46 protein-coding genes and 1 pseudogene are annotated in these 49445 nt (G+C 47.5%); 31 read left to right on the forward strand and 16 right to left on the reverse strand.

The annotated features are described in order from the left end of the window. From AAX04_RS05585 to AAX04_RS05615, 7 genes are all read left to right on the forward strand, one after another. On the forward strand, positions 1-818 hold an 818-nt coding region (locus tag AAX04_RS05585), incomplete at its 5' end, for a replication factor C small subunit (RefSeq protein WP_066795300.1). Next, the gene (locus AAX04_RS05590) at positions 815-2074 is read left to right on the forward strand and encodes a replication factor C large subunit (RefSeq protein ID WP_066795303.1); all 1260 of its coding nucleotides are present in this window, start codon (positions 815-817) and stop codon (positions 2072-2074) included. The genes AAX04_RS05585 and AAX04_RS05590, both read left to right, overlap by 4 nt. Further along, complete coding sequence (locus tag AAX04_RS05595) at positions 2074-2763, forward strand: class I SAM-dependent methyltransferase (RefSeq protein WP_066795307.1); 690 nt, start codon at positions 2074-2076, stop codon at positions 2761-2763. Before AAX04_RS05590 ends, AAX04_RS05595 begins: the two co-directional genes overlap by 1 nt. A gap of 121 nt (positions 2764-2884) precedes the next feature. Next, complete coding sequence (locus AAX04_RS05600; protein WP_066795311.1) at positions 2885-3397, forward strand: THUMP domain-containing protein; 513 nt, start codon at positions 2885-2887, stop codon at positions 3395-3397. A gap of 122 nt (positions 3398-3519) precedes the next feature. After that, on the forward strand, positions 3520-4710 hold the full coding sequence (locus tag AAX04_RS05605) for an ORC1-type DNA replication protein (RefSeq protein ID WP_066795314.1): 1191 nt from the start codon (positions 3520-3522) through the stop codon (positions 4708-4710). A 5-nt stretch (positions 4711-4715) separates the two neighbouring features. After that, positions 4716-4997, forward strand: coding sequence for a winged helix-turn-helix domain-containing protein (locus AAX04_RS05610; protein WP_066795402.1), 282 nt, complete (start codon positions 4716-4718; stop codon positions 4995-4997). Positions 4998-5265: 268 nt separating this feature from the next. Beyond that, positions 5266-6033 carry a tRNA (adenine-N1)-methyltransferase gene (locus tag AAX04_RS05615; protein WP_066795316.1) on the forward strand — a complete coding sequence of 256 codons (768 nt, stop codon included), beginning with the start codon at positions 5266-5268 and terminating at the stop codon, positions 6031-6033. On the opposite strand, the gene AAX04_RS05620 is transcribed toward AAX04_RS05615, so the two are convergent. The 3 genes from AAX04_RS05620 to AAX04_RS05630 form a co-directional block, all read right to left on the reverse strand. Next, positions 6020-6820, reverse strand: a complete 801-nt coding sequence (locus AAX04_RS05620; RefSeq protein ID WP_066795319.1) for a geranylgeranylglyceryl/heptaprenylglyceryl phosphate synthase — start codon at positions 6818-6820, stop codon at positions 6020-6022. The two genes, AAX04_RS05615 and AAX04_RS05620, sit on opposite strands and share 14 nt — an antisense overlap. Before the next feature lie 32 nt (positions 6821-6852). Continuing rightward, on the reverse strand, positions 6853-7224 hold the full coding sequence (locus tag AAX04_RS05625; RefSeq protein ID WP_066795321.1) for a hypothetical protein: 372 nt from the start codon (positions 7222-7224) through the stop codon (positions 6853-6855). A 90-nt stretch (positions 7225-7314) separates the two neighbouring features. After that, positions 7315-9822: a M1 family aminopeptidase gene (locus tag AAX04_RS05630; RefSeq protein ID WP_066795323.1), complete on the reverse strand. Its 2508-nt coding sequence runs from the start codon at positions 9820-9822 to the stop codon at positions 7315-7317. Positions 9823-10003: 181 nt separating this feature from the next. Between AAX04_RS05630 and AAX04_RS05635 the strand changes: the two genes are divergently transcribed. The 3 genes from AAX04_RS05635 to AAX04_RS05645 all read left to right on the forward strand — a co-directional run bounded on the left by AAX04_RS05635 (position 10004) and on the right by AAX04_RS05645 (position 12193). Continuing rightward, the gene (locus AAX04_RS05635; RefSeq protein WP_066795325.1) at positions 10004-10288 is read left to right on the forward strand and encodes a UPF0147 family protein; all 285 of its coding nucleotides are present in this window, start codon (positions 10004-10006) and stop codon (positions 10286-10288) included. Between the two features lie 53 nt (positions 10289-10341). Further along, positions 10342-11580: a nicotinate phosphoribosyltransferase gene (locus AAX04_RS05640; protein ID WP_066795327.1), complete on the forward strand. Its 1239-nt coding sequence runs from the start codon at positions 10342-10344 to the stop codon at positions 11578-11580. A 70-nt stretch (positions 11581-11650) separates the two neighbouring features. Further along, positions 11651-12193, forward strand: a complete 543-nt coding sequence (locus tag AAX04_RS05645) for a hypothetical protein (RefSeq protein ID WP_156519720.1) — start codon at positions 11651-11653, stop codon at positions 12191-12193. Between the two features lie 11 nt (positions 12194-12204). Here the strand turns inward: AAX04_RS05645 and AAX04_RS05650 are convergent, their stop codons facing one another. Both AAX04_RS05650 and AAX04_RS05655 read right to left on the reverse strand, forming a co-directional pair. Continuing rightward, complete coding sequence (locus tag AAX04_RS05650; RefSeq protein ID WP_066795407.1) at positions 12205-13080, reverse strand: dihydrodipicolinate synthase family protein; 876 nt, start codon at positions 13078-13080, stop codon at positions 12205-12207. A 98-nt stretch (positions 13081-13178) separates the two neighbouring features. Continuing rightward, entirely contained in the window at positions 13179-14981 is a 1803-nt protein-coding gene (locus tag AAX04_RS05655; protein WP_066795332.1) for a cellulase family glycosylhydrolase, read from the reverse strand. A 58-nt stretch (positions 14982-15039) separates the two neighbouring features. On the opposite strand from AAX04_RS05655, the gene AAX04_RS05660 reads away from it, so the two are divergent. The 8 genes from AAX04_RS05660 to AAX04_RS05695 all read left to right on the forward strand — a co-directional run bounded on the left by AAX04_RS05660 (position 15040) and on the right by AAX04_RS05695 (position 23073). After that, positions 15040-15648 (forward strand): rhomboid family intramembrane serine protease, encoded by a 609-nt coding sequence (locus AAX04_RS05660; RefSeq protein WP_238377814.1) that lies wholly within the window; start codon positions 15040-15042, stop codon positions 15646-15648. Between the two features lie 64 nt (positions 15649-15712). Continuing rightward, the gene (locus AAX04_RS05665) at positions 15713-17935 is read left to right on the forward strand and encodes an elongation factor EF-2 (protein WP_066795334.1); all 2223 of its coding nucleotides are present in this window, start codon (positions 15713-15715) and stop codon (positions 17933-17935) included. 57 nt (positions 17936-17992) lie between these two features. After that, positions 17993-18286: a hypothetical protein gene (locus tag AAX04_RS05670; RefSeq protein ID WP_066795336.1), complete on the forward strand. Its 294-nt coding sequence runs from the start codon at positions 17993-17995 to the stop codon at positions 18284-18286. Positions 18287-18548: 262 nt separating this feature from the next. After that, positions 18549-19961 carry a TSUP family transporter gene (locus AAX04_RS05675; RefSeq protein WP_066795338.1) on the forward strand — a complete coding sequence of 471 codons (1413 nt, stop codon included), beginning with the start codon at positions 18549-18551 and terminating at the stop codon, positions 19959-19961. 145 nt (positions 19962-20106) lie between these two features. Continuing rightward, positions 20107-21033, forward strand: a complete 927-nt coding sequence (locus AAX04_RS05680; protein WP_066795413.1) for a sulfite exporter TauE/SafE family protein — start codon at positions 20107-20109, stop codon at positions 21031-21033. After that, complete coding sequence (locus AAX04_RS05685; RefSeq protein WP_156519721.1) at positions 21033-21437, forward strand: DUF1634 domain-containing protein; 405 nt, start codon at positions 21033-21035, stop codon at positions 21435-21437. Before AAX04_RS05680 ends, AAX04_RS05685 begins: the two co-directional genes overlap by 1 nt. Positions 21438-21686: 249 nt before the next feature. Further along, positions 21687-22688 (forward strand): sulfite exporter TauE/SafE family protein, encoded by a 1002-nt coding sequence (locus AAX04_RS05690; RefSeq protein WP_066795344.1) that lies wholly within the window; start codon positions 21687-21689, stop codon positions 22686-22688. Further along, positions 22681-23073 carry a DUF1634 domain-containing protein gene (locus AAX04_RS05695; RefSeq protein ID WP_066795347.1) on the forward strand — a complete coding sequence of 131 codons (393 nt, stop codon included), beginning with the start codon at positions 22681-22683 and terminating at the stop codon, positions 23071-23073. Before AAX04_RS05690 ends, AAX04_RS05695 begins: the two co-directional genes overlap by 8 nt. Before the next feature lie 32 nt (positions 23074-23105). Here the strand turns inward: AAX04_RS05695 and ilvA are convergent, their stop codons facing one another. The 5 genes from ilvA to AAX04_RS05720 form a co-directional block, all read right to left on the reverse strand. Further along, positions 23106-24362, reverse strand: coding sequence for a threonine ammonia-lyase (gene ilvA, locus AAX04_RS05700; protein ID WP_084761216.1), 1257 nt, complete (start codon positions 24360-24362; stop codon positions 23106-23108). A gap of 23 nt (positions 24363-24385) precedes the next feature. Beyond that, positions 24386-24739: a 50S ribosomal protein L29 gene (gene rpmC / locus AAX04_RS12580; RefSeq protein ID WP_066795353.1), complete on the reverse strand. Its 354-nt coding sequence runs from the start codon at positions 24737-24739 to the stop codon at positions 24386-24388. Between the two features lie 98 nt (positions 24740-24837). Then, the gene (locus AAX04_RS05710; protein ID WP_084761217.1) at positions 24838-25797 is read right to left on the reverse strand and encodes a Gfo/Idh/MocA family protein; all 960 of its coding nucleotides are present in this window, start codon (positions 25795-25797) and stop codon (positions 24838-24840) included. Between the two features lie 6 nt (positions 25798-25803). Beyond that, a complete protein-coding gene (locus AAX04_RS05715; protein ID WP_066795359.1) occupies positions 25804-26622 on the reverse strand; it encodes a sugar phosphate isomerase/epimerase in 819 nt (272 codons plus the stop codon). Positions 26623-27178: 556 nt separating this feature from the next. Then, positions 27179-29476 (reverse strand): sodium-translocating pyrophosphatase, encoded by a 2298-nt coding sequence (locus tag AAX04_RS05720; RefSeq protein ID WP_066795362.1) that lies wholly within the window; start codon positions 29474-29476, stop codon positions 27179-27181. 275 nt (positions 29477-29751) lie between these two features. On the opposite strand from AAX04_RS05720, the gene AAX04_RS05725 reads away from it, so the two are divergent. Both AAX04_RS05725 and AAX04_RS05730 read left to right on the forward strand, forming a co-directional pair. Next, entirely contained in the window at positions 29752-30870 is a 1119-nt protein-coding gene (locus AAX04_RS05725) for a M42 family metallopeptidase (protein ID WP_066795365.1), read from the forward strand. 59 nt (positions 30871-30929) lie between these two features. Continuing rightward, positions 30930-31913 (forward strand): dipeptidase, encoded by a 984-nt coding sequence (locus tag AAX04_RS05730; RefSeq protein WP_066795368.1) that lies wholly within the window; start codon positions 30930-30932, stop codon positions 31911-31913. A 1-nt stretch (position 31914) separates the two neighbouring features. Here AAX04_RS05730 and AAX04_RS05735 read toward each other — a convergent pair whose 3' ends face one another. Continuing rightward, the gene (locus AAX04_RS05735; RefSeq protein ID WP_066795370.1) at positions 31915-32382 is read right to left on the reverse strand and encodes a transcription elongation factor Spt5; all 468 of its coding nucleotides are present in this window, start codon (positions 32380-32382) and stop codon (positions 31915-31917) included. Between the two features lie 159 nt (positions 32383-32541). Further along, positions 32542-33282 carry a hypothetical protein gene (locus AAX04_RS05740; protein ID WP_066795373.1) on the reverse strand — a complete coding sequence of 247 codons (741 nt, stop codon included), beginning with the start codon at positions 33280-33282 and terminating at the stop codon, positions 32542-32544. Between the two features lie 83 nt (positions 33283-33365). Here AAX04_RS05740 and AAX04_RS05745 point away from each other — a divergent pair, with 83 nt between their 5' ends. Further along, the gene (locus AAX04_RS05745; RefSeq protein ID WP_084761218.1) at positions 33366-34574 is read left to right on the forward strand and encodes a tRNA pseudouridine(54/55) synthase Pus10; all 1209 of its coding nucleotides are present in this window, start codon (positions 33366-33368) and stop codon (positions 34572-34574) included. Here the strand turns inward: AAX04_RS05745 and AAX04_RS05750 are convergent. Next, positions 34571-35320 carry an RsmD family RNA methyltransferase gene (locus AAX04_RS05750; protein ID WP_066795377.1) on the reverse strand — a complete coding sequence of 250 codons (750 nt, stop codon included), beginning with the start codon at positions 35318-35320 and terminating at the stop codon, positions 34571-34573. The two genes, AAX04_RS05745 and AAX04_RS05750, sit on opposite strands and share 4 nt — an antisense overlap. A 68-nt stretch (positions 35321-35388) precedes the next feature. On the opposite strand from AAX04_RS05750, the gene AAX04_RS05755 reads away from it, so the two are divergent. After that, positions 35389-36300, forward strand: coding sequence for a hypothetical protein (locus AAX04_RS05755; RefSeq protein WP_066795380.1), 912 nt, complete (start codon positions 35389-35391; stop codon positions 36298-36300). Here AAX04_RS05755 and AAX04_RS05760 read toward each other — a convergent pair. Next, on the reverse strand, positions 36259-36597 hold the full coding sequence (locus AAX04_RS05760; protein WP_066795382.1) for a hypothetical protein: 339 nt from the start codon (positions 36595-36597) through the stop codon (positions 36259-36261). The two genes, AAX04_RS05755 and AAX04_RS05760, sit on opposite strands and share 42 nt — an antisense overlap. Positions 36598-36706: 109 nt before the next feature. On the opposite strand from AAX04_RS05760, the gene AAX04_RS05765 reads away from it, so the two are divergent. Next, the gene (locus AAX04_RS05765; RefSeq protein ID WP_066795384.1) at positions 36707-37588 is read left to right on the forward strand and encodes a UbiA family prenyltransferase; all 882 of its coding nucleotides are present in this window, start codon (positions 36707-36709) and stop codon (positions 37586-37588) included. On the opposite strand, the gene AAX04_RS05770 is transcribed toward AAX04_RS05765, so the two are convergent. After that, entirely contained in the window at positions 37550-37951 is a 402-nt protein-coding gene (locus AAX04_RS05770) for a DUF1641 domain-containing protein (protein ID WP_066795386.1), read from the reverse strand. The genes AAX04_RS05765 and AAX04_RS05770 overlap by 39 nt on opposite strands. Positions 37952-38100: 149 nt before the next feature. On the opposite strand from AAX04_RS05770, the gene AAX04_RS05775 reads away from it, so the two are divergent. The 6 genes from AAX04_RS05775 (at position 38101) to AAX04_RS05800 (ending at position 46212) form a co-directional block, all read left to right on the forward strand. Continuing rightward, positions 38101-39105: an AIR synthase family protein gene (locus tag AAX04_RS05775; protein WP_066795419.1), complete on the forward strand. Its 1005-nt coding sequence runs from the start codon at positions 38101-38103 to the stop codon at positions 39103-39105. 45 nt (positions 39106-39150) lie between these two features. After that, a complete protein-coding gene (locus AAX04_RS05780; protein ID WP_162270113.1) occupies positions 39151-41085 on the forward strand; it encodes a S16 family serine protease in 1935 nt (644 codons plus the stop codon). A gap of 128 nt (positions 41086-41213) precedes the next feature. Beyond that, positions 41214-42620: an APC family permease gene (locus AAX04_RS05785; RefSeq protein ID WP_162270114.1), complete on the forward strand. Its 1407-nt coding sequence runs from the start codon at positions 41214-41216 to the stop codon at positions 42618-42620. A gap of 63 nt (positions 42621-42683) precedes the next feature. Beyond that, positions 42684-43163: a hypothetical protein gene (locus AAX04_RS05790; RefSeq protein WP_066795393.1), complete on the forward strand. Its 480-nt coding sequence runs from the start codon at positions 42684-42686 to the stop codon at positions 43161-43163. Beyond that, entirely contained in the window at positions 43123-44118 is a 996-nt protein-coding gene (gene mvk / locus AAX04_RS05795; RefSeq protein WP_162270115.1) for a mevalonate kinase, read from the forward strand. The genes AAX04_RS05790 and mvk overlap by 41 nt, the downstream gene beginning before the upstream one ends. An 81-nt stretch (positions 44119-44199) precedes the next feature. Then, positions 44200-46212 (forward strand): carboxypeptidase-like regulatory domain-containing protein, encoded by a 2013-nt coding sequence (locus tag AAX04_RS05800; RefSeq protein ID WP_066795396.1) that lies wholly within the window; start codon positions 44200-44202, stop codon positions 46210-46212. 134 nt (positions 46213-46346) lie between these two features. Here AAX04_RS05800 and AAX04_RS05805 read toward each other — a convergent pair whose 3' ends face one another. Further along, positions 46347-46874 (reverse strand): 50S ribosomal protein L16, encoded by a 528-nt coding sequence (locus AAX04_RS05805; RefSeq protein WP_066795399.1) that lies wholly within the window; start codon positions 46872-46874, stop codon positions 46347-46349. Between the two features lie 517 nt (positions 46875-47391). On the opposite strand from AAX04_RS05805, the gene AAX04_RS05810 reads away from it, so the two are divergent. Both AAX04_RS05810 and AAX04_RS05815 read left to right on the forward strand, forming a co-directional pair. Next, a complete protein-coding gene (locus tag AAX04_RS05810; protein ID WP_238377813.1) occupies positions 47392-48441 on the forward strand; it encodes an NAD(P)-dependent oxidoreductase in 1050 nt (349 codons plus the stop codon). A 352-nt stretch (positions 48442-48793) separates the two neighbouring features. After that, positions 48794-49445: pseudogene (locus tag AAX04_RS05815) on the forward strand (AAA family ATPase); the annotation flags it as partial.

Here is a 49445-nt window from a genome sequence, read left to right on the forward strand (position 1 = left end):
CCAGTGATGAGAGGGGTATTGATGTTATTAGGGAGAAGGTTAAGGAGTTCGCTAGGACAGTGGCCACAGGCCCAGTACCATTCAAACTAGTCATCCTAGATGAGGCTGATAACATGACTAGTGATGCCCAGCAAGCCTTAAGGAGGATTATGGAGATGTACGCAGCATCAACAAGATTCATACTACTCGCAAACTACATAAGCGGTATAATAGAGCCAGTACAGTCAAGGTGCGCAATCTTCAGATTCAACCCACTACCAAGGGAGGCAGTAATAGAGAGGCTAAGGCAAATAGCAAAGGAAGTGGGAATACAGGCAAGTGAGGATGGGCTAGAGGCAATATGGGAAACAACACAAGGAGACCTAAGAAAAGCAATAAACACAATGCAGGCGGCGGCGACAATAAGCAAGGTGATTGATAAGGAGACGGTCTATAAGGTTGTTGGTAGGGTTGAGTTTAAGGTGATTGACGAGTTCCTTGAAAACGCCCTTGGGGGTAGGTTTGAGGATTCCCGTAGGGCCATGAGGAACATAATGTACACCTACGGCATATCCGGGGTTGAGCTGCTTAAGTATATTCAAGAGGAGCTTTTGATTAATGATAGATTCAAGCTGCCCATTGACGCTAAGGTTGAGGTAAGCGAGCTAATAGCGGACATTGATAATAGGTTGGTCTTCGGTAGTGATGAGGAGATTCAGTTAACGGCTCTGATAGCCAAACTAGCCGCCATAGGGTCCAAGTACGGGTTTAAGGCAACCCAGGAGGGTGGCGCCAAGCCCAGCGAGAAGCCCACGGCAAGGAAGGGGGCGCGTAAATGAGTCAACGTAGGTTGCCCTGGTTTGAGAAGTACAGGCCCAGGAGCCTTAAGGATGTTGTTAACCAGGAGGAGGCTAAGAAGACCATGGAGGATTGGGTTAGGAGGTGGCTTGACGGTAAGGAGAGGAGGGCCCTCCTGCTCTCTGGGCCGCCTGGCACGGGTAAGACGACGATGGTTCATGCCCTGGCCCATGACTACGGGCTTGAGTTGTATGAAATGAACGCAAGTGATGTTAGGACAGCCGCTAGGATTAGGGAGGTTGTGGGTAAGGCGCTTAACCAAGGCTCCCTCTTCGGGTTTAGGGGTAAGCTTGTTCTCTTCGACGAGGTTGACGGCATAAACGTTAAGGCTGATCAAGGTGGGATAAGCGAGATAGTTGACATTGTTAAGGAGGCTAAGGTGCCCATCGCGATGACGGCAAATGACCCATGGGATCCTAAGCTTAGGCCTCTTAGGGAAGCCTGCATAGTGGTTCAGGTTAGGCCACTTAAGAATAGGGACATACTGGAGGTACTTAGGCGCATATGCAGCGCCGAGAGGGTTAAGTGCGATGACGATGCCCTAAAGCTCATAGCCGAATCATCAATGGGCGACATGAGGTCAGCCATAAATGATCTGCAGTTGGTTGCCGAGACCGGCCCAGTCACTAGGGATAGGGTCTCCCTGCTTAGCAGTAGAGCCCACCAGTACGACATGTTTAGGGTAGTTGACATGGTGCTTAAGGCTAATACCGTGTCTTCAGCCACAGCCGTGACTAGGCTACCCAGCTTCGACTGGGAGAGTCTAATGCTATGGCTAACTGAGAACGCCGCAGTGGCCTACTCATCATCGGTGGGTGCACTTAGCGACGCTTACGATAACCTATCCAGGGCGGATGTATTGAGGGGTATCATGGTGAGTAAGCAGGAGTGGGAGTTAATGCCGTACCTGCTTGAGTTAATGACCGCCGGGGTTGCGTTGGTTAGGAATAAGCCCAAGTTACCCTTCTTCATAAGGGGCATGAGGTTCCCTGAGAAGATTAGGCTAATGGCAAGGACAAGGGAGGTTAGGGAGACTAGGGATAGGGTTATGCATATGCTTAGGACTCAACTGCATGAGTCATCATCAACCATAATCAGGGACTACATACCCCTAGTAAGGATATTGGCTCAAAGGGACAGTAAAATAATCAACACCCTGGCTAGGGCTTTGGGCGTTTCTGAGGGGTCGGTTAAGCTAATAATTAACCCAGAGTCCGCTGAAGGCCAGGGGGAGTAATGAATGTGGATTCATTGTACAGCGACTACAATGCAATAACCCCGGTTTATGAAAGGGCTAGTAGTGCCATCACGCTGGGTTTGATAGGTAGGTGGAGGAGGTCGACCATTAGGCTTGGCCTTAAGGCACTGGGCAACGCCAACGCTGTTGATGTGTTGGATGCGGGCTCAGGCCCGGGTAACATGACCATTGAGTTGATTAAGAGTGGGGTTAACGCAAGGCGTGTTGTGCTCCTGGACCAGTCAATGGTTATGCTTAAGTCGTCTCCTAGGCTAGGTGTAATTGATGAGGTTTGCGGCCTATTCGAACTGATGCCGTTCAGGGATTCAGTGTTCAACATGGTTATCATGGGCTTCTCACTCCACGCATCAAGCAACCTGAGGAAGGCCTACTGCGAGATATCAAGGGTGCTTAAGGCTGGTGGGGTGTTGGCCAGTGTCAGCATAGGTAAGCCTAATAACTCTATCTACAGGGCCTTGGGTTGGCTCTACACAGCCGTTGCAATACCGTTAATAACGCTGGTCACGGCTGGGCCAAGGTACATCAGGTACTTCTACGACATACACAACATATACGTGAGGCTACCGTCAAACAACACCTTCAGGGGAATGGCTAAGGGCTGCCTTAACCTCATTGAGTACAGGGATGAGGCGCTGGGCCTAGCCAACGTAACCGTAATGAAGAAGTAGCACCCAGTTCACTTCATGCATTAGCGAGCTTCACGACTCTAATGAGGGTTTAATGCCAGCGTTCACCTTAAAGCTGAGGCAGTTCTATTTAATTACTCTCACCGGTCTCACCCTGGGCTGCATGGTTAACGTGGTCCTTGTGACCACGAGACCGAGGAATGGTAGGGTTGCCAGGGATCTTGAGGATTACCTACTGGTTAAGTTGGGTAAGGCTAGGGTTGTTAAGTCGCGGTTCAGTGGGTTACTGATAATTGAGGCGGAGGTGGACCCCAGGGTTGTGTCCAGGGTTATCTTAAACAGCCCATTCATAGGCACGGCTGTTTTCAGGGTGGTTCCGGTGATTGAGTATGTTAACGAGTTGAACTTCACCAACATACTTAGCATTACCCTACCCAAGATTAGGGAGAGGTGTAGTGGACTTAAGGTGCTGGTTAGGTGTAGGGCTAGGGGAAGGGGTATTGGTGACTCCCAATGCGAGCTTGAGCTGGCCAGAAGGCTTAAGGAGCAGGGAGTCAATGTAGGTGTTAATTCACCCAATTGCCTACTCCTCGTTGAGTGTTGGGAGGGTGGCTGTGGAATTCTTATGGACAGGCTTGACTTGATTAGTGGCTATGCCTTTATAAATATAAAGTAATATTCGTTTTTATTCGTTAGGTATTTAAGGGGATATAAAAACCTTAAAACTTTTAAAGCACTAGGGAAGTTTACTCCTTAGTAAGCATTAAAGTTTTAAAGTAGAATAGAGAGTAGTGTAATATGGGTGATTTAATAATTAGGAATGCAGCGGCATTAACACCCGATTACATACCACCAAGGCTGATTGATAGGGAAGAGCAGATGAACATGCTTAACATGATGTTCGGTGACTACTTAAAGTCGCCTGGTTCATTCTACGCCAGGGCGCTGCTTATCGGGGGTACTGGCACTGGGAAGACGATCACGAGCATTAAGTTTGGTGAGTATGCTTCAAGGAATTCCACCGTTAGGTTCATCCATGTCCCATGCTGGACCCACAGGACCATGCATTCTGCCGTTAGGTTCATTGGGGAGTCGTTGAAGATAAGTATACCTAGGCGTGGCTTCTCGTCGGAGGAGATCCTTGAGATAATCTACGACCACCTTAAGGATAATGGAATCTACATAGTGGTAGTTTTAGACGACGTCTTCCACATAGTTAACAACAGTGGCGCCGATGCACTAGGTACACTGATTAGGTTTTACGATGAGCACATTGGTGAGCATGACTACCACTTCTCGCTAATCCTCATAGACAGAGATGATTCACTTCTCGTTAAGCTTGATGCAGGTGCTAAGAGTACGTTGGGCAACAACATAATTAGGTTCCCACCCTACACCAAGGACCAGATATACGAGATACTTAGGGATAGGGCCCAGGCGGCTTTAATGCCAGGGACCTATAATGACGAAGTCCTCGAGATGATTGCTGATGTAACGGGGGCAAGCGGCGGCAATGAGGGTAGGGGTAATGCCAAGCAGGCCATAGAGATACTGTGGAAGTCGGCCCTAACGGCCCAGCAGAGGGGGTCAAGGAGAATACTCCCCGAGCACGTTAGGTATGCTGTGAAGAACACACTGGTGATTCATGTGGGTGAGTTAAGGGGAATGGATCTACACGAGAAGCTCTTCCTACTAGCCATAGTAAACGCCCTCCGTAGAAAAAGGGACTCAGCCTACGTAACCTTCGGTGAGGCTGAGGACGAGTATATAATGATCTGTGAGAAGTATGGGTTAAGGAGCAGGCGTAGCCATGGTCAGCTTTGGCATTACCTAAAGGACATGGAGAACACCTGGAGGATAATTGAGACAAGGCCCTCGGGCAAGGGCATGAGGGGTAGGACAACCCTAATATCAATACCCTACGAATCCCTAGACGTACTCGCCCAGGAATTAACAAGGCTAGTTGAATTTGAGTTAGCGGTCAGGTGAACACCATGAACCTCGTCGACGGTATAATGAAGTCGAAGATCCGCATAAAAATAATACTAACACTTTATGAACTTGGGGAACTAAGCATATCACAATTAGCCAAGACAATAGGCTCAAACTACACGTTAACACTTAAGCACGTTAGGGCATTGGAGGAGATGGGCATAGTTAAGGAGGTTACTGTAGGTAGGATGAGACTAATTAAACTCAACAAGAACACCCCAGCCTACGAACACCTCAAGACCCTGGTCAACACACTCAAGAACCTAATGAACATTCAGCAATAGCTTGATCAACGCGTTTTAAAGGACTCGGATACAACTTCATGTTGACACTTGCATAGCGAGTAACACCCATGAGATTACGGCAAAATAAGGTTATGGGGGGTACCCTTAAATGAGGTTCCATTACAATAGTTAGCCTATTATGGGGTTAAACCTGGTGGATTTATGAAACCGCATGAAAACATCGAGCATTGCCATCGGGTCTTTAGGTTTATGTTAAGGATATTGGGGATGTTTAAGTTTATTAAAGTTCACCTACGCCCATTTAACAATGGACGTGGTTAAGGAGGGTGACTATGTATTACTTTGGCATAGTAATGGGATTAGGGTGGTGACTAAGGTTAGGAGGGATGGGGTTATCAGTACGGTTAGGGGTATCCTAAAGATGAGTGAGATTATCGGCAAGCCCTACGGCTCAAGAATACTCACAAACCTAGGCCACGCCTTCTACATAACCAAGCCCGACATGGTTGATGTACTACTTAAAATGCCCAGGGTTACCCAACCCATATATCCTAAGGACTCCTCAGCCCTATTAATAATGCTCAACGTTAAGCCCGGTAGCAGAGTCCTTGAGGCTGGTTTAGGTAGCGGCTATGCAGCGTCGATAATAGCCACCTACATAGGGCCCTGGGGGCACTTAGTATCCATTGAGAGGAACCCCAGGTACATTGCGGTTGCCAGGGAGACCCTCAGGATCATGGGTATTTTAGACGTGGTCGACTTGATAAACGGTGACGTATCGAGGATTAAGCTGCCTAGCTCATATTTTGACTCGGCTCTGCTTGACATGGGTGACCCGTGGAGTGCGATACCTGTTGTAGCTGATTCACTGAGGCATGGTTGTAATATTGCGGTTTACGTACCGACGATTAACCAGGTGGAGAGGGTTATCAGGAGTATGGTGGATAGTGGGCTAATAGATGTTAAGATGTTTGAGGTTAATTGGAGGGAATGGAAGACAATACCAGGTGAGGTTAGGCCCAATACGTGGACCTTATCTCATACAGGCTTCATAATAGTGGCTAAGAGGCCTTAGGTCCACTACTCGTATTGGTCATACCGTTAAGTCTCCTCCGGCCACCCTTATGAACAGCATCAACAATGTCTTTAAGCACGACGGCAGGTGATTCCTCTATCACGGTCCCAGTCACTATTACATCAGCGCCTGCCAGGGCTATTGAGTAGGCGGCCTCTGGGCTCCTTATACCTCCCCCGACGATCAGCACCCTATTACCCACCGCCCTCTTAGCCTTAGCCACTACGCTGGGTGGCACCGGTTCCCTAGCCCCTGACCCAGCCTCAATGTATATTAACGGGAACCCCAGGTAGTGGGCCGCCAGGACGTATGCGACTATAACGTCCTCCATGTGGTACGGTATCGGCTTAGCGTAACTGGCGAAGCCAGCCGCACCCCCCTCCCCCACTATTATGTACGCCATTGGTATAGTCTCAAGGTTCCTGTATCGCTTAGCTATTAACACGGCTGCTTGAACCTGGGCGCCGATTATGTAGTATGGGTCTGTTGAGTTAAGTACCGAGAGGAAGAGCACAGCGTCAGCCTTCCTGCTTAACCCAGCCACACTGCCTGGGAAGAGTATTATGGGGAGTTTAACCTCACGTTTCACAGCCTCTATGTAATCATCGAGTGTGTTCTCGTTGACACCGTAGCTACCCCCAATCATTATTGCATCCGACCCAGCTTTTTCAGCCCCCTTGGCGAGTTCGACGAACTTTTCTAGGGTTACCTTATCGGGGTCTAGTAGTGAGAAGTGTAATGCCCCCATCTCCAGTAGCTTACCCGTTAGTAACTCAAACACGGCCATTAATCATTCCTGTCCGTGGGAGTTTTAAGCTATTACTCCTCCTCAACGTCGGCGTCTGGTTCAGGGGCATCCAGGTATTCTATACCCTCATCACTGTCTATGATGCCTTGATTCTGCTGATTATTAACGGCACTGGCCCTAACCTCAGCCTGCCTGGCTGGCTTTAACTCACCGGCGAAGTACTTATCAACAAACTTATTGTAGTAGTCTACTGGTAGCAGGCCATTTATCCTATCAAACTCAGCCTCAAGCCCACACACCCCACACACGACCTTAACCTTATTCTCCTTCTTAGACACAGATACGTTAACCGCCACTGACCCGCAGTAGGGGCATTGAAACACGGTGGGTAACCTCCTCTTAGACCTTACAAGCAATTTACGGGTCTTCCTCCTCTTACCCATGGTTCGAAGGTTTGAGGGCTGCTTAAAATACTTTCCCTTAAACAAAAGTAGTAATTGAACGTGGGTTCACTTTTAAATACTTTAAGTTGATCACCTTCTCTCTAATCTACCTATCTCCTCCATTAAACGCCTATGCTCCTCCCTAACCTGCTCCAACTCCTCCCTCAACCTCTGGTACTCAACACCCCTCTCAAGCTGATCCCTGATCCTCTTAGCAACCTCCCTGGCGAGTCTCCTCACCCTGCCATCAGGGTCCCTTGAGGCCAAGTCATCGAGCATCGGCAGTAGGGCCGGGTGCTTAACCTCATCAGCCACTGCAACCACTGCATACCTAACCCTGAATTGCTCATCCCTAGCCAGCTCAATCAGCCTATTTAGGGCCTCCCTCCTATCAATAAACCCACTGAGCGCCATCACCGCTGCCGCCCTAACCAGGGTTGGTTTGTCGGGTTCGGTGTAGTTCAACACAACCTTAAAGGCGTCGTCGGTGCCTAATTCACCCAACCCCCTCACCGCCCCTTGGGTTAGTATGAAGTTGAAGCCGCCGTATTCAAGGGCCTTCATTAACTCACCCTCAAGGTCCCTAATCCTTAACTTACCTAGGCTAACCAGGGCAGCGTACCTGACGTAATCAGACTCCTTATCATCCTTAGCAATGCTGAGTAGCACCTTAGCTACCTCTGAATCACCCCTGAAGTTACCTAGCGCATCCACAATGCTTCTCCTAACCCTTGGGTGAGTCACCAGTTTAAGTAGCCTAATCAACTCGTCCTTAGCCAATGATCCCCCAATTTTACCTAATGCATTAGCTGCCTCAACTGCAACACCCCAGAATGGATCCTTCTCAACAACCCTAGCCAAGGCCTCCACGGCCCTTGGGCTTGCGTTTTTGGCGAGTGCATTAATGGCCTCTATCCTGCACATTACATCCTCATCGCTGAGCTCGTTTATTGCCTCCTCAACGGGTTTATCGAACTGAACAACCTTAAACACCTTAAACTTGGGGTCAATGCAGATGTACCTTGGCTTACTGGGTGAATTGATGAAGAACACGTGCTCCTTCTCATCAATGTTTAATGACTTAACTTCACCACCCCCCTCATAAACCACCTTAACCTCCAGCGGCAGCCTGTATATGGGGTATGAGTCTTCGCCCTGAGTCTGGCTAATACTAAGCTTTACCGCTGATTCCTCCGGTAGCCAGCTCCACGAGACCTTAAGGACTGGGTGTCCTGCTGAGTACACGAATTGCCTAAAGAACCATGTTAAGTCCTCTCCTGAAGTCTCCTCCATTGCTCTCCTTAGGTCCTCTGTATCTGCGTTGCTGAACCTATGCCTAGTCAAGTATGTTTCAATTCCTTTCCTGAAGTTCTCCTCCCCTATTATGCTTCTTAACGTGTGTAGTACGAGTGAGCCCTTCTCGTAGGTGTGCCTATCAAACATTTCCTCCGGTATTGAGTATAGGTTCGTCACTATTGGCCTTGAGTAACGCCTATACTCATCCAGATAGGCTCTAAGGTTCTGGTAAAGCCTATAGGCGAATTCGTCAAAACCCCTACTGTGTAGGGTGTATAATGCATCGAAGTAAGTTGCGAAGGCTTCGTTAAGCCAAATGTTACCCCAATCCCTAGTGGTAACCAAATCACCAAACCACTGATGAGCCAACTCATGAGCAACCAAACCATCAGAAGAAAAATCCTCCCTACCCCTACACGGCCACTCATCGTACGGGCACTCCTCCCTCCTGGTATGCATGGTGGTGTCGGTTAGTATAGTCACTGTTGTATTCTCCATACCACCGTATATGAATTCATGGACAGCAACCTGCTTATAGACTGGGTAAGGGTACCTGACACCGGTGTACTCACTGAAGAACCTTATTGCATCGCAGGTGGCCGCAAAGGTGACCTGGGGGTCGCCATACCGGCCCTTAGGCCAGTAGTACTCCAGCTTAACACCATCACACTCGGTCTCAAGCTTCTCAAATTCACCAGCGGCGAAGGCTATTAGGTATGGGGAGTGTGGGTAATCGAAGACCCAGCGCCACGTTGACTTATCGCCAAGATCCTTAACATCAACCAGTACGCCATTGGACACAGCAATCATGCCCTTGGGTACGGTCACCTCAAGCTCAGTTGGGAATTTTATATTAGGGTTGTCGGGTAACGGTAACCAGTACCTATTATCCTCACTCTCACCCTGCGTCCAAACCATTAGTGCCGTGTTACCGCTACCCCTACTAGGTTTGACGAAGTAGGCCCCCTTCCTGGGCCTGGTCTCATAGGTAACCTCAATAACTGTGTTCTGCGATGGCTGAAGTGGGGGGTCGAAGTAAAGCCTAAGCACTGACCCATCGTAATCCCTCCGGTGGCTGGTGGACACTATGCTCATCTCCTCGGCGTTCAACTCAAGGTGGCTTAACTGCCTTTTAGGTATGACCTCGTAAATGACCCTACCCCTAAGCCTACTATCGTTAAACAGCACCTCCACCTGGGCAATCATCCTCCTAACTAGGTACGGGTATGAGACTGGGAACCTGGGCCTATACTCCGGGAACGCGAAGTCCCTGCCAATAAGGTACTTGCCGTTTACGAACATTACTAAGGCCATTGATTAGGCATATTTAAATATTGACAAGACGGTGAACAATGCCGCATCAACGGTTCACACCGTGTATCAGTCATGTTCCCTGCATATATGCGTTAAGTATTGAGTACTGGTTGGCTGTACTGTTTATGTTGTAAAAAACTTATTAAGCCATGGGGGTAACCTATAAGCTATGTCATCGCTGACCAGTAATGAGGCTAATGAGAAGATAGCCCAGGCGCTGTACTACCTGGAGAGGATAATACACGACATGGGCATCCCAAGGAACATAAGGAGGGCCGCCAGTGAGGCTGCCAGGATACTTAGGAATAACCAGATGAGCCCTGGGTTAAGGGCATCAACAGTGGTCAGCCTACTGGACGACGCATTATCAGACCCGAATATGCCAACGTATAGTAGGGTCCTCATACTCCAGATCATAGCTGTCCTCGAGCAGGTTAAGGATGTGGTTGGCTAGCGCTTAAACTGCACGCTAGTGCTTATTAACCACCAAGGCCAGGTGAGTTCACCATGAGTAGAGCCTTCTCCGTGGCCAGTGAGGATGAGGTCATTAGGGGTGAGGTGACGGACGTATACTTCCTCAGGACTGTGGAGGTGCTTAAGGCAGCTGGGTTAGATAAGGTTAAGGTTAGGGCCGAGTTCCACGTAATGAACCTACCCGAGGGCTACGAGTGGGCAGTGTACACGGGCCTTAGTGAAGTCCTTGAAATGGTTAAGAGGGCTGGGCTTAGGGTTAACATCTACTCCATGCCCGAGGGTGCGGTTTTCCAAGCCAAGGAACCCCTAATGGTCATTGAGGGTAGTTACGCCGACTTCGCTGTTTACGAGACGCCTATACTGGGTATACTTAGGCACTACTCATCCATATCATCAAAGGCCGCCAGGATCAAGTACAGGATTATGGATAAGCAGTGCCTATTCTTCGGAGCCAGGGCCCTCCACCCAATCATACAGCCAATGGCCGATAAGGCAGCCTACATGGGCGGCTGCGACGGGGTGGCCAACGTAGTTGGGGCTAGGTTACTGGGCATCCAAGCCTCAGGTACAATGCCCCACGCATTAATGATAGTCTTCAGGGCTGTCAAGGGGGACCACACCACGGCCTGGGTATGGTTTGATAAGGCCCTACCAGGTGACGTACCTAGGATAGTGCTCGCCGACACATTCTATGATGAAAGAGAGGAGGCCCTAATGGCGGCTAGGTTACTGGGTAGTAGGCTTAGCGGTGTTAGGCTTGACACGCCAAGCAGCAGGAGGGGTGACATGAGGGCCATTGTTGAGGAAGTTAGATGGGCACTTAACCTAGCCGGTTACAGTAACGTTAAGATAGTGGTGAGTGGTGGACTCAACGAGGACTCTGTGGAGGAGTTGAAAGACGTAGTAGACTCCTTCGGGGTTGGCACATCGATAGCATTCCCGCCGAGCATAGACATAAGCATGGATATAGTGGAGTACTACGACGAGGAGAGGGGTTCCTGGATTCCGCTAACCAAGAGGGGTAAGATACCTGGCTTTAAGCAGGTCTATAGGTGCAGGGGATTCAGAGACTACGTTGTACCATTCAGTGCAATGGTCAAGTGCCCAGATGGGTCTGAGCCTGAACCGTTGATAAGGAAGGTTTACGACGAGTCCAAGGGTCCCCTTGTAAGTGTCAAACCAGGGGACGTTAGGAGTTACGTGATCAGCCAGCTAAGCGAGTTGAGGGGTGTTAATGGCAGGGTCGAGGTTCACCTAGCTCCAGTGGGTTAAGTTTTTAAACCTAAAATGCGACTATAGTAATTCACGTAAACTAAGTTAAGTCGAATTCTAGGTGATTGACTTGAGTGAGGGTGAGAGGAGGACTGGTGAATTGGAGTACGTGAGGAAGGTTAAGTACCATGTTGAGGATATTAACGGCGTTGAGGTTACAAGCTTCGAGGTACCCTACATAAGGTACTTCGCGGAAGATGAGTTGGTTTACCTAGAGGCCCTCTTGGACTTTAAGAACACTGATGATTTGGTTAAGAGGATTGACGAGAATAAGTTAGGTAGGAAAACCATAGAGAAGGTTTTCGCCTACAGGTTGAAGCAGGCCGGCAGTGGATTTGAGCCCTGGCCCATTGAACCCGTCCTCTTGCCAAGCCTAGTGCACAATGACGCGCAGCCCAATCCAGTTTACGAGTTTAACGCTGGTAGTGGTGCTGTTGAACTGGCCTCATTAACCTACGGCCTCAACAGGTTCCTGTTCTCATACACCGTGAGTATAAATGGCATAGAGGACTTCTTATTCATGGGTGTGTTAAACAAGGGCTTCTACAAGGAGGTTTACATACTGAGGAACATTGAACCCATGGCAATAATTAAGTATAACGTGTACGTTTAGAGCTTTTGGGCTTAGTTAAACCTAACCTTCAACCCCAGTTTACTCAACTCAGCGGCTAACTCAGTCTCCTCCTCCCTGGTCAGGTTCCTGACCAGCGGCTCTTTTACACCGCCGAAGTCGTATTTAAGCAGTTTAACTAGGCTATAGTACACGGCTGGCTTTGGGTATTTGCTGGCTAAATCCCTCACCTTAGCTACCAGTGACTGGGCCTTTAAGGCCCCCTTAACATCACCATCCTTAACCAGTCTATAGGATTCGATGACTGGGCCAGTAACTGAGTTTGATAAAGCCGAAATGCACCCCTTCGCACCCACTAGGGTTGCTAACGTTACTATGTGGTCTGACCCATTGAACACCTCAAGGCCCATCTCGACAAACCTCATGACTTGACCTATATCCCCACTGCTATCCTTCACCCCACCCACACTCACTCCATCTTTAATTAGCCTCGCAACCAGGTCGGGTGTTACGTTAAACCCCACGTTGCCTGGTATGTTATAGATGAATATTGGTAGACTTGTTAATTGATTTAGCTTACTGAAGTAGAGCTTAATGGTATCGTAATCCGGCTTGTAGTAGATAGGCACTATTGAGGCTATGGCCTCGGCATTGAACTTCTCAGCCAGTTTAACAGTCTCAACAACCGTTGACCAGTCCGTGGAGCCAACTTGAACAACAATGGGTAGGCCATTGGAGTTCTCGGAAATGGTCTCGAGGGCGATCCTCCTCTCCTCAACGTTAAGTAGCACACCCATACTGGTGGTGCCTAGGGGGAAGAAGCCGTTGACACCCTCCTTAACTAGGGACGATACGTGCCTACCTAAGCCCTCAACATCTACCTTACCATCCCTGAAGGGTATTGCTAAGGCTACTAACACCCCCTCCATGCTAACCGATGCTGCTGATACTTTATATTGCTTTTCACTTGAATGGTCAATAAATGAGTCCTCAAGTTTTATTATATAGTAATACCACATTCAATGGGTTACGTTCTTAAAACCAGGTAGTCCTTGCCTTTAATCACATACTCCCCGTTTATCCTCTCACCTGACTCAACGTTAATGCCGTTTACGTTAATCTTGATGTCACTCCAACTGTGGTTGATGTAAACCGTGTAGTTGTACCTAGCCGACTTAAGCCTAGCAACCTGAACCCACTTGCTCGGTGTCTGGACGTTGAAGCCCTCCCTCCTCAGTATTAGGCTGTAGATTAGGTGGGCGTCGTGGTTTTCAAAGGGCTTGGGGTTCATGCTCAGCCAGTACTCTATTGGGTAAGTTATGAAGTAGACCCTACCAGCCCCAACGTTAGAGTAGGCTATCACGGGGTTACCCATTGAATCCTTAAGCAGAACCTCACCACCACTAACCCTGGCTATAGCCCTATCGTAATTGTAACCCATCGCAGGCACATTGATACTAACCCCATCAACCACTGTGCTTAAGCCATCGGCAGTTATGGGGTAGTTGTAGTATAGGTCTAGTTTAATGGCCCAGTCAATGTTCATCCAGAACCCGTAGCAGTATGAAACCACGGCGACGCCTCCATTCTCAACAAACCTCCTAACCTCCTCCTGGGTTTGGGCCAGGTACCTTAATGCGCAGGGTAAGAACAGGACCTTAACGTCACCCCCTATCCTAGTCTTACCCCCCTCAATGAGTACGTTATCGGTTAACGGCTCCTCAATTATAACCCTCGGGTTTAGGCCATTCTGCACTAGCATGGAGTATGATGCTAATAACGCAGCCGATATCCTCCTTGCATCATCCCTAGAGGTGAATGGGTAACTCCAGTAGACGTAGGATGGGATTAGTAAGGCCACGGGATCCTCAACCGGCTCAACATCACCAAGCGTTGACACTAGCCTAGAGAACCTTGTCAACTCATTACCCTGGGGCTTAACCTCCCAGTTAACCGTGGTTACACCGAACCTAAGTTCGTGTGGGTGGTGGGAGTAGGGTCTCTGGTTGGTTAGGGGGAAGTCGCTGTAGCACCAGCCCCACGCCCCAACTGCGCCACTGACCAGTGAACCCGCTAGGAGCACCCTGTAGTAGCCCGCTATGTGCTCATCGGAGCCTAGTGTTGAGGATGCGCCAAACTCCTCAAGTATAGTGGGCTTCCCAAGCCCCCTACAGGCCTTAATAATCAACTGGGGCATTACAGTGTGCCTGAAGGCATCCGTGTCTGGTGTGTAGAAGTGGGGGCCCATGTAATCCACGTAATCCCTATACCTATACGGGTTAAACCCATTGAAGGCACCCATAATGCCCCAGCACCCATCACCTGTACTAACCCAGTGGGCTCCGTCAAGGGACTTGATTAAACTGGACATTTCCCTAATCCAGTCAGTCACCCTCTCCTCGCTTGAGGTTGCGTAGATGGGTAACTCATTACTGAGTATCCAACCCCTAATCGCCGGGTGCCCCCTAAACCTCGAAACCACAGTCTCCATGAGGGTCTTAACTTCATTTCTAAGCTCAAAGAAGTCCCTTCCACCCTTCCACTGGGGGTCCCAGTTCTCACCGGACATGTGACCAACCACGAAGGTTAGGAAGACCCCCACGTCATGCTTATGCGCCAGGTCTAGGAACCTTCCCAGTCTCCTAAGCATCTCCTCATCAATCTTACCTGGCTCCCTCTGGAAGTCTGGCCAGTACACGAAGGCCCTAATCACATCAACACCCAGTTCCCTTATTTGGGCAAGTTCCTTATCAACCACCTCCTCATTAAAGAACCTCCACATTAATGGCCCACCACCCTTACTCCAGTAGTTTAGGCCTATCAGGAACATGTGTTACCACTGGGAATAAAGTTTTAAAGTAATACCCCATTAACCCATTGGTCGTTTGATGCTTGGTCAACCCATGCATGTTAATGCTAGGACTACCGCAATGATAATAATCATAAACAGTGCACTATCAATACCATTCCTCGTATTCCAGTACATTGGCTTAAGCAATGTGGCTAATGCAATAGGTCTCCTACTCTCCGATTGGTTAATGTCACCGTATGTGCCATGGCCCCTTGGCCTAGTCACCTCAATGTTCTTCGACCCAACCATACTGGACTACGTATTCAACATGCTTACCTTGTTCTTCATAGGGCCTTTCTTCGAGCGTAGGTATGGCGCAGGAATCATGTGGAGGGTTTACTTGATATCAGGCTTCGCAGCGGCCCTCTCAATATACCTATATGGGCAAGGCACAATCATGGCGGGTGCCTCAGGGGCTTTGTTTGGGATGGTTGGTTTCATACTGGCTTTACCGGATAGGTGGGTTATACTATCGAACCCGTGGAACATAATAGCAATCATATTCCTCCTAACGCCCTTCGCTGCAAGCTTCGGCATAGCCTACCTAGGACACCTGCTGGGTTTCATAGTTGGCATAGCCTACGGCTACCTATGGTACAGGAGGGTGACTAGGTTTGGGTCTAGGCCAAGGTATAGGTACTTCTAACCGTGCCCTGCATATTCCTGAGAAAACTTTATATAAGCTTATAGGAAGGTCTGCGTGATCATGGATGTCAGTTAGGATCGTTGAGAAGAAGATAGAGGATATTCTAGACATAATGAGGAATCCATCGCAGATCAGGAACGTTGGTACACTGGCCCACGTTGACCACGGTAAGACAACAACCACAGACTCACTACTCATGGGTGCAGGTTTACTTAGCCCCAAGGTTGCCGGTAAGGCCTTAGCCATGGACTACGTGGAGATTGAGCAGCTTAGGCAACTGACCATTAAGGCAGCTAACATAAGCCTATACTTCGAGTACGGTGGTAAACCATACCTAATAAACTTCGTTGATACACCAGGCCACGTCGACTTCACGGGCCATGTGACGAGGTCACTCAGGGTCATGGATGGGGCGTTGGTGGTTGTTGACGCCGTTGAGGGTGTCATGACCCAGACCGAGACCGTGGTTAGGCAGGCCATGGAGGAGTTGGTTAGGCCCGTCCTCTTCATAAATAAGATTGACAGGTTGATAAAGGAGCTTAGGCTATCCCCCCAGGAGATAGGTAATAGAATACTTTACATAACAAAGGAGTTCAACTCCCTCATAGACACTTACGCTCCACCTGAGTTTAAGGAGAAGTGGAAGGTTAGCGTTAATAAGGGGCAGGTGGCCTTTGGTTCAGCGTTGGGTAAGTGGGGCTTAACGATACCAATGATGCAGGAGAAGGGGATTAAGTTCAGCTACATAATGGACGCCTATGAGAGGAACGCCGTTGATGAACTGGCCCAGGAGTTCCCGCTCTACAGGACGCTTCTAACTATGATAATTGAGCATATCCCACCCCCAAACGTTACGCAGAAGTACAGGGTTCCCAAGCTGTGGAAAGGTGACTTGAACAGTCCAATAGGTAAGGCGCTGCTTGACGCTGATCCAAATGGGCCATTGGTCATAGCGGTCAGCAAGGTTAATAAGGATCCGCATGCCGGCTTGATAGTAACCGGCAGGGTATTCAGCGGGACTATTAGGGAGGGTGACGAGGTCTATATAATCGGCCAGAAGTTGACTAAGAGGGTTCTGCAGACCTACCTATACATGGGTCCAAGCAGAATAATAGTGCCCGAGGTCATGGCGGGTAACATAGTGGCCTTAATGGGTGTTGATGAGGCCAGGGCTGGTGACACGTTGGTGGCGCCCTCGATTAAGGACATACCGCCCTTTGAGAAGATGAGGTACGTGTCAGAGCCCGTGGTGACCGTTGCCATAGAGCCCAAGAACCCGAATGACTTAGCTAAGCTTGTTGAGGGGCTTAGGGACCTGGTGATTGAGGATCCGACATTAAGCCTTAAGATTGATGAGGAGACCGGTCAGGTACTACTCAGCGGTGTGGGCACGCTGCACCTTGAGATAGCCACATGGCTGCTGAAGGATAGGACTGGCCTGGACTTCGTCGTATCCCAACCACTGGTTAGGTTTAGGGAGACTGTTAGGGCTAGGTCGCAGGTCTTTGAGGGTAAGTCGCCTAATAAGCATAATAGGCTTTACATAAGCGTTGAGCCGCTTGACGAGGAGTCAATAAGCCTAATACAGTACAGTGAGATCACCGAGGACATGGACCCGAGGGAAAGGGCTAGGATACTCAGGGAGAAGGCTAACTGGGATACTGATGAGGCTAGGGGTATTTGGGCGATAGATAACCAGTACATCAACGTCCTAATTGATAAGACAAGTGGCATACAGCACCTGAGGGAGATTAGGGATTACATAATCCAGGGCTTCAGATGGTCAGTGTCAGCTGGTCCACTGGCCCAGGAACCGGTGAGGGGTGTCAAGGTAATCCTACACGATGCCGTGGTTCACGAGGACCCAGCCCATAGGGGCCCAGCCCAGATAATGCCAGCCACCAAGAACGCCATATTCGCCAGCATACTGTCAGCAAACCCAACGCTACTTGAGCCACTACTCCTAATTGATGCCAAGACCACCGTTGACAACATGGGCCCTGTCACAAGTGTGATAACTAGGCATAGGGGTAGGGTCATTGACGTCACCCAGACTGAAGCCATGGAGGTGGTCATTAAGGGTGAGATACCCGTAATAGAGTCATTCAACATTAGTGATGAGCTTAGGAGCGCCACAACCGGTAAGGTCTTCTGGAGCCTACAATTCTCACGCTGGGCACCAGTACCTGAGAGTCTCCGCGAGAGTCTAATATTGTCGATAAGGGAGAAGAAGGGGCTGCCCAAGGAACTGCCTAAGGTTGAAGACTTCATATCACCCTTCGCCTAAAATGCATATAATGCACTGATCAATAAGCCTAAAACTCAACCGGCAATTCATAAACCAATGAGTGACGAAGTAGATGAGCTAAAGAGGAGGATAATTAAGAGGATTCTTGAATCTAAGGCGAGTAAGCAGGAAAGTAAGCCTGAGCATATTGACCTTAGGGGGCTTGGATGTGATTCACTCAAAAAGTTCCTAACCATCTACCAGACATGTCAACCCAACAGGAGGTATAGGGTGCTTCTAGATGAATACACATGCTTCATAATGATTAAAAGGGCAATCCCACTATTAGGTGGGAAGATTATAGACTTTGGTAGGGAATCCAACTACCTATTCATAGAATATGAGAGGTAGTACGGCAGGCATCTTATGATTCATGAACACTAGATTAGATAGGCTTAATAACGTATCTTAAGGGGAACGGCGAAGCTTTACATAATACTAAGATACATATAACTTTACCTGTAGGTATAATGAATTATCGCTGCAATGAGAATTAAATGTTGACTTATGAATGTGAAATATATAGCTTTTAGTTTATGTTAATATTTAACTTATCATATTTATCTTACATTGTGAAAGAATACTTTAAATATGGATAAAATAGCGGTCATTAATGATTTTTGGTGTAATTGCACTATTAAGGTTCACCGAGATAATGATAGCTGGTGTATTTGCTGGTATACTTGGTTCATTGGCAGGTTTGGGTGGTGGGGTTGTCCTTACCCCTGTGCTTACGCTATTCCTCAACATACCCATGATGTATGCCTCAGGTTCAGCCCTAATATCAACCATAGCCACCTCAGCTGGTTCAGCAAGCGTATACGTTAAGAGGAGACTGGCAAATGATAGAATTGGGATAAGCCTAGTCACAGCAACGACAGGTGGAGCGATAATTGGTTCTTTAACGGCTAACTACGTTTATGAACATGGCCTAACATGGATCATATACACAATGTTCGGCGTTGTGCTGCTACTATCTATAATCCCAACAATTCAAAGAAGTACATGCGAACTGCCACCATTACATAAGCCTGACTGGACCACCAAGCGGCTTAGGCTTTATGGGGTTTGCTATGACCCAGCACTTAAAGTGTGGTATAGGTATTGGGGTGTTCGTTGGTGGTTGGGTGAGTTGATTATGTTTTTTGCTGGTTTTATTAGTGGTTTGCTTGGTATTGGTAGTGGTGCTCTTAAGGTTCTTGGTATGGATTGGGCAATGAACCTACCAATGAAGGTAAGCACAACAACAAGCAACTTCATGATAGGAGTAACAGCAGCAACCGGGAGTAGCATATACTGGTACCTAGGCTACATACAACCCTTCATAGCAGTGGCCGCTGCGGTGGGTGTACTGGCTGGTTCAATGATGGGCACCAGGCTACTGGTTAGGATTACTAATAGGCAGATTAGGTGGATTTTCGTAACCATACTTGCGTACTTCGGGTTAAGGATGGTACTCAGGGGGTTAAGTAAAGAGCACCTAATGCCATTGACATCCCTGGAGAGGAATGTAATATCTGCAGTGTTTGCAGCCGTAATAATCAGCGTCCTTTACTTAATGATTTCACACAGGCTTAGTGAGACCACAGATGAGACAGTAATACTATATCGCACGCAACCCAGTGGCGTAAGCCGTATTGAGGAGAGGTTCATAAACATAACCAGTAGCCTACTTAGGTATGGCGTATTGGTCAGCGTTACCTTAATGATCATGGGTCTCATGTTAATGGTCATTAAGGGGCGTGGTTTAGGCTACACGTTAGGCATGGTAATGGATCCATCCAGCCAAATCAACACATCACTGATTGGATTATTAACAGTTATTGATGGCGCAGTGAGACTAGATGGACTATGCGTAATGCTGCTGGGCCTAATCACGCTCATAGCGATACCCGTAACAATGATAATACTTAACACCGTCAGGTTTGCACTTGAACGTGATGTGTTGTACATGGCTTTCTCGCTAATAGTTATTGTAAACCTCATGTTAGCGGTTGTAGCATTACCTGCAATTTTGGCTGCGTAAACGTTAATGTAACTTGTCATATATAAGATGTGGGAAATCACATTGGAATATCAATGAGCTTTTAAAGGCCCTTAATGTTAAGGCTAATTATGAAGTTATTAAAGGTAAAATTTTCAAGATAATGTTAATATGGGTAGTGAGCTATATGACACTAGGCATGTTAATATTCGCCGTAGTCGGGGGAGGATTTTTATCATCGCAAGTAATCTTCTTTACATCACTAGCATGCATATGCGTGGTAATCGGTATTGTGGCTGCGTTAACCGGTGTTGGTGGTGCGGTTTTATTTACTCCAATAATGATGGCCTTCACGCCGATTAACATGGATATTATTAGAAGCACTGGGTTGGCTATAGCTACAATGAGTTCACTGGTGAGTTCAAGGCAATATCTGGGCAGTAATTTAGCTAACTTCAGGTTAGTTCTGGTATCATCAGTACCCTATACGCTATTCGCAATAATAGGGTCATTACTAGGGTTACGCATAGGAGTCCTTGGCTCATTAGGTAAGGCTGTAATAAGGTTCAGCTTAGGTGTTTTAGTTCTATCCATAGCTGTTTTGTTCATGTTAAGGGGTAGCGGAGCCGGCAACCTAAGCTATACAGTTAAGGGGGATAAATTAGCTGGGCTGCTTAAACTCAATTCAACATACAGTGATTACTCGCTGAACACTATTGTTAAGTATAATGTAGGTAACCTGCAGTGGGGCCTACTAAGCCTAATGGGTGTGGGCCTTATCTCAGGTATGTTTGGTTTAGGTGCCGGATGGGCGATAGTACCCATATACAGCATGCTAATGCAGCTTCCATTAAAGGTGGCAGCGGCATCGAGCCTAGTTCTAATAGGTATTGGTGATAGTGCGGCTATGTGGGTGTATATTAATAATGGAGCTTTTATACCGCTCTTCGCTGTACCATGCCTACTGGGCATTGTGATTGGTGCACGTGTAGGGTCAAGAATAATGCCTAAGATTAAGACCAGCTATTTAAAAATTCTAGTAGTAATAGTTATGATAATAGCTGGTTTAAGACTCCTCCAGCAGTCATTATCAATATTAATGGGGTGGTTGTGATGAGCCTTAGTAAGGTTATTACCAGTGAAACTGGGCAGGAGGCGAAGATGTACGGTAACATAGTTTTCCTATTAGCGATAATTAGCGTAGTGATACTAGCGGTAAGTTGCATATTAATAATGTTAAGACATAGTGATGCAGCATATTGCACTATAGGCGGCCTACTTAGTGGTGACCCACCAAGCGAATTGAAACACTGCTACTCAGGTGCAGTTACATCTGCCCTGGGGACTATTGAATCCATCGGCATGACACTGTTTGGAGTATCCACAACAATAGGGCTGGCTCTATCATGCATAATATACATGTTAAGAAAAGACCCAATCTACGTATCAATAACTCTCATGATAATGGTGATGTTGATTGTGTCAGCCTTAGGTATAATTAGTATTAATGCAGGTTAATAATTAAGTACGCAGTTTAATAGCCGTCAAAATCGCTGGTGGGATTATTTAACTCGATTGAGAATAACTCTTAGCGAATTAATAAATATGCATCCGATAAATATTAGTATGAATCATGTGAAATACGGCATATATAATATTCTATTTATAGAAAAAGAAATATTTCAATAGCTGCAGCATGCATTATAACTATTAATAATTACCTTAAATGGGTTTGTTTTATAAACCCTACTCAGTCTGTTTTTAGGTATGTTGAGCCTAGCCATAAGGCTGCTGATATTCGTTGAGATATTGGTGGCTAGTATATTTGCTGGTCTACTGGGGTCACTAACTGGCTTAGGTGGTGGTACTGTACTGGTTCCTGTACTTACCCTATTTCTCGGGATACCCATAGCATACGCCGCTGGTGCTGCATTAATATCGACAATATCTACGTCCAGCGGGGCAGCCAGCGCTTACATTAGGGATAGGATAACTAACATTAGGATAGGCATGGGGCTTGAGATAGCCACAACCACAGGTTCAATAGTTGGGTCATTAACGGTGGCCTACATCTACTCCCATAACCTGGAGTGGATAGTCTACGTGGTGTTCGGTATAGTGATACTGCTGTCCATAATACCGACAGCCCAGAGGGGTAAGTACGAGATCCCTGACCCTAAGCCACCTGACTGGACCACCAGGGTCTTTAAACTGCAGGGTAGCTACTACGATGATGCATTGAAGATGGAGGTTAAGTATTGGGGTGTTCGTTGGTGGTTGGGTGAGTTGATTATGTTTTTTGCTGGTTTTATTAGTGGTTTGCTTGGTATTGGTAGTGGTGCTCTTAAGGTTCTTGGTATGGATTGGGCAATGAACCTACCAATGAAGGTAAGCACAACAACAAGCAACTTCATGATAGGAGTAACAGCAGCAACCGGGAGTAGCATATACTGGTACCTAGGCTACATACAACCCTTCATAGCCTCAGCCACGGCAATAGGCGTATTAATAGGTGCAATGGCTGGAACTAAGATACTAATCAGGATTACTAATAGGCAGATTAGGTGGATATTCCTAGCAATACTAGCCTTCCTGGGCATGGAAATGCTCCTAAGGGGCCTATACCTAAATCGCATGTTAGTAGTACCCATAGCCACCCAGTACACGCTAAGCCTAATATTCACGGTTATCGTCATGGTGGTGCTGTATTACAGGTATGGGTTAAAGGCTAGGGAAGTGGTTGTACGAAGGGGTGGTGTGCATGGTTAGGTGGGACATGGATTACGTAATAGGGCTAGCACTAAGAATCGGCGTTGTAGTGAGTATAGTGTTAATGATAATTGGAGGAACTTTATTAATCATCGAGGGTAGGGGTTTAGGCTACAGCGATTACAGCATAATGAGCATTAGATCTAGGGTTAACACGACAGTAATACCGCCCATAACGGCCTTAAGGGGCTTGAGCCAGGCGGATGGGTTATCCTTCATAATACTGGGTTTAATGGTTCTCATAGCAACCCCCGTGCTTAGGGTTGCCTTGGGCATTGCCTCATTCGCCATGGAGAGGGATTGGCTATACGTTGTAATAACCATAGTAGTGTTCATTAACCTAATGTTAGCCATATTCGTAATACCTGCGTTACTTCACCTATAAAAATCATTTTTAATTAAACGTATTTTCAAACCTCAAGGAACCTCAACCTTAAAGTTAAACCCCATCTTACCTAATTCACCGAGAACCTTATCAATAGCCCCCTCCTCAGGTGGTGTCTCAACCACTATATCAACCTCGGTGTAGTTTGGCTTCACCATTGGGTTATACCTCTCATGCCTAATCTCAACGATGTTAACCCCCATCTTACCTAAAACGCCAGTAACCTGAGCCAACATGCCTGGCCTATCTGGCACAAGCCCCTTAAGCATAATTAACCTACCCATCTGGACAAGCCCCTTGTAAAGCACCTTGGCGAGCATGGTTACGTCGATATTACCTCCACTAACCACGGCAACAACATTACCATTAACGTTAACCTTACCGCTTATCAAGGCGGCTACTGCAACAGCCCCAGCCCCCTCTGCAATCACCTTAGCCGACTCGGCCAACATTAATATTGCATTCACTATGTCTTGGTCACTAACCAGTACTACATCATCCAGCGTATTCCTCATGATTTCAAAGGTTACATCACCAATCCTCTTGACGGCTATACCATCTGCGATAGTGTCCGTGTTCTCTACCATAACCACCCTACCCTGCCTAAGGGACAGGTAGGCTGAGGGGGTTGCATCACTCTGGACACCAATAACCTTAGTACCTGGGCTAATTGATTTAATGACCGAGGCTATGCCTGAAATTAACCCACCACCACCCACAGGTACTATAACGTAGTCGACTTGGTTAAGATCCTCAAGGATTTCCCAACCTATGGTGCCCTGGCCGGCTATTACGAATGGGTCATCGTATGCGTGTATCATCTTGGCGTTGAACTCCTTAGCTATCTCAAGGGCATGTTTCTCAGCCTCATAGTACGATTGACCCTCCAGGATAACCTCGGCGCCGTACTTCCTCGTACTGCTAATTTTAATCCACGGCGTGTACTTAGGCATGACTATGGTGGCCCTTAAGCCATATATCCTGGCCACGTAGGCTACACCCTGCGCGTGATTACCGGCTGATGCGGTTACAACATGGCTCACCCCGTCGTTGATGTAATGCGTTATTGCATTATAAGCACCCCTAACCTTAAATGACCCAGTCTTCTGCAGAGCCTCCAGCTTAAGGTAAACATTGGCATTGGTAACTTGGCTCAGCGTGTCGGATTTATAGAGGGGTGTCCTGTGTATGAGACCCCTAGCCTGTGCCTCCCTTATTAGCCTCAAGGCATCCTTACTAAGCTCGAAAATCTCGGTAACCCTTGTGATATATAGTTCACCTGATGGAATAAAGTGATACGTATTTATATTTATTACTGGGCGGGTTTGCTTGAACCACCCTCGGCCTTAGCCTTAACCGTCTTAAGAATCCTCTTAACCATACTCTTCTTAATACCCAGCTGCATTGAGACTTTATCGTATGTTAAGCCCTTGCTGCGGAGTTCATTAATCCTACCTGCAAGTTCCCTCAACTCGTCATCATGCTCAATAGTTAGTATTCTAGCAATTAACCTCTTAACATACCTCATCCTACCTGGATTATCAACAACCCCCCTCCCCCTTTGGGTTTCCAACTTTATCAACTCACTCCTCAAGTCACTCAGCAGCCTTAACCTGTCCTCCCTACTCATATTCCTAAGGTCCCTTAACTTAACCTTCTCGGGCATTAGGGGCCTTAGGATTGGGCTTTTTTAAGCTTAATTAGGAGCTAACAGCTTCAGCGTTTTATAGTCACTGGTTACTAGGGTAGGTTATTGCCATACTGCTATATAGTTACCTTGCTCCGCGTAAGCGCTGACCTATATGCGGCATCGACTATCTGCTGCACGTGGTAACCATCCTCCTCGTTAATTATCGGTCTCTCGTTATTTTCGATGCAATTAATGAAGTGCCTAACCTCATCTACGTAGGCGTGTATTATTGATTCGTTGAAGTTACCCTTCTCAATCACGTTACCATTCAGGTCCGATACCATGTAGTCACCGTCAACATAGCCATCCACGGTTACCCTACCCCTCTCAGCCGTTAACCCCCACCTCCTCCAATTATGGCCGCCGCTCCAGCTTAGGTGGAAGATTGATGTTGCGCCATTCTCATGCTTCATGAATACGGTCACATTATCCTCCACGGTTATGCCACTGGTTATGGTCACAGCATCAGCGTAAACCTCCCTAACCCTGCCGGCGTACCAGTAATATTGGTAAAGCACGTGAACCCCATGTTCATTGAGTATTCCGCCGCTAACCCCCTTATCCCTAAGCCAACCAGTCTTGGGCATTGTACCCAGTGCTATGTGCCACATAACCACTGGTTTACCTAGCCTGGAATCCAATAGGTCCTTGACCATGATGTATAGTTTATGGAACCTAAGGGTGAAGCCAATCATTAACCTACCCTTACCCCTGGCTTCATCATATATTCGCCTAGCCCCCTCAAGGTCACTGGCCATGGGCTTCTCAAGGAACACGTAGTAACCCCTCCTGAGTGCGTAAACAGTCTGTTCAGTGTGCAGGTTCGGTGGGGTCGCTATGATTACGCCGTCAAACCCACCCTCATCAAGCATCTTGGTGTAGTCCTTAAACATCTTAATGCTCATCTTTGAGTACTCAGCTAACCTAGACTCATCCACGTCGGAAATAGCAGTAACCTTAATACCGAGGTCCTTCAGGATTTTAAAGTGAGTACTACCCATCCCACCGACTCCAATTAAGCCAACACTTACCATTGCCCATCACTTGAATATCTGCCTAAGCGATGATGCAGCATCCTCAGCAGCCTTAAATGGGTCACCTGGGTATGGTGGAACCTCGGCAGTTAATGAGCCACTGTAACCCACCTCATCGAGGAGCCTCTTGATGCTCCTCCAATTAACGCTACCCGTTAGTGGTATGCCGAATGTGCATCTACCCGGCTCTGCGAGGAAGTCCTTAGCGTGCATTGCCACTATCCTACCCTTAAGCGTCATTATCCAGTGCTCGGGTAGGCTATGGGGGAGGGTGTTGCCCACATCCACGTAAGCCCCAACCACTTTTGGATCCAGTTCATCAAGCAGCCTCTTCATATCCAGGGGGCTGGCGAATATCCTATTCCAAACATTCTCAACACCTATAACCACGCCGTAATCCTCAGCCACCTTACTCAACTTAGCCAAAGCATCCTTAGCACGCTCAATATGCTCCTCGTAACTCAACTCAGGGACGGCAACCCCTGGAACCACTAGGAGAACCTTGGCCCCCACTATGTTAGCCGCCTTGGCCTCAGCCTCAAGGACCTTAGCAGCCCTTTCAAACTGGTCACTAAGAATCATGTTAAACCTCCAGTAAAGGCCAGTGGCAACTGTGTAGATACCTAATCCAGCGCTTTGAGCCAAGTCCCTTACCTCACCCCACCTCCTTGAGAAGTCCGGTGAATTAAGCATGTTTAAGTCTTGCTCATCAACCACAGGTTCAATCAGTTCATAGCCAACCCTCTTGGCGTGGCTGAACATTTCAGGAAGGTTCATGCCGGATGGGTAACTCCACGCGTTAACCCCTATCTTGACATTACCCATGAAAACTCAGTAGTGATGAGTAAATTTAAATATTACTCTATATAGGTTATGGTAACTTGGTAAAACTTTAATAAAATAATATTTCTTAAATATTAGATCCCTTATATTTAAGCCTTAAAAACCAGGGATTTTTCCAGAAGCCACTAAGTTACACTCACCGAGTCATTAGGTATGGTGTCTTCGTCGCTAAACCATCAAGGAAAGGTCCCCTTCAGAATAACTGATAGTATTAAATTCCCAAATAGCTAATCACTAACAACCCCTGCACACACCCACACGGGGGATGGGGGTTAACTCCCCCATCCCTAATGCATAATACACCCAGTGATAGATATTATATTTCTTCTAGTATTTCAATTTTAAATAAAAGTAAGTTATATTAATACAAGGCTGTCTCACATAGTTAGGAGCCCAAACCTACACGCGCTCACACCATTGAAAGCCGAGGGTTTCCCTCGGCGAGTAGGTGGTGTGGGTGTGTGCAGGGGGTAAATCCTAGAGACGAGTGAGATTTTTAGTAAAAGCGCATCTAATTGTTCTTTCTAATCAACGTGTTTCATGGAAATACGCCCTGCAGAAGCCAAAGCATGTATATTGGTATGAATACTAGCGATATAGTGTTGAGCAGCTTAATGACTATGTGGAGTGATGGGCCTGCTGTGTCCTTTAGTGGATCACCAACGGTGTCGCCTATTACAGCTGCTGCATGGGCTGGTGAACCCTTACCACCCAGATGACCAGCCTCAATGTACTTCTTGGCGTTATCCCAGGCGGCGCCACCCCACATCATCGTTATCGCTAGTACTATTCCACTTGCCGTGGCGCCAATTACTAAGGCACCAACCGCAGGCCCGCCGAAGAGTAGGCCTATTATCAGGGGTGTTAGTATTATTGATAATGTGGGTGTTATCATGTTCCTTAATGCGAATTGTGTACTTATGTCAACGGCCCTGTAGTAGTCAGGTTTCTCAATACCCTTCAGTATTCCTGGCCTCTCCCTGAATTGCCTCCTAACCTCCTCAACCATGTACCAGGCTGCCTTAGTGACTGCCCTAAGGGCCAGCGAGCTGAATAGGAATGGTAACATTGCGCCAATTAGTATGCTTATCAGTATGTCAGCCCTCATTATCATTAGGTGATTCAGTAGGTAATCCATAACCGCCATTAAGTTGCTGAAACTCAGCGATACATCAGCAGCATTAACCTGCAACACGGCTGGATTCCTAGCTACGTAATCCTGAATAAAGGCTTGAAATAGGAGTAGTGATGCTAAGGCGGCTGAACCCATGGCATAACCCTTAGTGAGTGCCTTAGTGACATTGCCTATTGAATCAAGTGGGTCAAGCCTCCCCCTAACTTCACTACTTAATTCACTCATCTCAGCAATACCACTGGCGTTGTCCGTTATTGGGCCAGCGCCATCAAGCGTCATTATTATGCCCGCCAGCGATAACATACCTAAGGTAGCTGCGGCCGTACCATATATACCATATATGAACTTAGCGATGGGTATATTCCCAATAGTGTAACTATTCGCAACGACAGGCAACGGCGCGCTCATACCCAGTACGAATGCTGCCAGTAGAGTCACAGCAATAACCACTATTGGTATGAAGGTCGCATTCATCCCTGTTGTTAAGCCTTGAAGTATTGTTAAGGCTGGGCTAACCCTGGATGCCTCAGCTATCTCAACCACCGGTTTAGCTTCCCTACCCGTGTAGTAATTAGTTACCAGTACAATCACTATTGCAGCTAATATGCCGGCTAATGATGCTGTGAAGAAGTAGACCCACACCTTAGGCATGAGTAGGTAAAAGGCAAGGAAGAACCCTAAAATAGCCGTCACCGCCGATGCCATCACACCGTTCCTCAAAGGTTCAAACGGATCCCTGAAACTCCTTTGGTAAGCCGACACCACAACACCTGGTATGGTTGCAACTACCCTGACTGCCCCTGTTAAGAATGGTAGGAAGATGAAGGCTAAGGCATCAATGGTTGGGTAACCAGCCTCAACTAGGAAGAAGTAGACTGTCCAACCAACTATCATTGTTCCAAGCATCTCGGCGGTAACGGACTCGAATATGTCGGCACCTCTACCGGCGCAGTCACCAACATTATCACCAACCTGGTCTGCTATTACAGCTGGGTTCCTTGGGTCATCCTCAGGTATACCAGCCTCAACCTTACCAACTAGGTCAGCGCCAACATCAGCAGCCTTAGTGTATATCCCACCGCCTATTTGGGCGAAGAGTGCCGATAAACTGGCGCCAAAGGCGAAACCAGCTAAGCTGTCTAGGATAACCCTTAGGTTGAATGGTGTCGCCGCCTCACCGACAATGAATGAGTAAACTATGAAGAGTAGTGCCAGTGAGAATACGCTTATTGATGGTACTGAGAAGCCCAAAACACTACCACCAAGTATAGCAACCTTTAAGGCATGCCAAGTCCCCCTCTTAGCAGCCTCGGTAGTCCTAACATTGGCCCTAGTTGACGCATCCATGCTTAGGAAGGCTGCCGCTAATGAAGCCAAGCTACCAAGCATCACCGACGCACCTATCAATACCGATTCAAGGATAACCTCACCACGTAGTTCAGGGTAGGCTGGTAAAACCCTTACACTGTAACCTGCATAAACACTGAGGGCAACTATTATGGATATTGTAAGTGAGAAAAGTATTATTGTCCTCATCTGCCTCCGCATGTAGGCAGTGGCACCCTCCCGTATAGCACTCCATACCCTAACCATGTTCTCATCACCAAGGGGTTGTCTATCTATCCACCAGTAGATGAATACAGCTACCACTATACCTACAAGTCCAGCCAGTAGCCCGGTGAGTATCAGGGGATTAATCATACTTAGTTAATAGTACACAGGGCCTTATAACTCAACATGGTGAAATGGGTGAAACTAAACATTAGTGGGATTACTAAGTTATATTTTATAATTACAATTATATAGAATTTCCCAATAATATACTTAGCCTATATTTGATCGATAAAATATGGCAATAACCAAGATTACCCTAACAATTATCATGACTGCTCATTCCGCGTATTGAGGGTATTGCCCAGCATTAAGCAATATTTGTCAGGGTGAGCTTTAAAAGCCAGGTGGATTACCTTAGCATTATGGTGAATGAGGAGTTCGTAACGTTGCTTAAATCCCTATCGGAGGCCTTTGGCCCATCGGGTTTTGAAGATGAGGTTAGGGAGTTAGTTATAAAGGAGATGGAGCCGTACGTGGATGAACTTGAGGTTGATAAGTGGGGTAACGTCATTGGTGTTAAGTACGGTGGCAGGAGGGATCTTAAGGCCATGGTGGCCGCACACATGGATGAAATAGGGCTGCTCATAGACAGCATAGATAAAAACGGCTTCTTAAGGTTCAGGGGGATTGGTGGCTGGAACGAGGTGACGCTTATCGGGCAGAGGGTTAGGATTAAGACACAGGACGGTAAGGTAATTAAGGGTGTAATCGGCAGTAGACCTCCCCACGTGACACCACCAGGTAAGGAGCGGGAGGCCCCTGAGATGAAGGACTTGTTCATTGATATTGGCGCTGGTGATTTAGGCGAGGTTGAGAAGCTTGGGGTAAGGGTAGGTTCAGTTGCAGTGCTTGATAGGGAATTCAACACGCTTAATAGCGATGCGGTCACAGGCAAGGCATTTGATGATAGGGTTGGCCTAGCGGTCATGTTGTGGTCCCTTAGGCAATTAAGGGAGAGTGAGGCTACTGTCTACGCCGTTGCCACGGTTCAGGAGGAGGTTGGCTTAAGGGGTGCCCAGGTTGCAGCTGAGAGAATTTACCCAGACTTCGCCATAGCCCTAGACACCACGATAGCTGCCGACGTGCCTGGCGTACCTGAGAGGGAAAGTGTGACTAAGCTTGGGGCAGGCCCAGCGATAAAGATCATGGATGGTGGGAGGGGTGGCCTATTCATAGCACACCCAGCCTTAACGAGTTACTTAATAGACATAGCTAAGGCTAATAACATACCTTACCAGTTGGAGGTATTAATAGGTGGGACAACGGATGCCTTGGGCATAGCGTTTAGGAGGGATGGAATACCGGCAACGACAATCTCAATACCAACCAGGTACGTTCACTCACCCGTGGAGGTTCTTAAGATAAGTGATGCACTTAACGCATCCAAGCTACTTACACTAGCCCTTCAAAAGGCTGATGAGAAACTGGTTAATAGCCTCAGGGCTAGGTTAATTAAGGGCACTAACCGCGCTAACCATTGATGCGCATTACGCTTAGGCTAAAGGTTAAGGCTTAAATACTTTGAGGCGGCTGGTGGGTAATGTACCCAGTTATTGATCTTCATGAGGATGTGGCGTATCACTTGATGTTTAAATCCGGGGCAATGGACTTTGACGTTGATGTTGAGGGTAGGCAATCCGATATTCCAAAGCTTAAGAGGGGTAACGTTAAGGTTGTCTTCGCCTCCGTCTTCCCAATAATGACCACCTACAGCCCTGAGCAGGGTAAATCAACAATCCACGCATACTCATCCTACTCAGCTAAAGATATTGCGCTTGAGATGATTAAAACATACTATAGACTCACCGACAGGTTCAGCGACTCATTAATGCTAATCAACAGTATTAAGGATGTTGAAAACGCCCTTAGTAATGGTAAGATTGGGTTATTAATATCAATGGAGGGTGCCGACGCCCTAGAAGACCCATACGACCTACTGCTCTTTCACAGGCTTGGCGTAAGATCAATGGGCATAACCTGGAATCTTGATAACAGGTATGGTGCTTCATGCTTCACCAAAAGAGACTATGGCTTAACAGGTAATGGGGAGGAATTGGTTAAGCTGGCTAATAGGCTTGGGGTTATCGTTGACTTGGCCCACGCAAGCAGGAGAACTATGATTGACGTACTGTCTGTGTCGAGGAAGCCCGTTGTAATCAGCCACGCCAACTCAAGGGCTGTTTATGATCATCCTAGGAACGTTGATGATGAGGTGCTTAGTTTACTCAACAGTAACGGTGGCGTGATAGGCGTAACTATGATACCTGAAACCATAGGTAAAGAACCAACGATAGACTCATTGATAAAGCACATCATTCACATACGAGACAGCTTTGGGTTAAGAATCCTAGCCCTAGGAACCGACTACCTGGGTATTGGGAGTACACCCATGGGCCTTGAGGATGTTAGCCGCATTGGCAGATTAATTGAGGGTTTGATGAAGGCTGGTTTAAGCGATGATGAGATCCGCGGCTTAATGTTCGAGAATGCACTAAGGGTTATTAAGGCTAATTTAACTATTTGATTCACTGCTTCTTCTCCTCAATAACCCTAATGGACTTGATGGGTAGGGTGACTGGTATGTTGGTTGCTGTGTCGAATAGGAGTAGCTTAACGGTGTTATTCCTCTCATCAACATCAACAACCCTCGCCTTAAACCCCCTGAAGGGTTCCGTTATAATTTCAACAACATCATTAACCTGAACCTTAATCTCCCTCTTAATCATCTTCATCAACTCGCTTAACGGGGTCTTACCCATCATTAACCCCCTGTACTGCTTAATACCTGCCGATAGGTCAACGGCCACGTATGAGTGTTGCGTCTCTAAGTAGACTTGCCCCTGGACGTTAGGTGGGACTACTATTGACGCCACATTATAGTACTTCTTCTTATCCTTATCCATAAGCTCGAGCCTAGTCCTAATTATCGCTGCGACGTTATACTCCTGCCCAGACACAACCCTTATACCTATGAATGAGCACTCCTCCTGCATTAAATTTAGTCAGCTTAGAATGTTAATAAGGTTTTCTAGGATGGTGTCATTTTAACAGCTGGCTTAGCGACTTCAATTAAGAGATTTTAGCAAAGGGAAATGGCTTTGCAACGTTCGACTCACTACACCGAGGTTAAATAGAGTTAAGTATCCATTACATTACGATAACTCCGCTAGGCCCAGGAACCTTAGTATTGCGTTTAATGATTCACGGCTTACATCATCCTTATATACCCTAAGTAGCCTTATTAATCCATCTGCATCTGTTAAGTTAAGGATCTCCCTAATTCTACGTTGCGTGCTCCCCCCACTTAAGATTAGGGCGTTAACAAGCTGGGTAACGTTTGTAACTGACCTGGTGGCCCTACTTGCGCTTTCAAAGTCGATTATGTAGACTCTGTCACCTACTATCACATGCCTATGAGGCCTGGTTAATTCACTATGTACGAGGCCTATTGAGTCCAGTTTAAAGCCTTGAACCAGCAGCTCCCTAACAACAGCCCTAATCCCCTGATCACTGGCGCTGCTTAGGTAGGCGTCAAGTCTCACCCCCCTGGCGTACTCCATTACCAACACGTCGTTGGTGTATCTAATCAGTAGTGGGCCCACACTAACCCCATTAGCCAACTTGAGGTTAAGCGCCTCGTTACCTAGGCTTTGCCTTGTTGAGTCATGCCTCCTAACCTTGCATGCGTAATAACCCTCAGGGTTGTTAACCCTGCACTTAAACACGAAGCTACTCCGCCCCTTACCCAGCAGCCTTAACTTACCCAGGAACTCCAAGTCACCCTCACTGAGGAGTTCAACGACTCCCAATTCCCTAAGCTGGTTAAGGATCCTGTCCACGTACCCCTCCGGGCACTTAATGAGGCTGCATAGCCTGGTGAACGGTTCATACATTCATTGGGTTCACTGTTAACGGCCCTTTAAATACGTGCCTTAGGAATGCTTATAATCTTAGCTGGCTATTAGGGTAATTAATCATGAGCATGGTTATTGAGAAGGCTAGGCAAGCCTTATTGAAGTACCCGCTGTGCGACCACTGCCTAGGTAGGTTATTCGCCTCAAGGGGGTTCATGATGAGTAATGAGGAGAGAGGTAGGTCCATAAAGAACGTGCTCTTCATGGAGGCCCTTAACTCCTCCTCAGGCACGTACGATGAGGCATTGCTTCTCGCATTAGCCAGAAGCGGGCATAGGGAGAGCCTAATGTTCCTCAGGAGGATTGGTAGGGACATTAAGCCTCAGGTGTGCTTCATCTGCGGTGGCCTATTTGATAGGATAAACCTAGGCGCCATAGTCGCCAAGGTTAAGGAACTTATTAACACCAGCGGCATTGAGTTCAGCAGCCTCCAGGTGGGTTCAACGGTGAGTAGGGCTATAATAGACAACGAGGTTAAGGTCTCCACTGAGCTGGGAATAACCAGTAGTGAATCGATTAAGAGGGAGCTGAACAGGATCATAGGTAAGGCACTAGTTACTGAACTAGGTAGGCAGTACAGTAGGTCTAACCCAGATGTTATAGTTAAGGTCAATGCCATGGATGGTTCAGTTAGCGTGGAGGTGATGCCCATTTACGTGGAGGCACGTTACAGGAAGTTGCTAAGGGGGATACCTCAAGTTGGTGGTAATTCATTGGCCAGAGTGGTAAGCGAGTTCATGAGTCAGTTAAAACCAGCCAGCACGGTGATTCACGTAGCCGGCGTAGAGGGGCCTGAGGTTAGGGTTCTTGGGTCAGGGAGGCCCATGGTCATTGAGGTTGATAGACCCCTGAACAGGCGGATACCTGCGATGGGTGGCGTGTTGAATGGTGTTCAGTTGTTTGACATTAAGCTGGCTAATAAGTCGAGGGTTAGGGAGATTAAGTCCAGGGCTGGTGAATTGAGGAGGATTTACAGGGTCCTTGTTAAACTGCAGGGTAGCGCTAGTGAGGAACAGTTCAAAAGCCTTGAGGATTACTTCACGAATAGGCAGGTGACCCAGTTAGTAGGTAGGGAGAGGAGGGTTAGGTTGGTTTACAGGTTGAGGGTTAGGCCTGTGTCGGGTGGCGTGGTGGAGCTTATCGTTGATTCACAGGGTGGGTTCAGCGTTAGGAGGTTTATAAATGGCGAGGGGACTGAACCGTCGATACCGGGCGTCCTAGGCCTTGGTGCAGTGCCCATTGAGATCGATATACTTAACATTGCCGGCTAAATCTTCCTAGCCAGCACACCATAATCATTCTGGCCAATTATCACGAACCCTGAATCCCTCAACCTATCAATAACACCCCGCCTCACATCCCGCCCCCTATACCTACTCCCAGTCCTCGGGATATAGTGGAATAGTAGCCCTCCCCTCTTAAGCATCCTATTGTATGCCCTATACAATTCCCCTGAATATAGGTTAGTGAACCTCTTAGTGGGCCTCGGTGGGTCATGAATTATGACGTTGAAGACTAAGTCCCTAACCCACGTGGATAGTTCATAGACGTCGCCAAGCATGAGTTCAATCCTTGGGTCGGCTAGGTGCACGCTCCATGGGTTGTAACTGGCTAGTTCAATAACGTTGGCATCGGCCTCAATGGTTATGACCCTCCTAGCCCCCTTCTTAAGGGCAACCAGGGCTGTGTAGCCAAGCCCTGTGCAGCAGTCTAATACGGTGCCGGTTAACCTCACCCCCCTCATTTTACTGAAGCTGTACCTCAACGGATCCATCAACACCGTGTGCATTACTATACCGTCAATGATTATGGTTGGTGCCCAACCCTTACCTGAGGAGCATAACTTGTAGCTATGCCCCTCTGACTCCACGTAAAGCCTCACCAATGATTCACCGCTCTTAATAAACAATGGCTTACATTGATCATCCATGTACCTCAGCCTAATGGATTCATCATTAATATCCCAGTACGTATACGTGCTAGTTGTCCTTGGCTTAAAGTTAACCGTTCTCAACATTGTCCTTGGCTAAATTTTAGGAAAACGGTTTTAAAGCTCACACGGCCTTAGCAAGCTAAGTACCGGTGATGAGGGAACTTAGGTTAAAGATTAGGATGCTCGTGGAGAAGATGGTTATGGTTGACGACGTCCCTGATGACGTTATAGATGACATTGTCGATGAGCTTGGCTACTACGTGAAGAGCGGCTACTCAGAGCAATTGGCTGAACGCCTGGTTTTATCGTACAGGGAGCAGATTATGAGCAGGCTCTCAAGCAATATAAGGCAACACATGCCGGGTAGGGGGAGCGTGGAGAAGATACTACCGTTCCTGCTTAGGGAGGCCCTTGAGGACATTGGGCTAACCGGCTACGCCTTAACCACACTTCGCGGTGAACCAGTTGACTTAGCCATCAACGTAGGCGCCTTCTACGTGCCCGTAATCTCAATAGGGTATAAAGCCAGTAGGAGGGATTTATACAGGGTTAGTAGGCTTAGGAGCATGGGCATTACGCCAATTGTAATGTCGCTTGGTGATGATATGGACGGTGCCGTTAAGGTAAAGGTAGATTACATGAATGAGCCCAGGTACTACAGGGTGGTTATAGCGGCTGAGTCGTTAAAGAGGTCAATGGGTTCAGCTAGCCTAGTCAGTGGTAGGTTAATCAAGCCGTCAAAGGGGATGGAGGTGGCGTACACGTTGTGGAGTTGGCTGAGGAGGATGGGCTACCTAGTAGTACCTGGTAGGAGGATTAGCGACCTTGAGGTCTACGGCTTCGGTAGGTACTTGATTAGGATCCAGGGTAAACCAACCATGTGGGACCCCTACTACAGGAGGTTCAACACCGTGGTTATAATATCGGGGGATAACGGCATCAGGATCAAGGACTCCATAGTAATCATGGGGTTCAACTACCTTGAAAGGCTTATCAGTGAATCAAACTTCACAATGGGTAATTTAAGGCGGTTGATATCCAGAGAAGGAAACTACGTTGAATAGCCTGAGTATATCAATGTACCACTTCGCAATCCTCCTGGCAACAACGTCAGTGTAGTCAACGTTAACGTTGCCTAGGTAACCCTTAACAACCTGCTCAGCCACATCAGCGTTAATCCTAGGCTTCACGTACTGGGTGAGGCTCTCGAGGAGCTGGGCGTAGCTACTCCTTGCCTCCGCATGTTCCCTCCCAATCCTAAACACGTCGTCGCCTGGTACTATCAGGTCAACGTAATTCCTAAGCCCCCTCTTAACGAGTTCATTAATGTAACCGGTCACTATCGGGTCAGTGGGTTGCACCGGGCTAATGCCACCTAGGGTGCTTAAAAGCCCTCGCCGACGAAACCGTAGTCATAGGGATGGGTAACTCATGCTAATGCTTAAATAATGAACTTAATGCCACGGCCTGATGAGTAAGGTCACTGGGTTCATTAAACTGGGTAGGATGGAGCATGGCCTATTAACCGCCATAACGGTCATATCCTCATACTACATATCAGGCGGGCGTAACGGCTACGTAGCCTTAACACTACTGCTCTCATCATTCTTCGCTGAGGTCTTCTTATTCGTAACCAACGATATATATAATGTAGCTGAGGATAGGGTTAACAGGCCAAGCGCACCCCTGGTCACTGGGATTGTGACACCCAGGGAGGCTTGGTGGTTTGCATTAGCATCACTGTTACTTTCCCTGACCCAGGTAATACCAGTGGTCATGGGCTTAGCCAACCCTGTCTCATTGCTCATCCTACTGATGGCCTTGGCGCTGGGCTACCTGTACAATGCCTCCCTCAAGCGGGTGATGGTGATTAACAATGTTTTGGTCTCCCTGGTCACATCTTTAACATACCTCTACGGCCTAGCATCAGTCAAGGTAATTAACCAGCAGCCCCTACACTTCATAGGCCTACTGTTCCTAACAACAATGATAGCCACCCTTGGTAGGGAGATTGTAAAGGGTTCCCTTGACTACGAGGGTGATTTAAAGGTTAGGGTGGTTACTTTAGCCACCAGGTACGGCGTAGGGGTTGCTAATAAGGCAGGCTCCATCATAATGCTTGCCGCGGTAGCATTATCAATACCACTAATGTTGTCCTCCGTGCCGGTGCTGGGCAGGTTTAGTGTCGTGTTTTCCGCGTTGGTTGCGGCAACTGATGCGTTGTTGATAATGCTAGTGGTTAAGGTGCTTAGGGGGGATTTAAGGCGCTTCAGGGGCGTGAGCCTACTGGCAATGGGCTTAACCCTACTAGGCCTAATGCTCAGCTCCCTTCTCCTTTTCATCACTGGTTAACGTCAGGTTAATTTTACCACCACCGTGGGCTATGATGTGGCAGGGCAGCTCCACGTTGCATGAAGCCCCATCACCAAGGTTCTTAATCTTCTCAGCGGCATCAAGGCACTTACCCATACTCCTCAGCAGCTCAATTACTAACCCTAACCCCTTCCTAACGTATGGATCATTCAGGGCCCTTATGAGGTCACCGAGGCCATTAACCGGCTGTATGCTATGCTTCACGTTTGAGGAGACTCCGTATAGCGTGCATAGGATGCATTGAACAGCCTCCTGAATTGTTATACCTAGTTCATTACTGTCCATCTGCCCCATAGCCTTAATAATGGCGTTGATGGCGTCGTCAAGGTTTGCCTGTTCCATAAATTAATCCTCCTATACGTTCTATTTTAACCTATCGCAACTGAGCAATGAACCTTAGGAGCTGGGGGTAGTAAAACGTATGCATGGTGAGGGCAGTTAATACCTATGTGAGGATAGTTAAATAAATGCGTAAATACAGCTCAACAAGCATGGTTAAGTTCAGTAACGTGTTCATTAGGGATGTGGTGCTTAGGAGACTGGGCGTTAGAGATGCCGACGTGGTTGTTGGGCCAGGTGTTGGGGAGGATGCAGCGGTTGTTAAGATTGACGGGAAGTATCTCGCAACCCACGTAGACCCAGTCACTGGTTCAAGTAACCTACTGGGTTGGTTAGCCATCCACGTGGCCGCTAATGATATCGCCACCAGGGGTATTAGGCCTAGGTGGTTCCTATTGACATTAATAATGCCCATGGGGTCAGGGGAGGGTGAGGTGGCCGGCATCATGAGCCAGGTTAACGATGCCTTAACAGAGTTAAACGCAATGTTGATAGGAGGCCACACGGAGAAGTCAGACGCGGTAACTAGGCCAATAGCCGTGGTGACCGCCATTGGGGTTGGGGATAGGTATGTGAGGACCGGTGGCTTAAGGGTGGGTGATGTAATAGTGATGACTAAGTACGCGGCGCTTGAGGCAACTTCGATACTTGCCAGCGACTTCAAGGATAGGTTGATTAAGGTAATGAGCAGGGAGGAGCTTAGGGAGGCTGAAGGCCTCTATAGAATGGTGTCTGTGGTTAAGGAGGCCTTAAGCGCCATCGACTACGCATCATCAATGCATGACCCAACTGAGGGTGGTGTTTTACAGGGCTTAGTCGAAATGGCCTACTCCTCAGGAAGGAGGATAATCGTCAATGAGGAGGACATTCCGATACTACCAGTGACCAGGAGGATACTCAGCTTCTTCAACCTAGACCCATTAACTGTCTTATCCTCAGGTTCACTACTAATAGGTGTTAGTGAGGATAAGGCTAGTGAGTTAATCAGTAGGTTGAAGAACCTAGGTGTGAATGCCTCAGTGATAGGTAGAGTGGTTGATGGTGAGCCGGGTGTTGTGATTAGGCGTAGTGGGCTAGAACGTTATTATGAGGGTGACTTATCAATACCTGACGGTGTCATTGAGCTATGGGCGAGGGGAGCGGCTAGTGGTGCGTAGTTACTTTGAAAAATGTTTATATAGGGGATGACCTATGAAACATTAATGAAGGTTGATTGGATAACCCCAGTAGTATTAGCTATAGCGGTGTCGATGGTAGCCTACGCATGGAGTACTGGGTCAATATACACCAGTAGCGTTACAATTCACGCACTAGCGGTGTCAGGTAACCAGGGCGCTGTGATTAACATAACCATAACAGCAGTTAAGGGGCTGCCAAGCTACCTGGGCGGTAACGTGTATGTTTCGGCTATGCCACTACCAATAGGTGAGGGGGGTACCTTCATATCCTCGAGTCAAATAGCTGCATTTGTCGCCACAACCCTGGCTGGGCAATCGCTAACTAACTACAACTTCCTAGTCAACGTAAACTCCAGCACGATAGAGGTGGGTGGGCCATCCGCCAGCGGCTACATGACGGTTGGGATGTACGCGTTGATAACTAACAGTAGCCTAAACCCGCACGTGGTCATGACCGGTATGATAATGCCTGACGGTACAATAGGGCCTGTGGGTGGCATACCTGATAAGATTAGGGCCGCGGCGCAATTAGGCTACTCAACGATACTCATACCCTATGGGCAGCAGAACTACGTAACATCAAGTGGCCAGGTCATTAACCTTGTGAATTTAGGTAAGCAGTTGGGCGTTGACGTAGTGCCCGTGGCCACAGTGTATCAGGCTATACAATACTTCACTGGGCGTAGCTTTAACCTATCCCTTCAACTACCTCCACAGGTCATCAGTAACATATCAGCCATAAGTGAGTACCTTTACAAGATCCTTTACGTCAACTACGGCAATGAGTCAGCACTAGGTAACCAAGCTGACTACGAGGCTGCGCTGAGCAGCGCCAATAATGGTGACTACTATACTGCAGCCAGCCTACTGTACAATGCGCTCATGGATTACTACACAAACTTATTCAAGAACGTGACGTTAGGGTACGCGAAGGCGCTTGTGGCCAATATGTCCGCTGAATTGGGTTTAATGACCGGTGAGGTTAATGAGACTCAACCCACCACCGCTAACCTAGACATAATGATTGGCATATATGACAGGATATACTCAGCTGAAACGCTGCTGAACGAGACAATTAATGACATTAACAGTGGTAATATGGCTAACCTGCCCAGCGACTTGGCTCAATTATACACTAGAGTGATTACACTTAAGTACTGGTTTAACGTGCTTAACGCCATTAATGGTGGTAATCCGATACCCAGGAGTTACCTAGCTAAGTTAAGTGGATTATACGTGTCTTACGCCTACACCACGGTAACCTACCTATACTCCTTAGCCAGTGCCGAGGGGTTAACCACAAGCATAGGTTTCATAAGCACTATTAATCAGTTAATTAACCAAACCAATGTGGCTCAGGAATTTTACCAAAACGGCCTGTACCTAAAGGCACTTGCAGTTAGCCTTGACACCATAGCATCGGCCAGCGCTATAATGCATGCGATGTTCCTAGTGGGCGGTACTAATGCATCCCTATACCTACTCAATGTCGTTAGGAATGTTGCTACTTACAATGAAGCCTTGGTTTCCCAGTGCAATGGGCTTCCGGTTCTATCAAGCGCGTATATTCAATTCGGCAATTACTGGTTTAGGCAGTATAACAATAGCCTTGCGGGCAACCCATCATCTGCGTCAAGCCAAAGCTACATGATAGAGGCGTTGTCACTATATGAGGAGTCAATAGCCTACTCGCTCTTCCTAAGGCAACTTTACTACGAGTTGGGGTCATGCCCAATAGCGCAATACACTATAAACTTCACAGCACTTCAATACACCCCAATGGGAGCTACACAGCAAGTACCCCTGGGGCAATCCACTAGTGCCGCATTCTCGGCTCCGCAGTTAACTGAGGTTAACATGATGTACCTGGCTATTGGGGTCTCTTTAATGGCCCTAGGATTACTGGTACTTGTGTTTAGGGTAATTGGGGTGAATAGAAGTAGGCAATTATCAGCTTAATGATATTAATTCTTAAATAAAATATGTAATAGTAAATAAATAATATTTAATCATTATTAATTATTATCAATGAGTTTTTGAGGAAAATAAATATGATTATGAGTAAGGTTTATAAAGGCATACTCCACATGGTTTTGTTAAAGATGGTTACCACGAGGAGTAGTCCAAGTGATGAACGCAGGCAGTATAGTAATAGCAGTGGATTAAGGAGGGTATTAAGCTTTAGGGAGGTGTTCTTCGCATCACTGGGTGGTCAATCCCCATTCCTAAGCATAACTACGTATGGTACAGCAACGATATTATACGCTGGGTTACTGGCACCCTTAGCGGCTTTAATTGGTACACTAATAGTTCTCGTCAATGGGCTTGTGGTCTATAAATTATCCCAGCGAATAACCAAGACAGGCGGGTACTACACCTACGCTAACCACCTCATAAGCCACAGAGTGGGTATTGTGACTGGTTTTGTGTACCTATTCTACTCAATACTATACGGCAGCGCCTACGCCATAGGTGCTGCCGGGATTACCTGGTTCCTATTCCACATAAACTTCACGTACACGCTTACGGTGCTTCTTGTAGTCCAGGCCGTGTTGGCGATATTGGGTATTAAGCCGTCTGCCCGGTATGCCGTGTTCGCTGGTTCACTTGAGCTTGGTATTCTAGTGGCCATTGGCGCAATACTGCTATACCTATCGCACTTCAACCTTAACCTTAACCTAATCAATGGCCAGGGCGTCTCCTTATCGCAATTCGGCTACGCCGCCCTATTCGCGGCTGCGATACCAACGGGGTACGGTACAATAACCCCCCTCTCAGGTGAAACAAGGATGGCTAGTAAAACCATACCTAGGGCCATTGTTGCGGTGATACTTGCAGGAGGTCTACTGGCTGCGTTTGACCTACTGGCGTTTAATTCGGCCGGATTGGCCTTGTTCAGTTCCTTCAGTTCCTTCGAGGAATTCATAAGGTCTATGGTATCGTTGAAGTCCTTTAACTCCCCAGTACTTTACCTCCTGCACAGGTACCTGGGGATCTTCATAGATGTACCGGTGCTGCTGGCCCTCATTAATGATGGCGTGTTGGGTGTCCTAGCCTATAACCTAGCATCATCAAGGGTCCTCTACGCGATGTCTATTGATGGCTGGCTGCCAAAACCCTTAAGCTACATCAACGTCAATACCAATAACCCCACGCTTGCCGCATTAGTATCATCGGTGGGGGTAATACTGGTTAGTGTGTTGGCATCTAGCTTATTATCACCATTAATGGCTTTCCTAGTCTTGGGCGCATTATCAACGACGGCTGGTTTAATCGTGCATGTGGTGTCGGATGTATCATTAATAAGGATTAGCGCCAGGAGGGTTAAGAGGTACCTAGGGCAGGTAATTCTTGCATCGTCTGCACTGGCGTTGGCCGCCTACTCAATAACGTCAGCCGTGGTCTCAACAAACCCGGTCTTCATGGAACTTTTCCTAGGCTGGTTGATAATAGGCTTCATATATGCCGAGGCTCAGTCAATAATTAGGGAGTAGGTCTTAACCCACTGAGCTGCATCACACCTACTACAGTTATAAGCTCCTCAACCCAGTTTCACAGTGTCAATTAGCCTAAGCGACGTAGAGGGGTCGGTTAGGAGGCTTAAGGAAAGGATTAACAGTAAGTCTTTCACCAGGGCTGTTGGTAAGGGAACCGTTAACGATATTGAAATCCTCATAAGGTACTACGAGTCAACCAAGCCATGTGTGAAGGTAAGTCAATGCGAAGTCAGGAGTATGTACAACATGTATGTGGCCGCTGAGGGGAATATTAGGAGACTCCTTGAGGGTTTTCTGGAAACCATGGTCACCATAAGGTCTAGGGAATTCGCTGCGCTGTACCCATTCATGCCCAGCGACGTTAAAGATCTCCTTAAGCCACTGCTGAGCAGTAATGTGGATGAGGGCATTAGGGAGGTTTTAAGGAACCTGCTCAGTAACCTTAATCAGCTGGGCTCGGTGCTACTTAGTATAGCCAAGAGGGAGCCAGGTGACCTCAGTGGGTGTGAGGGTAACCGCAACAGCGCCGGGGGTTGTTAAGCTGTTTGGGGAGCATGCTGTAGTTTACGGTAAACCAGCAATAGCCATGGCAATCGACAAGGGGGTTAGGGTTACTGTTGAGAGACAGGGGGGTGATTCACTACTGGTGGTTGCAAGGGATTTGGTAGTAAGGGGTGTGGCCATAAGGGTCACCGGTGGTTCAATTGAGGGAAGTGTGATTGATGGCCCCCAGTTAGCTAAACTAGCCTCATACGCATTAACGGCGTTGAGGATAGTTTCCGAGGGTTACGGCGGTGACTTAAAGGGCATTAAGGTAACCATTGAGAGTCAACTACCCATAGGGGCAGGCTTAGCCACATCGGCAGCTGTATCAGTGGCCACAACGGTAGCTTACGCCAAACTGATCGGAGTTGAGTTAAGCAGGGAGGAGGTGGCTAAGCTTAGCCATAAAGTTGAGTTGACGGTTCAAGGATCAGCAAGCCCAATGGACACGGCCACCTCAAGCTTAGGTGGTGTGGTTTACATTAAGCCAGGGGTTGAGTTAAGGAGGATTAGCGCTCCACCTAGGCTACCGGTTGTCATAGGACACGTGGAGAGGGAATTGACAACCGGTGAATTAGTTAGGAGGGTTAAGGAGCTTTACAGTAGGCACCCTAAGGTTGTGGACAAAATAATGGACTCAATAGAGGTAGTGGTTAATGAGGCCTTAGCGGCTCTGGGTAAGGGTGATTACCAGTTGCTGGGGGAGTTAATGAACATAAACCAAGGCCTACTGGAGGCCTTAGGCGTGTCGAACCACAGGATAGCCAACATGGTTTACATGGCCAGGAGGGCCGGTGCACTGGGGGCTAAGCTAAGCGGCGGTGGAGGTGGTGGCGCAGTCATTGCCCTAGCCCCCGGTGTGGAGGATAAGGTTTCAGTGGCTATGAGACTCGCCGGTGGTGAGGTGATCTCAACGGACATTAATGATCAAGGTGTTGTGGTGCAGCACTAGACCGCACCTCCATAGCGAGTTTAATACACTTATGGTTATTTTATCTGATTATCTTATAAATATGACTAGGTAGCATCCCATATGTTAAGTAAAGATAGGCTACTCGGGATAATGGTGATAGTGGCGGCAGGCCTGATGCTATACTATGCCGTAGCTTATGCAGCAGTCTCAACGCAGCAGTCGATTCCAACTCAAAACCAGGCTATAACCGTTAACCTACCTTACTACGCCGAGGTTCAGTACATCGACGTGGTGAACCAAACGGTGCAGTTATCGATACCAGCGGGTGGTACGTACACAATAACCGCACCACTACCCCCGGGTCCAGGTTATACACTGGAGTACGTTGAGGTTTACTTCCCAACCCCATTACCGTCGGTGGGCGTGTCGGGCAATGTCATGAAGAGTGTGAATGAATACGGCTTCATAACCTCAGTATACTCACCAGCAGGCTCAATAACCCTGGTTAACACTGGTCAGAGCACGGTAAACGGCACTGTGGTGGTTTCATCAGTGTTCGCTAAGGTTACTTACGTACCTCTAAATGGCCAATCAACAATAAACATAACGGCACCTGACTACACGTACCAGTACGTCACTGATCAATACGTTGAGTTAACCTTACCCAATAATGCGCCTTACAGCGTACAGGATGTTATACTGCCCAATGGTTCAGCCTTCAGTCAACTGGTTGAGAAGTGGAGTGGTAATGTGACGGCTATTCAACTTGACTACAAGCACGTTAAGCTAGATATGGCTTACCTACCAGCGGGCAATTACAGCGTTGAATTGCTCCAGGGCTCACAGTACGTGATGCCATTCGCAATGCTTGTTAAGGGTACTCAATTCTACAATGAGACCGTTAGCCCACATAGCCAAGTGATAATAACAACCAACAACTTCGGCATACCATCAGGCTGGTCAATACTAGGCTACGTAGTGACCGTCTACACAGTTCAGCCGCTGGTGGTTGGTGAAACAGGTGGCACATTCACTGTTGAGGCCAATAGGGTCTCACCTGTCTACACACTAAGCCAGTTAATCGTTGTGCATGGTGTAAGTTACATACTGCCACCCTTCATAAGGTTCATGCCCATCATAGGGATTTACGTGGTCTACGACACCCAGTTTAAGGTTGTTAACCCATTGAACGTCCCAGTTATCGTGGAGTACATGCCGATAATCTATAAGCCAGTTGGCCAGTGGAGTAATGGCAACTTACAGGTTCAGGTTTACCAGAGTGATGTGGCTCAGGGTATGTGGACGTCGCTGGTTGTTCAACTACCGGAGACAGCCACAATAACTAGTATAGTCACCCCAAGTGGTACCGTATACAGTGGGTATACGTCATCTGAGTTACCGTGGGGTAGTGAGTTTAGGCTAGTGTCAATATCACCTGAAGGTCACGAGGCCTACATTGCAGTGAGCACGCTTGGTGTCTCGCAACCCGGCCTATACACCATCAATGTGCACTGGGACCCACTGGTGGTTATGGTACACAACACCTATGGATCACCGGTAAGCGTCAGTATAGTCGCGTCACAGAATGGGCAGGCATACGGCACCTACAGCACTAATTCAAGTGGAGTAGCCTTAATACCCGTGTACAACCCATACCCACTTTCGCTATCAATATACTACAAGGGGGTGGATGCCTACAACATCGGCATCACGACGTTGATTAAGAGACCAATAGATGTTACGCTTGGCGTTTATAATGTAACTGCGATAGTTGTGGGCTTCTTTAACCAGGCAATAGGTAAGGCAAACGTGACCATGTATAGGATAGGGACTGGGCCCGTGTACACGCAGTTAACTGGTCCAAATGGTGCTGCCCAGTTAACCGGTGTATTGAGTGGGGTCTACCAGTTAACTGCCTCATATGGTAACGCTAAGTATAGCAGGTTCCTAACTGTTAACTCGGATGAGGTCGCTTTAATTAAGACAAATATATTAACAATAATAAACGGCTTCCCAATAACCACTGGGGATGCGATAATTGGGGCAGTTGGCATACCTGCCGTGGCGGCCTTAGCCTATGCGATTAAGACATTTGTGGATAAGAGGAGGCCCTACCATATCGAGAACGCTTAGTCAAACGGGTCAATCGTTTAAAATATTTAAATTTTTATTAAATTTAAATTAAGCATAACCTTGGGCTTAGGTTTAAAATCCCCCCGCGGGAACTAGGGGTGTTGTGATGAGGCAGCTCGATTATGAGCGGTGAATTAGCCTTTGATTACTGACTTCCTGGCCAGCTCGATTCTGCAGGGTAATGGCAACTTAGACCTAGCCCTATTTAAAGCCTCCTTGGCGTGCGTAATATTCTTACCCTCCACCTCAACAATCATCAATACGTCACCAGCCTCAATTTGAATAGCCCTACCCGTGGGTACACCAAAGGCTAGCCTCATGCCCTCCTGCAGACGGTCGGCGCCAGCCATTGCTAACATCTTGTTCTCCCTAATGACGTGGTGGGGGTACTTAACTATCTTAAGGTAGAAGTTTTGGTCTGTTAAGACCTTGGACAGGTACTTGTAGGCCATTTGCCTAGCCGCCTCAAGGGCATTAACCCTGATCTGCCCACCCTCAAGAACCCTAAGGATAACCACTGAGTCAAATCTCTCCCTATCCTTAGCCTTAGTAGCCCCCATCTCAAACCTAGGCACTTGAACGTATGGTGCACCATGTATGTACTCCAGCCTGGTGTATGGCCTCTTAATCCTCCTATAGCATCTAGCGGGCCTTAACGGCATAAGCAACCACCACCTGATACCCTTTATAAAAATTATACTTACACTAAGGTTAAATGCACCGCCGTGCCAAGGCTCAACTACGCTATTGCTAATAATTTTAACCCCAGCCTGAGGTTGGGTTACTGGGTGATTACAAGCTAAGCCTGATGGATGATGAACTGACGACGGCATGAATTATTAGTCATCCTTAAGGGTTTAATAGGATGCGTATCGTAAACTAAGTCCTACATTAAAAGTAACTCAACTGCCATGTTAACCTCAGCCTGGAATTTGGCTTAGGTCATCTCATAGATGTTTAAGGTTAAGTAAAGTTAAAGTTACAATTAACTAAATTTTCAGCTATCTATTACCTATTTAATTTAATAGTGAACATTAGACTGTAGTACTTCTGTTGCATAGCTTCATAACCACAATGCTTATTAATCTTGCCTTTAAGTTGTTGGGGCTGGGAGGTGCTCCTCGTGATCCACTCTGCGGTGAGAGAGCACCGAATTCCAGTGTGCAGGTGGGTGGGATTATGGCACACTTCATGATGCTTCCTGATAGGATTGCAACTGTTGATGAGCTTGAGGAATTATTATCAACACCATACCCTGAAACCATAAGGGATCTTGGTGAGGTGAACGGTGACTTAATGGTACTTGGGGCTGGTGGTAAAATAGGCCCATCACTAGTCATGACGGCTGCCAAGGCGGTTAGGTTAGGTGGCCTTAGGAAGAAGGTCATTGCGGTGTCCAGGTTCAGTAAGGGTGACGAGTTAGTGGGTAGGTTAAGGGAACTTGGTGTTGAGGTTGTTAGGGCTGACTTATCCAGGGAGGAGGATGTGGCCAAGCTGCCTGACGCCGAGAACATAATATTCATGGTTGGTAGGAAGTTCGGCACTAGTAATGAACCTGAGTTAACTTGGATAACCAACACCTACATACCTGCATTAGTAGCCAGAAGATTCCCAAGGTCGAGGTTTGTGATCTTCTCCACGGGCAACGTATACCCCCTTGTGCCCATTTACACAGGTGGAGCCACAGAGGATACTAGAACTGGACCTATTGGTGAGTACGCCTGGGCTGCATTAGCCAGGGAGAGGGTTTTCAGCTACTTCTTCAGGGTTAATGGTAATAAGGCTGTTTTCGTCAGGTTAAACTACGCCAATGAATTGAGGTATGGAGTCCTACTCGACATAGCCCTTAAGGTGGCTAAGGGCGAGCCAATAGACTTAACCATGGGTTACGTCAACGTAATTTGGCAGGGTGACGTCAACAACATTGTGCTTAGGTCGCTTAAACATGCAAGCAACCCACCATTAATATTAAACGTGACTGGCCCTGAAACCGTGTCGGTGAGGTGGGTTGCTGAGGAATTCGGTAGGTTGCTTGGAAAGGAGCCCATCTTTACGGGCAAGGAGGCTGACACGGCCCTGTTAAGTAATGCCGCCAAGGCATTTGAGTTATTTGGTTACCCAAGGGTTACCCTACGCCACATGATTAAGTGGATTGCTGATTGGGTTAGTTCGGGTAAACCAATATATAATCTACCAACGCATTATGAGGTTAGGACCGGTGAGTATTGATCTAACCCCTTCCCCATCTTGAGGGCTAGGAGCTTCCTGGTGTCTTGTTTGTTACACACCCTTGGTGCGGGCTACTGAGGTATTGAGAAAGTTGGAGTTTAAAACTCATCGCCATGGAACCCACGCAGTGGAGTGACCCAGCCCTAAAGGGTAAGGCTTGCTGTTCATTTTGTCAAGTTACCTAAATATAAGGTACCTTTATGATGGTCTATGGAGTCTAGTGATTAATACTCTCTAAACTTGTAATTAGTCTATGTAGCGTTATGTTGAGCTGCTTTAATTATCCTTACCTAACCCTTAACCAGTACATCCAACTAAGGTTTTTATACACCCTATCAGTGATTAAGGTTGTATGGCTAACGGCGAGGATTCACTGACCCTTCGCGTGGCTGAGGCAAGGAGTCGTGACGTTGGCAGAGGAATAGTTAGGATACCCATGAGGCTCATGAGGAAGGTTGGAATTGAACCTGGCGATTACGTTGAGATTAATGGCAATAAGCGTGTTGCCTATGCACAAGCATGGCCAGCCTACAGTGATGATGAAGATAAGGACATTATAAGAATGGATGGCTTCATTAGGCAGAACATCGATGTGTCACTTGACGACTTGGTTAAGGTTAGGAAGGCTAACCTAAGGCCAGCCCAGAGGATAACAGTTGCGCCGGTTGGGGAGGAGATTAAGATTGACCCAGATTACCTAAAGAAGTCCTACCTTGTTGGGAAGCCCGTGTGGCGTGGCGCAGTCTTCGAGCTACCCTACTACACAGGTGCCTTGAAATTCATGATAACGCAGGTTGTGCCAGCTCCAGCGGCATACGTGAGCACGGAGACTGAAGTTACAATGCAGGAAAAACCTGTTCAGGAGACTAACCTGCCCCGTGTTACTTGGGAGGATATTGGTGATTTGGAGGAGGCTAAGCAGAAGATTAGGGAGTTGGTTGAGCTTCCTCTTAAGCATCCTGAGTTGTTTAGGCATCTTGGTATTGAGCCTCCTAAGGGTGTTT

Source organism: Caldivirga sp. MU80 (genome assembly GCF_001663375.1).
Taxonomy (GTDB): Archaea; Thermoproteota; Thermoprotei; order Thermoproteales; family Thermocladiaceae; genus Caldivirga.

Bases quoted from the DNA above. Each gene is read 5' to 3' on its own strand.
- AAX04_RS05610 (WP_066795402.1), top strand. From the start codon at position 4,716: ATGAACCTCGTCGACGGTATAATGAAGTCGAAGATCCGCATAAAAATA.
- AAX04_RS05730 (WP_066795368.1), top strand. From the start codon at position 30,930: ATGTACCCAGTTATTGATCTTCATGAGGATGTGGCGTATCACTTGATG.
- AAX04_RS05690 (WP_066795344.1), top strand. From the start codon at position 21,687: ATGTTGAGCCTAGCCATAAGGCTGCTGATATTCGTTGAGATATTGGTG.
- AAX04_RS05715 (WP_066795359.1), bottom strand. From the start codon at position 26,622: ATGGGTAATGTCAAGATAGGGGTTAACGCGTGGAGTTACCCATCCGGC.
- AAX04_RS05745 (WP_084761218.1), top strand. From the start codon at position 33,366: ATGAGCATGGTTATTGAGAAGGCTAGGCAAGCCTTATTGAAGTACCCG.
- AAX04_RS05775 (WP_066795419.1), top strand. From the start codon at position 38,101: ATGGTTAAGTTCAGTAACGTGTTCATTAGGGATGTGGTGCTTAGGAGA.
- AAX04_RS05640 (WP_066795327.1), top strand. From the start codon at position 10,342: ATGAGTAGAGCCTTCTCCGTGGCCAGTGAGGATGAGGTCATTAGGGGT.
- AAX04_RS05660 (WP_238377814.1), top strand. From the start codon at position 15,040: ATGCTTGGTCAACCCATGCATGTTAATGCTAGGACTACCGCAATGATA.
- AAX04_RS05620 (WP_066795319.1), bottom strand. From the start codon at position 6,820: ATGGCCGTGTTTGAGTTACTAACGGGTAAGCTACTGGAGATGGGGGCA.
- AAX04_RS05655 (WP_066795332.1), bottom strand. From the start codon at position 14,981: ATGTTCCTGATAGGCCTAAACTACTGGAGTAAGGGTGGTGGGCCATTA.
- AAX04_RS05685 (WP_156519721.1), top strand. From the start codon at position 21,033: ATGAGCCTTAGTAAGGTTATTACCAGTGAAACTGGGCAGGAGGCGAAG.
- AAX04_RS05635 (WP_066795325.1), top strand. From the start codon at position 10,004: ATGTCATCGCTGACCAGTAATGAGGCTAATGAGAAGATAGCCCAGGCG.
- AAX04_RS05750 (WP_066795377.1), bottom strand. From the start codon at position 35,320: ATGTTGAGAACGGTTAACTTTAAGCCAAGGACAACTAGCACGTATACG.
- AAX04_RS05590 (WP_066795303.1), top strand. From the start codon at position 815: ATGAGTCAACGTAGGTTGCCCTGGTTTGAGAAGTACAGGCCCAGGAGC.
- AAX04_RS05720 (WP_066795362.1), bottom strand. From the start codon at position 29,476: ATGATTAATCCCCTGATACTCACCGGGCTACTGGCTGGACTTGTAGGT.
- AAX04_RS05670 (WP_066795336.1), top strand. From the start codon at position 17,993: ATGAGTGACGAAGTAGATGAGCTAAAGAGGAGGATAATTAAGAGGATT.
- AAX04_RS05600 (WP_066795311.1), top strand. From the start codon at position 2,885: ATGGTTAACGTGGTCCTTGTGACCACGAGACCGAGGAATGGTAGGGTT.
- AAX04_RS05805 (WP_066795399.1), bottom strand. From the start codon at position 46,874: ATGCCGTTAAGGCCCGCTAGATGCTATAGGAGGATTAAGAGGCCATAC.
- AAX04_RS05665 (WP_066795334.1), top strand. From the start codon at position 15,713: ATGTCAGTTAGGATCGTTGAGAAGAAGATAGAGGATATTCTAGACATA.
- AAX04_RS05630 (WP_066795323.1), bottom strand. From the start codon at position 9,822: ATGTTCGTAAACGGCAAGTACCTTATTGGCAGGGACTTCGCGTTCCCG.
- AAX04_RS05785 (WP_162270114.1), top strand. From the start codon at position 41,214: ATGGTTTTGTTAAAGATGGTTACCACGAGGAGTAGTCCAAGTGATGAA.
- AAX04_RS05675 (WP_066795338.1), top strand. From the start codon at position 18,549: ATGATTTTTGGTGTAATTGCACTATTAAGGTTCACCGAGATAATGATA.
- AAX04_RS05755 (WP_066795380.1), top strand. From the start codon at position 35,389: ATGAGGGAACTTAGGTTAAAGATTAGGATGCTCGTGGAGAAGATGGTT.
- AAX04_RS05695 (WP_066795347.1), top strand. From the start codon at position 22,681: ATGGTTAGGTGGGACATGGATTACGTAATAGGGCTAGCACTAAGAATC.
- AAX04_RS05625 (WP_066795321.1), bottom strand. From the start codon at position 7,224: ATGGGTAAGAGGAGGAAGACCCGTAAATTGCTTGTAAGGTCTAAGAGG.
- rpmC (WP_066795353.1), bottom strand. From the start codon at position 24,739: ATGCCCGAGAAGGTTAAGTTAAGGGACCTTAGGAATATGAGTAGGGAG.
- AAX04_RS05595 (WP_066795307.1), top strand. From the start codon at position 2,074: ATGAATGTGGATTCATTGTACAGCGACTACAATGCAATAACCCCGGTT.
- AAX04_RS05740 (WP_066795373.1), bottom strand. From the start codon at position 33,282: ATGTATGAACCGTTCACCAGGCTATGCAGCCTCATTAAGTGCCCGGAG.
- AAX04_RS05735 (WP_066795370.1), bottom strand. From the start codon at position 32,382: ATGCAGGAGGAGTGCTCATTCATAGGTATAAGGGTTGTGTCTGGGCAG.
- AAX04_RS05615 (WP_066795316.1), top strand. From the start codon at position 5,266: ATGGACGTGGTTAAGGAGGGTGACTATGTATTACTTTGGCATAGTAAT.
- AAX04_RS05765 (WP_066795384.1), top strand. From the start codon at position 36,707: ATGAGTAAGGTCACTGGGTTCATTAAACTGGGTAGGATGGAGCATGGC.
- AAX04_RS05780 (WP_162270113.1), top strand. From the start codon at position 39,151: ATGAAGGTTGATTGGATAACCCCAGTAGTATTAGCTATAGCGGTGTCG.
- AAX04_RS05650 (WP_066795407.1), bottom strand. From the start codon at position 13,080: ATGGAGGGGGTGTTAGTAGCCTTAGCAATACCCTTCAGGGATGGTAAG.
- AAX04_RS05605 (WP_066795314.1), top strand. From the start codon at position 3,520: ATGGGTGATTTAATAATTAGGAATGCAGCGGCATTAACACCCGATTAC.
- AAX04_RS05710 (WP_084761217.1), bottom strand. From the start codon at position 25,797: ATGGTAAGTGTTGGCTTAATTGGAGTCGGTGGGATGGGTAGTACTCAC.
- AAX04_RS05800 (WP_066795396.1), top strand. From the start codon at position 44,200: ATGTTAAGTAAAGATAGGCTACTCGGGATAATGGTGATAGTGGCGGCA.
- AAX04_RS05770 (WP_066795386.1), bottom strand. From the start codon at position 37,951: ATGGAACAGGCAAACCTTGACGACGCCATCAACGCCATTATTAAGGCT.
- AAX04_RS05680 (WP_066795413.1), top strand. From the start codon at position 20,107: ATGACACTAGGCATGTTAATATTCGCCGTAGTCGGGGGAGGATTTTTA.
- AAX04_RS05810 (WP_238377813.1), top strand. From the start codon at position 47,392: ATGGCACACTTCATGATGCTTCCTGATAGGATTGCAACTGTTGATGAG.
- AAX04_RS05725 (WP_066795365.1), top strand. From the start codon at position 29,752: ATGGTGAATGAGGAGTTCGTAACGTTGCTTAAATCCCTATCGGAGGCC.